Here is a 41,753-nt window from a genome sequence, read left to right as displayed (position 1 = left end):
ATCTCGGTTTTTGATTAAGTTCTCCTTTCTTGGCTAACCTTTCTAAGGCTCGGAAAGAGCTAAAGGATTCAGCAACACATTTGAGGGATTGTTGAGCCACTTGCGAGTATAGTAAACCGTAATTCTCGTTGGGTTTGGCAATTTTGTACAGGTCTGGGTATTTAATTGCGCCTTGGTCTTTGAAGTACCGTTGCCGACTTTCGTAAGTGCCGACATTAAACAGATTGTTTGACCATCTTAAGATTTGCTCGACAATGGTTTTGTCAAGTCCCTTTAAATGCCAAACATCTTTTTGCACTGCATACATTAATTTCAACCTCCTTTGATTAATTGTACTATATTTAGAAATATCTAACTGGGAGACTAAAGTCTCCCTCGCCCTTTCATCCCTGGACTAAAGTCGCAGGGTTTTCAGGGTATTTCTTATAAAACTGTGTCCAAAAATCAGGTGCTTTTTTGCCTTTCCAGCGTTTGTACCATCTGCCAAAGTCTTGAAGTTTCGGTAATTCTACTTCTAAAATTGGCGGAAAATCTGCATAACTGACAAACCGACTGATGCTTTTAGCGTGGACGTAGACCATGTGGCGACAGCATTCGATCCGGTAAATCTGGTCTGTTGAGATATTGAACAGCAGTGCGACTGTTTCTTCTGTGACAAATCTTGCCAGCGGATGAAGGACTGGGGACTTGTGGATTATTTTGGAGCAGGCGAAGGTGCTTGATTTTAGCCCAAATGCTGCTATCATGGTTATTCAGACAGCTAGTAACTGTCTATTTAAGTTTTAAAGACGATCGCCCTTTAGTTGTCCAGACCGGGGGGCGATCGGCTTTTTAGATGAATTTATTGTAAGGTGTTATAGCACCCATTGTGAAGCATGGGTTTAGTAAGAATTAAAGTCAGAGAACTAGCCGCAGAGAAAGGTTGGACATTCAAGGAAGTTTCAGAACGTTCTGGAGTGGTATACAACACGGTCAAGCATTATGCTCGCTGTCCAGGGCTGACAACGGTTGACTTTACTTTGCTGCTGAAATTAGCTCGGACTTTTGATGTGATGATTGAGGATTTGGTTGAGGTTTTGGAGGAATAGGTCGATCGCCCTTAAGTTGTCTAGACCGGGGGCGATCGCTTTTTTGTATTTTTTACACTATAGCATGATTAACTGTACTTAGTCAAACATTATTGTACTTAATCGGACTGAGGATGGTAACATCAAGGAAAGTTGTTATTAATAGTTGATTATTCTTCGTGGCTAAAACTAATACTGCGATCGCGGTCAGTTCCGCGATCAAGGAAGTCATTCAAAAACAAGCGCTAGCGACCAGACTAACTCAGAAAGAAGTAGTGTATTTGGGAATGCTGGCAATTGATGCACTCGATAAGGAAAGCCGCCAAGAGTTGGCGGACAAGGTGCATCAAATGCAGATGAATGGGGAGATTTGAAGCTGAGGGAAACCAGGTCAACAGTGTAATCTTTACGGCAAAAATGGACTCAACTTTATCCAAGGTCGATCAGCTTTCGATGTAATATCAACAATCGGGGCTTGAGAATATTGGCTGCGTATCACGTCAATTTTCTTTCTTTTGCTTTCGACGTAGAGTTGCATCGTTAATTGGGGGCTCAAGTAAATCCACCATAGCAAAAACGGCGATATCAACTTCTTGCTTCTTCCTTGAGCAATTCGTTGCGGTGCAGCGCGGTTGTTGGGATGCTGGGGCTACCTCGGTGCTTTACGCCAACCATTGGCTTTAGCCTCTGACTCTGTGCAAAACCATCTCTCACCGCTAGCTGGATCGATAACTGTTGATTCGTAATCTTCCATGCCTGGAAGGTGATAAACCTTATTGCCTCTATCGATCGAGATGTTGCCTTTGATAGTACATCCTGGTTTTGCGATCGATGTAATTGGAGAAGGTGAACGACTAGGACTAAACTCCATTGTAAGAACCACAATGACAGCCAGAATCCCAATACCAAAAACTGTTTTGAGTACACCGCGTTTCTGTGGTTTCTGCTTTGTTGGTTCATTTCGAGGTGCAACACCTTGAATTGATGCTCTAGTTGCACGTACTTTCCCGTCTGTTTCAGCAACTTGCTCGTACAAAATCGTATCTCCGACTTTTGGGCGACGACTTGCTTCCTTCAGCGCACTGATATGCAAGAAAACTTCTTTACTGCCATCATCCGGTTTAATGAAGCCAAACCCCCGATCGTTTTTCCATGTTGTCAGTTGCCCTTTATTCAGAACAGGTTTCATAAAATTGAACTTTTATTCGTGCTTAACAGACTCAGCCAACCGCTTCACATTCTCTCGCCAATGAACATTAATCGGACTGTTACGAATATCAACTTCTAGGGTTACTTATTGTAACTAAGAATCTGTAGTATGTTCCAATCCGTTTTAAGTTTTGACTCGATCGCCCTTTAACTGAGGCTGGGTATCAAGCATTAAATCCCTTTGAATCCCACTTCCAGATCCATCTCTTTTGCCGGACTTACAGGAGGTTGAGGCGCGGATTGGGTTTGGTTGCGAAAAACACCAATTTGATTGAGAACGATCCCGATTAAAATGATGCTGCCGCCGATGTATTGAGCTGTTGTGGGCGTTTCCGATAAAATCAAATAGGCGGTTAAAATCCCCGCGATCGGACTAAACGAACTGGCGAGGGATACATCTGCAGCGCCCGTCGTTTTTAGTCCGGTAAACCAGCACAGTTGTCCGCCAACAACAATAATCGCACCATAGACGAGCATCCACTGCCAGAGGAAGGGCGCAAAAACATCGATAAAGTGGGTGGGAGTATATAAGATTAAAACGACAATAAAGAAAACAACTGTTCCCAGTGTTGTTCGGATAATAGAGAACAATCCTAACGGAATTTGTTTGAGCGTGACTTTACTAATAATCGTCGAAATGGCTAACGCGATCGCCCCGGATGCTGCCATCAATTCGCCTCTGCCGATCGTCAATCCGCCCATGCCCATCATATCGGTAGTCGGTGCTTGCAATACAATAGTCAGTGCAACACCGACAAACGAAACCATCGCCCCGGCAATCACCCAAAGATTGACGCGATCGCCCAAAATTAGAATGGACAGCGCTAAAATCAGAGGCGGCTCGATGCGTCCAATCAGTACCACATTATTGACAGCGGTTAAATCCAACGCCATAAAAGTTAAGGCTGGAGCCAATGCCCCAGATAGCAAAGAAATTGCGATCAACCCCCACCATGTTTTACTGGGAATCGAGCGGAAATTTTGCACCGTACATTGCTGGCGATAAACCAGGAATAAAACTGCTAACGCGCAGAGATTCCCTACAAATAAAACATTACAAAGTGAAATCAAATTTCTGCCGTCGATCAGGTTCTGCGCTCCTAAATCGGTCAGTTTGCGAATGACAGAGTTAGAGGCAGCAAAAATGAGGATTGCTAGTAATAAATAGGTTCGTCCAGGGATGCGGTTGAATAATTGAGACACGATAATAGGAACATGAATATATGATGCGTTCTCTTCTTTATACCACTGTTTCCTATGCGGTAATTCCTTACAGAAATATACAAAAAAATCCCCCGCCAGAAGGCAGGGGATTTGATTTAATTACCTACAAAACCAGAGTTCAGAGTTACCCGAATTTCCCGGCTGTCGAGGCAATTACAAAGGCCGCGTAAGTGAGGACGTTGCCCACAGTAAAGTGAACTAAGCCAACCAAACGACCTTGGACGATCGACAAAGCAACAGGCTTGTCTTTCCAGCGAACCAAGTTAGCCAAAGGAGTGCGCTCGTGAGCCCAAACCAAAGTCTCGATCAACTCTTGCCAGTAACCTCTCCAAGAGATCAGGAACATGAAACCAGTTGCCCAAACAAGGTGTCCGAATAAGAACATCCAAGCCCAGACTGACAAGTTGTTAGTACCATACGGGTTGTAACCGTTGATCAACTGAGAAGAATACAGCCAGAGGTAATCGCGGAACCAGCCCATCAGGTAGGTAGAAGACTCATTGAACTGAGCCACATTACCTTGCCAGATGCCCAGGTGCTTCCAGTGCCAGTAGAACGTTACCCAAGCTAGGGTATTCAACATCCAGAATACAGACAGGTACATGGCGTCCCAAGCAGAGATGTCGCAAGTACCGCCACGGCCGGGGCCGTCGCAAGGGAAAGCATAACCGAAGTCTTTTTTGTCCGGCATCAGCTTAGAACCGCGTGCATCCAGAGCGCCCTTGACCAAGATCAAGGTGGTGGTGTGCAAGCCTAGTGCGATCGCGTGGTGAACCAAGAAATCGCCAGGTCCGATCGCCAAGAACAGAGAATTAGTACCGCTGTTAATCCCGTCCAACCAGCCTGGGAGCCATACGTTGCCGTAGTTGGGCCAAGCGGTAGAAGCAATGCTGTCAGGGTTAGACAACAGCACGTCCATGCCGTAGAGAGCTTTTCCGTGAGCAGCTTGGATGAACTGTGCGAACACTGGTTCAATCAAGATTTGCTTTTCAGGAGTTCCGAAAGCGACTACAACGTCATTGTGAACGTACAAGCCGAGAGTGTGGAAGCCCAAGAACAGCGACACCCAGCTCAAGTGAGAGATAATCGCTTCTTTGTGCTGCAACACGCGATCGAGCACGTTGCCTTTGTTTGCTTCAGGATCGTAGTCCCGCACCAAGAAGATAGCTCCGTGGGCGAAAGCGCCGACCATGATGAATCCAGCAATGTACTGGTGGTGGGTGTAAAGCGCAGCCTGAGTCGTGAAGTCCTTACCTATGAAAGCGTAGGGAGGCATCGCGTACATATGCTGTGCTACCAGGGAGGTAATTACGCCCAAAGCAGCGAGGTGAAATGCCAGTTGGAAGTGCAGGGAGTTGTTGTAGGTTTCATACAAGCCTTGGTGAGGCAAGTTGAACTGTCCTTCACTCTTGCCGCCGACCAAACCAGCCTTAGAATCCAACATCTCTTTGATGCTGTGACCGATACCGAAGTTAGTCCGGTACATATGACCGGCAACGATAAACAGAACTGCGATCGCCAAGTGGTGGTGAGCGATGTCTGTCAGCCACAGGGATTCTGTTTGAGGGTGGAAGCCACCCAAGAAAGTCAGAATTGCGGTTCCCGCGCCTTCGGAAGTACCGAAGACATGGTTCGCTGCATCTGGATTCTCGGCGTATACGCCCCAGTTACCACTGAAGAACGGAGCCAAACCGGCCGGGTGAGGCGGGGTAGACAGGAAGTTGTCCCAACCTACGTGCTGTCCGCGAGATTCGGGGATAGCAACGTGAACCATGTGACCAGTCCAAGCCAAAGAGCTGACACCGAACAAACCAGCCAAGTGGTGGTTGAGGCGAGATTCAGCATTTTTGAACCAAGACAAGCTGGGGCGGTACTTGGGCTGGAGGTGCAACCAACCTGCGAACAGGAATACAGCCGCCAGTAGTAGCAAGAAGATAGCTCCTTGATACAGGTCGGCGTTTGTCCGAATCCCTTGGGTGAACCACCAATGGTAGACACCGGAGTAAGAGATATCCACCGGGTTAGAAGCGCCCCCTTGAGTGAAAGCTTCTACTGCAGGAGCGCCGAATTGCGGGTCCCAAATCGCGTGAGCGATCGGGCGGACGTTTAGAGGGTCTTTAATCCACTGTTCAAAGTTACCTTGCCATGCTACGTGGAACAGGCTGCCCGATGTCCACAAGAAAATGATTGCTACGTGGCCGAAGTGAGAAGCAAAAATCTTTTGGTAAAGATTTTCTTCGGTCATGCCATCGTGGCTTTCAAAGTCGTGTGCTGTGGCAATCCCGTACCAGATCCGCCGTGTGGTCGGGTCTTGGGCAAGGTCTTGGCTAAATTTTGGAAATTTCGTTGCCATAAGCCTTGATTAATCCTGAATCCTGAACAAAATTGAAGGGATTCGGTTCGGAGTTTGGATTCTCGATTTGAGATTCCTCCCAAATCGAGAATCCAAAACCTAGGGGTAGTTTACCCTACCGAAATGATTCGCGCTAGGAAAAATGCCCACGTAGTGACAATTCCTCCTAGGAGGTAGTGAGCTACACCCACAGCCCGACCCTGAATAATGCTCAGAGCGCGAGGCTGAATCGACGGAGCTACCTTGAGCTTGTTGTGAGCCCAAACAATCGACTCAATCAGTTCTTGCCAGTAGCCGCGGCCGCTGAACAGGAACATCAAGCTGAAGGCGAAGACGAAGTGTCCAGCTAGGAACATCAGACCGTAGGCCGACAGTGCCGAACCGTAGGACTGAATCACCTGAGAAGCTTGCGCCCACAGGAAGTCCCGCAGCCAGCCGTTAATCGTGATCGAACTTTGTGCGAAGTTGCCGCCGGTAATGTGAGAAATTGTGCCGTCTGACGATACTGTTCCCCACACGTCCGACTGCATTTTCCAGCTAAAGTGGAAAATCACGATCGAGATGCAGTTGTACATCCAGAACAAGCCTAGGAACACGTGATCCCAACCAGAAACTTGGCAGGTGCCGCCACGGCCTGGGCCGTCGCAAGGGAACCGGAAGCCCAAGTTGCCTTTGTCAGGAACCAAGCGAGAACTGCGTGCAAACAACACGCCCTTCAAGAGAATCAGGACTGTAACGTGAATGGTGAAAGCGTGGATGTGGTGGATCATGAAATCCGCCGTACCCAACTCGATCGGCATCATCGCTACTTTGCCGGCGACTACTACTGCACCGCCGCCAAAAGCGTGGCTGACGATTTCGGTAGCATTAGGCGCTGTTGTGCCCGGAGCCAAAGCGTGGATGTTTTGCACCCACTGGGCAAATATCGGACGCAACTGAATCCCGGTATCCGAGAACAAATCTTGAGGACGACCGAAAGCGCGCATCGTGTCGTTGTGAACGTACAAACCGAAGCTGTGGAAGCCCAAGAATATACAAACCCAGTTCAGGTGGGAAATGATCGCATCTCTATGACGGATCACGCGATCCAACAAGTTGTTGACATTTCCAGCGGGATCGTAATCCCGAACCATGAAGATTGCTCCGTGAGCGGCTGCTCCAACAATCAGGAATCCGCCAATCCACATGTGGTGGGTGAACAGGGATAGCTGAGTCGGGTAGTCGGTCGCGATGTACGGATACGGAGGCATCGCGTACATGTGGTGGGCGACGATGATGCTCAGAGAGCCCATCAGTGCCAAGTTAATCGCCAGTTGCGCGTGCCAAGAAGTAGTCAGGATTTCGTAGAGACCTTTGTGACCTTCACCAGTGAAGGGGCCTTTGTGGTTCTCTAGGATTTCTTTCATGCTGTGGCCGATGCCCCAGTTCGTGCGGTACATATGACCAGCCACGATGAACAGCACTGCCAAAGCCAAGTGGTGGTGTGCTGTATCAGTCAGCCACAAACCGCCTGTGGTGGGGTTCAGACCGCCTTTGAAGGTCAGGAAGTCTGTGTATGCGCCCCAGTTGAGGGTGAAGAAGGGGGTTAAACCTTTAGCGAAACTCGGGTAGATGTCAGCCATCAAGCCCGGTGTCAAAATCCACTCGTGCGGCAGGGGGATGTCGGCAACTGTTTTGATCAGCTTACCGCCGACTGTCAGCGGTGCACCTGCATCGATCGCGTCCATGCAAGCATTGATCGGCAGAGCCACGTGAATTTGTTGTCCTGCGAAGCCCAAGCACCCGCAGCCTAACAAAACTGCCAAGTGGTGGTTCATCATCGATTCCACGTTCTGGAACCATTCCAGTTTCGGAGCGCGGACGTGATAGTGGAACCAACCGGCAAACAGCATCAAAGCTGCCATTACCAGGGCGCCGATCGCAGTGCAATATAGCTGGTATGAGTTAGTGATGCCGTTGGCGCGCCACAGTTGGAATAGACCAGAGGTGATCTGAATCCCGTGAAAGCCGCCGCCTACATCTGCATTTAAAATTTCTTGACCAAAAATCGGCCAGACCACTTGAGCGCTGGGCTTGATGGCTGTAGGATTTGTCAGCCAAGCTTCGTAATTGGAAAATTTAGCGCCGTGGAAATATGCGCCACTCAACCATACGAAGATTACTGCCAAGTGGCCGAAGTGAGCGCTAAAGATTTTGCGCGAAACGTCTTCTAAGTCACTTGTATGACTGTCAAAGTCGTGAGCGTTAGCGTGGAGGTTCCAAATCCAAGTGGTGGTTTTTGGCCCCTTAGCTAGAGTGCGATCAAAATGACCGGGTTTTGACCACTTCTCGAAAGAAGTTGGAACCGGATTCTTATCGACTACTACCCTAGCTTTTACCTCTCGCTCTGGAGGACTAATGGTCATGAAGACTCTCCTCTCGGTAAGACAAGGAACGAGAACTGAACACTGTACCGGACACTCCCCACGCTTGATTAGGCGGGGGATTCTCGAAAAAGCCGACACTACACGGCACTTTACTCTTTGCAGAGCTAGACGCAGGTGCATCGTCTCCCCAAGCATTTTGCTTCTGTGAAGAAGCCAGTTTCCCAGTGTCGCTAACAATGTGCCTGGGTACTGCCAACTCTTCTCGCTATCTGGAGCCGCCGATCGCGTCCTTGATTCAGACTTGATACGCCTGCTCCTTTTGAGGGAGTTTTATGAATTATAAGCTTGCTAGAGAAGTATTAATCGCTTGTTAACAATACTTAAAAAAGGCTCAATTCTTGATGTAATAACGCCTTTAAATCCCACAGTCCCTCAAAAAAGTCAAGGGGTACTGCCATTAACTTTACAAAACTCAAAGATAAGGTAATTTAGGAATACTCATTTGTAGATATATGTTTGGCAAAAAGGCTGCGGCAATTAAGAGTGGGAGAGGATGGGTTGCCCGCTGCTGCCTCAATCCGGGCTCCTACGCGGCTTTGGAATTCCAAAGCCGGCAATTCCCCAATACTAAATTCATTTTTGGGCTATAGTTCCCTATGAGAAGGCTTCTAGGAGTATGGTTGCGTGATTGGGATCAATTGGCACAGAACGGTTGCGGGCAGGCTGCTGGCATTGTTGGCAGTAGCAGTATTAATGTTGGGTTTAGCAAGTTGTGGCGCGGGCAATCCCGAATTGCCCAAACCAGGGAACAAGAGCGGCTCAGCTACAGCCCCAGTAAACAGAATCTCAGAGGTTTCTCCCCCAGAAGCCATTCAACAACTGCGTCAGGCTCTAGAAATCTACCAGCCTCAAATTAGTATTTTGAATCCAAAACCTGACGAAGTGCTTCAGGATATAAATGTGTCTGTTGAGTTCCAAGTAAAGGACTTGCCCATTTTCAAAGATGCAAACTTGGGTTTGGGCCCCCATCTGCAAGTTTTATTAGACAACCAACCTTATGCAGCAGTTTACGACATCAACCAACCTTTAACGCTCTCCGACTTAGAGCCCGGAACCCATACCCTGCAGGTGTTCGCCGCCCGCCCTTGGGAAGAAAGCTTTAAAAACGAAGGTGCCGTGGCTCAAACCACCTTTCACATTTTTACCAAAACAGACGACAACAATCCCGATCGAACATTGCCCCTATTAACGTACAACAGCCCCCAAGGCAGCTACGGGGCAGAGCCCATCCTGCTCGACTTTTACTTGACAAATGCCCCCCCGCACGAAGTGGCGCAAGAAAATTCCCAAGATGAAATACTCGATTGGAAAATTCGAGGCACAGTCAACGGCGAAAGCTTTGCGATCGACCAGTGGCAACCTATATATCTTAAAGGATTCAAACCAGGCAAAAACTGGGTACAGCTAGAATTAATTGACGAGCGGGGAAATATCGTCAAAAACGCCTTTAATAATACAGTCAGACTGATAAATTTCCAGCCGCTTGGCCAAGATCCTGTTTCAAAATTAGTACGGGGCGAACTAACAGCAGCAGAAAGTCGCAGTATAGTCGATCGCACCTACCAAGCCCCCGCACCCACACCAACCCCAACCCCCGAACCGACACCGACACCTGCATTAGAAAAAACACCAGTTGTCCAACCCTCACCAGCGGTTCCAGAAACCCCTGTTACCCAACCAAGCTTACAGCCAACAGTCGCTCCCGAAATTGCTCCCATTCAAGTAATAGAACCGACACCGACAGCAACCCCCCAACTCGAAGCGCCGAAAATTGTAGAACCAATTCAAGTAATACAACCGACGCCGACAGCAACCCCCCAACTCGAAGCGCCGAAAGTTGTTGCACCAGTTCAAGTAATAGAACCGACACCGACAGCAACTCCACAGTTAGAAACCCCGAAAGTTGTTGCACCAGTTAAAATAATAGAACCGACCCCAACAGCATCTCCCCAAACAAAAAAACAGGAATATAAAGGATACTACAATCGGTTCCGCAACTTCTTGCATCAAGAACCCCAACCTGCTAATCCTTCACAGCCACCAACCCTGCCAGAAATAACAGGAAAAGCTCCAGTACCACAAGTAGTCGCTCCCGCGATACCAGAACAATCTCCCAATCTTGTACCGCCAACGCCACCAGTTGCCGCTGAAACTCCTAGCCAGCCAACCACCGAATTAGCCCCTCCCAAAACAACTGTTTCCGAACCAGAAAATCAGCCAAAATCCGAACAAAAAGTCGAATTTGCCACGTAACAAAATCTTCCTGGGCTTCGTGGCATGGGCGTCTCGCCCGTGTTCCAGTCGAATTTGCCACCTAACAAAATCTTCCTGGGATTCGTGGCATGGGCGTCCCGCCCGTGCTCCAGTAGAATTTGCCACCTAACAAAATCTTTCTGGGCTTCGTGGCATGGGCGTCCCGCCCGTGATCCAGTCGAATTTGCCACCTAACAAAATCTTTCTGGGCTTCGTGGCATGGGCGTCCCGCCCGCGCTCCATCTGCGGTCAAAAATCAAAAATTAGGACACTAAAAAATGACCTACCTCGAAACAGCCGCCAAATTCTACAGCGATGTTGCCGAAACACCCCAAATCGGACTTTGCTGCGTCCAAAGCAGTCCCTTGCAATTGCCAGGATTAAAAATTCCCCAACAAATGCAAGAAATGAATTACGGCTGCGGCACAACCGTTCACGCCGCCGAACTCGTCGGCAATCCCTTCGTGCTTTATGTAGGTGTAGGCGGCGGCTTGGAAGCACTACAATTTGCCTATTTTTCTAGACACAAAGGAGCGGTTATTGCCGTCGATCCGGTTCCAGCCATGCGAGATGCGGCTGCACGAAACTTGCAACTAGCCGCCCACGAAAATGATTGGTTTGATCCGAGTTTTGTAGAAATTTGTGAAGGCGATGCTTTTGCCTTGCCAGTGCCGGATGCTTCTGTAGATGTTGTCGCCCAAAACTGCTTGTTTAATATCTTTGAACCAGCGGATTTAGCTAAAGCATTAAAAGAGACTTATCGGGTGTTAAAACCGGGTGGCAGATTGTTGATGAGCGATCCGATCGCAACTCGCCCCATTCCCCAGCATTTGAAGGAAGACCAGCGCTTGCGGGCCTTGTGTTTGTCCGGTGCTTTGACATACGAAGAATACGTTCAACACCTTGTAGACGTTGGTTTTGGGCAAGTCGAAGTGCGGGCGCGCCGTCCTTACCGATTGCTGGACAAACACAATTATCAATTGGATGCGGATTTGCTGTTAGAAAGCCTGGATTCGGTGTCTTTCAAAGTGGATGTACCGGATGACGGAGCTTGCATTTTCACTGGCAAGACGGCGATTTATACGGGGTCTGAAGATCTGTTTGATGACGGGGCGGGTCACGTTTTGCAGCGGGGAGTTCCGGCGGCTGTCTGCGATAAAACTGCTGGGAAGTTGGGGGGATTAATGCCCGATAAGGTGTTAATTACTGATTCGACGTGGCATTATAACGGCGGCGGTTGTTGTTGAATTTTGTTCAAATGGGAGAGGTAGCTTTCACCGCAGATATACCTCTTTCAACTCTTTCTGCTGATAGTTATCTCTAGACAGTGCCTGATGAAAATTATCATAGGAGTTATTGTATGAGTTTGAGCGATATTTTAAAACCTCTGAACCCTGATGATTTTGGAGATATGATTCGAGATGTTTGTTGCAAGGGACATCGAGAGCGTCAAACTCTCAATCGAATTATATCATTGATAGATTGTATAATTGACGGTGTAGGCCTTGAGCTAGTCTTGCATGAAATGATCCAAGACATTACTCTAAAAACCGGGGAATTGTTAAATGCAGATAGAACGACCATTTTTATATTCGATAAAGACCCGAATGAACTCTGGGCAATTGTAGCCAAAGATGAAAATGGTCAAAATTTAGAAGTCAGATTTCCCGCTAATCTGGGCATTGCGGGAGAAGTAGCCACGGAGAAAAAAGTTGTAAATATTCCCTATGATTTCTATGATGACCCACGTTCTGTAAACGCCAAAAAAGTTGACGAAAGAACAGGATATCGTACTTATACAATGCTGGCGATGCCCCTGCTCGACGAAGAAACAGGCGAGTTAATGGCAGTAGTGCAACTGATTAATAAACTCAAGCCCAACCACAAAGATTATGTTACTTTAGGCGAACAGATTGACAATGTAGGGTTTACTCAAGCAGACGAACAAGTTTTTAGAGAATTTGCCTCGTCCATTCGCTTAGTTGTAGAGTCGTCCAAATCTTTCTACGCCGCCAGTCAAAGACAACGGGCCGCGACAGCGCTGATGAACGCTGTCAACGCTCTTTCTCAGAGCAGTCTAGACTTAGATGATACCTTGAAGCGGGTGATGGATCGGGCCCAAGAACTGATGCAAGCCGATCGCAGTATCTTGTGGCTGATCGACGAAGATAAAGACGAACTGTGGACGAAAATCCCGATCGGCGGCAAACTTCAAGAAATTCGCATACCCAGAACCGTCGGTTTCGCAGGTATGGTGGCTCAATCGGGGGAGCCCCTGCTGATCCCCTTTGATGTGTACGACGACCCCCGCGCCGCCATATGTAAAGAAATCGACAAAAAAACTGGCTACCGTACTTGCAGTATGCTGTGTATGCCAGTATTTAACTCAGACCACAAATTGATTGGCGTCACCCTATTAGTTAATAAAAAACGAAAAGGAGAATACCCCCCCTACACCCCGGAAGATTGGCCGCAGGTCCCCGAACGGTGGAAAGCGAGTTTCAATCGCAACGACCTGGAATTTATGAAAGCGTTTAACATCCAAGCAGGAGTCGCCCTGCAAAACGCTATCCTGTTTTCCAAGGTCAAACAAGAAGAAAACAGACATAAAGATATAGTGCGATCGCTCCCTAATGGCGTCATCTCCACAGATAAAAAAGGTAAGGTTATTACCGCTAACGATCGAGCGAAACAATTGCTAGGTGCTAGCGAGGGAGAAGTCTTAGAGGGTGTATTTTTGGGTGATTTAATTCAAATCGAGAATGAGAATTTTAGTCAATGGTTAAATGGTGCTTTGTCACCGGAAGGCGATCGAGATAGAGAGCAATATTACCCCGATCGCATCCTATTGCCTTTGCAAGGAGAACCGCAGAATATCAATCTCTGGGTTAACTCGATCGCAAGTGCGATCGAGCAGAATAAAATTAACGGTGTATTGGTTATTTTGGAAAATAACAGCCGGGAAAACCAAGGAGAAAATTGGGGTTCAGCCAGAGGGGAGAATTTCTGAAGCGGTTAATTCTTTGGTTCGTCAGAGAGAATTTACAGGGTAGCGACATCTGCCCGTTTTTTGATTGGAGATACTGGTATACTACGAGCGACAGTTAGTTATTTAATAATTTGTAGTCATGGTAAATATATCAAGCATCTCCAACATAGCCCCTGAAGTGGAAAATGACTTTCTGGAAGAGATTGATAACCTTGACAGGCAATTACACGATCGCTTTCAAGACAAGTTTGTAGTCCAGCCCTCGCTTACCCGACTTTTGGTTAGTTTTCAGGCTAACAAAACTAGACCCATTTATAGGTGGTACAAGTATAAGGAAGCTTTCTCCGCTTCTCTGGTAGAGTTCTTATTCCAAAAATATCAAGTCATTCAAGGCAAGATTTTAGATCCTTTTACAGGTAGTGGAACTGCTTTATTTGCTGCTAGCGACTTGGGAATAGATGGTGAGGGGATTGAATTATTACCTATTGGTCAACATATAATTAATACCAAAATTATTTTAGACACGGCCTTCACTATTGATGATTTTCAGCGGCTAAAGACATGGTTTAATTTGCAAATATGGAAACAATTTCAAAACCCAGTCACTCTGCCAGAATTGAGAATCACTAAAGGGGCTTACTCCGAAGAAACTAAAATAGAAATTGAGCAATATCTTGGAGCTTGTTATCAAGAAAATACCAAGGTTCAATCAGTTTTAGTCTTGACTTTACTGTGTGTTTTAGAATCCGTAAGCTATACACGCAAAGATGGACAGTATCTTCGTTGGGATTACCGTTCGGGTCATGGCACGTCAAAGAAGTCCTTCAATAAAGGTGAGGTTCTGGAGTTCAGTCAAGCTATTACCAAAAAATTTAATGAACTTGTTAACGATTTAGAACCTCCTACACAACAACTTGAGCTTTTTCAAACTCAGAATAATCAACAAGGCAAAATTAATTTGCATCAAGGTTCTTGTCTGAAGATAATGCCCGATTTGCCGGACTCTACCTACGATGCAATCATCACATCTCCACCCTACTGCAATCGATATGACTATACTCGCACCTATGCACTAGAGCTAGCTTTACTAGGAATTTGTGAAAAGGAATTAATTAATCTGCGTCAGGAAATGCTAAGTTGTACGGTTGAGAATCACCCCAAAGATTTATTGGCTATTAATCAGGATTGGGAAGTAGCTTTAAGTATTGCTAATTCGCAAACTCTCTTGCAGGCTATCTTAAGATATTTGGACACCCAAAAGTCACAGGGTATATTGAACAACAATGGTATACCAAGAATGGTAAGAGGATATTTCTATGAAATGGCTTGCGTAATACAAGAAAGCTTTCGTATCCTTAAACCCGGGGCATTTTTGTTTATGGTTAATGACAATGTGCGCTACGCAGGTATAAGTATTTCAGTGGACATGATTCTTTCTGATTTCGCTGAAAAAGTCGGCTTTATTACGGAAAATATTCTCGTTTTACCAGGTGATAAGGGGAATAGTAGTCAACAGATGGGAAACTATGGACGCGCTCCTTTGAGGAAGTGCGTTTATGTATGGAAAAAACAATAACTGGATACCTATGTGTGCTTATCGCAACCACCTTCAATCCAGTGACGATCTTGTCACAACCTATGAAGACACTCGTGCGGGTTTTGTGGCACTTGCCCTTGAAAAAAATCGACGCGCTACCCCTTACCTCGCCCAAGCAAGAGCACTTCAAGAAGCGGCGGGTCAAGCTGCGAGTCCTGCTGATTTGTTAAATGTTAAGGGCATTGAAATGGGATTGTTGACGGCAGCAGGATTATCTGACAAGTCTCTTGCTCATTTGATGCCAAAGGATAAGAGTGAAGCTATCAATGGTCTAATCAGGAATTTTCTTGAGCCAGCAGGCACAAATTTTGTGGAGGAATTAGTGTTTAGATTTCTACTGACTCGTGGTGACACGCTTGGTGGCTCAATGCGTAATGTTGGCGGAGTATTGGCACAAAGAAAACTAACTCGTGCTATCCTCTCGACTCTCACAATTGCTAGTAAGAGATATTATTGGCAAGACTCAAAGACAAAAAAGTGGATAGCCATGACAAATGATGACACAGAAATTGAGTTGTCTTTACGTGGGATAAGTTGGGAGAGCGAGCTAGGTAATCGCACATTGATTTATAACCTAACTGTTCCACTCGTCAGGAGCAATGTGGATTTGTGTTTATTTAATCTTGCCCCGACGGAGTTGGTAGCTAATAAATCCAGCGCAATTGAGCCATCTATCGTGGCACCCTATGTTATTGCATTAGGCGAACTTAAAGGTGGAATCGATCCTGCGGGTGCAGATGAGCATTGGAAAACGGCACAAGCGGCCCTAAATCGCATACGTGAAGCATTTTTCACAGTTGGACACTCACCTCTGACTTTCTTTGTGGGTTCGGCAGTTGCAAGAAGGATGGCGGGTGAAATCTGGCATCAACTGGAAAACGGGACTCTCAGTAATGCTGCAAATCTGAATCAGGAGAATCAAGTTGCATCTATTTCTCGTTGGTTATGTAATTTATAAAAGCAACAACGGTTTTGACTCCGCGCCTACACAAACAAAGTCCGCCTGCGCGGACTGAATCGTGCCAATTTAAAAAAGTCTTGCTACAAACAAGAAACTTGGGCGGAGTGAAACAGAGGGTTGGTTCCTCAACCTAATCTACGATTGCTCTTCTTCTCAACCCGCGCAGGCGGGTTTTGTCTGTGTAGCCACGATTTCTAATCGCCCGGTAGATTTGGGAAGAATCAAGAGTCGAATAAGCTCTGTTACCAAGCTATAAGCTGAAGTTGAGGCGCGACTGATTCCTGGCAATATTGCCTGATTAGCGCTTGGGCATTTTCCCTGCTTTGTCCTGTGTATAAATTGTAAACTACTTCTTCATCTTGAGAGGAGAGATATAACAAACCACAGTCTTTTACCCGCGAGTAAATTAAGGGAACTTTGGCAAACTCAAGTAAAGTGGCTTTTTTGCGATCGCGCTCTCTCGCTTCTGGGCTATCGTGGTATTGAGACTGAAACTCTACTACTAGGCAAGGATTGTAGTTCAAGTCTGTGATTAGAGCATCCACAGCACTGGGGCTAAATAAAAACTTTTTGAGTTCCCAGTCAAGGTTGCTGACTTGTTCGCAAATTTGGGACAAGCTAACCTGTGTATGGATTTTATAGTTGTTGTCTACACAGGTATGAAGAAACTCAAGCATTCTTTCTTCGTAAGAGTTGACAAGTCTTTTGGCTTTTACAGACATTAGTTTTGCTCCAGTATCAAGTTAATGATTTGTAGTTCTATGAGAAACCCCAGGTTCCTCATCTGCTTCATCAAAATCCTAAAAGTTAGTTTCCAAAGTCCGACTAATTTCGCTGTGTTTTGCTGCTAACTACAGCCGCTTCATAATCTAATATAATTTTTACAAAATAACCCAAAAACTCTTCTAAAATAGAACTATAACTAATACATACTTGGAATGTGTAAGGAAAAAGTTTATCTTGACTGAGAACCAGATAGCTCTCGGGGTCGCTCAAAGTATTGGGGTTAAATTCATCTAAAATTCTGCTGGGTAACACAGTTCCATATCCATATCCATCTTCATCTATTAACTTATTCAAATAAAAATCGCCTACTATTTCACCTTCCTCGAAAAGAGACCAATAGTTAGGGTGAAGTGACTCTAAAAATAAACTTTTCTTGCTTGGTAATACCCAAAAAATTCCTTTTAGAATGTAACCTACGGTTAGTTCCTCTTCGATATATGTGTGAGACTTCAGTTGCAAAAGATATGGTTCTAAAACTTCTTCAGGAATAGAAATACATAAACCCTCTTTCCGCTGACCTAAAATAAGTTGATAACGTTTATCTCCTTTTCCAGGATTCTTAAGTCTGTATCCTACATATTGAGATGTTCGTTTCTCCTCAAACTTTTCGTAGAAACCAAGTTGCTTCAGCAAACGGGTAGCTAGCGATATCAAATCCTCTCCGCCTTCAATGACCTCAATTTTGGTTGAAATCAGGCGAGGGACTCCATTTTCTACCTCAAAGCGCTGGATGAGATCGTAGATGATCTTTGACATTGACCACTTCCTAAAAATCTTGGCTAAGGTTCCTAGAAATAGATTAAACCTGCCAGCCCAAGATGTCAAGTATCTTGGCTAAGATTCCTGGATTTGTCTAAACGATGGATTCCTTAAGTATTTATACGCAATAACGACGGTTGGGCATCTTCCCTCCCTTCTCCTTCTCAGCGCCTTCTGCACCCTCGGCGGTTTCCTTAACCTCCCTTTTTCCCCATGCCGCGAAACTTCCCGCTAAATTAAAGAAGTAAAAAAATTATTCACATCCTACCCAGGAGATGCCATGCCTCGCGTCAGAGCACCAGAATTCCCCGGAAACTACCCCTGGTTAAACACCGAAAAACCTTTATCCATTGAATCCTTAAAAGGGCGCGTCGTCCTTCTCGACTTCTGGACGTACTGCTGCATCAACTGCTTGCACGTCCTGCCCGACTTAAAATACCTCGAACAAAAATATAAAGATTCCCTCACGGTTATCGGCGTTCACTCGGCTAAATTTGAAAACGAAAAAGAAGTAGAAAACATCCGCCAAGCTATCCTCCGCTACGATATCGAACATCCTGTAATCGTTGACAGCGGCATGAAAGTTTGGCAAAGCTACGCGGTTCGCGCTTGGCCGACTTTAATGGTGATCGATCCTGAAAGTTATGTCGTTGGCTTTGTTTCGGGCGAAGGCAATAGAGAAGCACTTGACGAGTTAGTTGGCAAGTTAATTGCTGAATACAAAGATAAAAATGCACTCAACTTTAAACAACTGCGTTTTACCTTAGAAAAACAGCGCAAACCTGTATCAACACCGCTGGCTTTTCCCGGTAAAGTGCTGGCATTTGCGATCGCTGCAACGGAGGCAAAACAGCTTCACCAACAGGGCGCGCTTTTGGGCGAAATGAGTCAGGAAAATGAATCTGTAGATGAAACTGTATTGCCGGGGCCTGCTAATTCAGTCATCCAAAACTTAGTGGGTTCTTGCTTATTTATTGCCGATTCCGGCCACAATAGGATTGTTGTCAGCACCCTCGAAGGTGAGGTGCTGCACGTTATCGGTAGCGGTAAACCGGGTTTAACTGATGGGAACTTTGAAGAGGCTGAGTTTTATGCACCTCAAGGTATGGCTTTTGATGCAGAAAGTCAAATTCTATATGTTGCTGATACGGAAAATCATGCTCTCAGAAAGATTGATTTTACGACTCAACGGGTAGAAACTGTTGCTGGTACCGGCGAACAAAGTCACGAAATTTCCCCCCGCAGCGGCAAGGGTTTAGAAACGCAATTGAATTCGCCTTGGGATTTAGAAAGAGTTGGAAATAGACTTTTTATTGCAATGGCGGGTTCCCATCAAATTTGGGAAATGCAGTTAGACACTGGCACGATCGGCACTTATGCAGGTATTGGCCGAGAATCCTGTGTTGACGGAAGTCTTGCAGAATCTGCTTTTTCTCAGCCCAGCGGGTTGTCTACCGATCGATCGGAGTTGTTTGTTGCTGACAGCGAAATTAGTTCGATTCGCGCTGTGGGTATTGATGAAGACCCGAAGGTGCGTACAGTCTGCGGTAGCGGTGAATTGTTTGGTTTTGGGGATAAAGATGGTCGCGCTGAGGAGGTAAGGTTACAGCACTGTTTAGGTGTTGAATACGCTCAAAATTACCTCTGGGTTGCTGATACTTACAATCACAAAATTAAGCGGATCGACCACCGGGGCGGTACGTGCAGAACAATGATTGGAGATGGTACAGCAGGTTTGGTTGATGCTAAAGGTCTCAAGGCTCGATTTTTTGAACCTTCAGGGTTGAGTGCGATCGGGCCTCATTTGTTTGTTGCTGATACGAACAATCATGTAATCCGAAGAGTTGAGTTGGATACGCTGGAAGTCACAACTTTGGATTTCCCCAGTTTGTGCGCCCCGGATGTTTGTCTTCCTGATTAAGTCGATCGACCTTTTTTACTTCAGGCACGGTTCTCAATTCTCGTGATTGCCAGAAATATTGTGGTAAAGTAGGGTGCTCTTCGGCGCACCTTACCACAATTTTCAAGCCAAGTAAGTTAACCTAACAGTCATGGACGCAAAAACCAGGTTTCTTCAGGTAATTTGGTCATATACGCTCGATCGCCACAAAGAGAAACCGGGTTTTTTTGGTCTCGTGCGTCCAGGACTGCCCCAGTCGCATGGCGACGGAGAAACCGGGTTTTTCACCGAATCTGCGGCCTACAACAGGTCTTTTCGTAAAAAAACCCGGTTTCTAAACAATCGTGCATAAGTCTTATGCTGTTAATTCAATGGTGAGTTAACCCGCGATCGCCCAATACGGTTCAGATAAGACTGATCCCCCCTAGCCAAGCCAAGAGGGCGGGCACTCTTGGCACCGCCCCTACGAAGGGGGGGACAAGAAGTTGCTCTTGCGTCCCCCAACAATCAGGGGGATGCGAGGGGGATCTCCGGGGAATTAACAGTGTTAACTGAACTGTATTGCGCGATCGCCCGTATTAAATAATCGCAAAAATCCTCGCCCAAATCTAAAATTCCGCATAGCTCAGCAGCCGCACTATTTTTTCATTATCGTTCAATTCGCCGACAATTCGTCGCACGGGTTTCGGCCAGATTTTAATCAAAGTAGGAGTTGCTGAAATCTGATCTGCCTCAGCTTGGTCTGGATGTTTCAAAACATCAATTACTTTTAAAGTGTAGGGACGATCGAGGCATTTCTCTAAGAACTGATGTAAAGTTTCGAGGGTGCGTTCGGTGCTGGGGTTGCTGCCGGAAACAAACAGACGCAAAACGTACCCTTGAGTTTGTGGCGGTGGGGTGAGTGCTGTTGGTTTGGGAAGCCGAGTCTGCTGCGATTGCGGAAAGCCCAAGGGAGTTACTATCGAACTGCTCCAGTCCGATCGAGCTTCGGGGCTGGCATACTGTACAACTAAGTCGTGATTTTCCCAAAGTTCGGGGAATTGTTCGTGATAAGTAGCGATTGCCATCGGTTCGCACATTTCTTCGCTGCGGGGATGCCACACTAAGTCGCCAGTCCCAAAAATGGCGTTCAGCAGTGTTTGATGTCGGAGCACGGGGGGGTAAGCCTCGGCAGCAAGCCGCACCTGCCTATCGCCTGGATCGAGCCAAGAGTCAACGGTTGCTGTGTAGCAAGGTATCAGAAAATGCGGCGGTTCCGACAAACCGAGAATCTCCTGTAGAGCTACGCACAACTGCAAATGCCACCGAGTTTGCTTGCGGGGGTCTATGCAATAGATTAAGTCTCCCCCTGGTGTAAACAGCGCAATGCCTTTGAAAATTTCTGGCAAAATAGGGCGATCGACTTTCAATTCAGTACACCAATAAAAGTTAACAGTTAACAGTTAACTTTTAACTGCTAACTGTTAACACTCGACCTTTAGACTCGACCTCGGAGCATCTGAGCCATTTCGTTCGGGAACGGCGAGTTCTCTACACAAAGTTCTTCAGTAATCCGACCTTCTTGATAAAGGCCGTAGAGCGACTTATTCATCGTCGTCATGCCTTCATAAGTATCTTTGATCATGATTTGATTGATTTCCTCATTCTGGCCCTTCAGAATGTATTCCTTAACCACGTCGGTATTGATCATAACGTCGTGGAAAGCAGCCCGCTTTCCGTCTGTGGTTTTGCACAGCAGTTGAGCAATAATCGCCACTAGGGATTCGGAAATTGAAACCCGTATGGCATCCTGTTCTTCCGCCCCGAACATATCAAGAATCCGGTTCAGGGTCTTAACCGCACTGTTCGTGTGCAGGGTTCCTGCAACTAAGTGACCGGTTTGAGAGGCTTTGAGGGCGATTTCCACCGTCTCTCTGTCCCGAATTTCTCCTACTAGCAGCATATCCGGGTCTTGTCGCAGAGCGCCTTTGAGAGCGCTCATAAACTTGAGGGTGTGCCTGCCGACTTCCCGGTGCTTAATCAAGGATTTTTTGCTTTCGTGTACGAATTCTACCGGGTCTTCGATCGTGATGATATTGTAGGCTTTATTCTTATTGATGTAGTCGATCATCGCGGCCAACGTGGTAGACTTACCCGAACCTGTCGGGCCTGTCACCAAAATCAGCCCTTTGTGGTAGCCACATATTTTCCTAAATACCTCCGGCAGTTTCAATTCCTCCATTGTCAAGATTTTGGCAGGAATTAGTCGCAGTACCATCGCCGGGCCGGCCAAGGAGTCCATGCAACTGATCCGAATGCGGACGAACCCGAAGTCGAAAGCGCCGTCAAAGTCTAGGGTTTTTTGGAAAATTTCAATTTCTTCATCGCTCATGCACTCGCGCAACCAGCCAAAAAACGTATCTAAATCCGTCGGTGGATAGCCGATGTCGGCAATCTCGCCCCGCGTGCGGAAGCGGGGAACTTCGTTTACTCCGAGGTGAAGGTCGGATACTCCTTCTTCTTTGGCTCGCATGACTAGCTCTTTCAAAGTCGGAGATCCGCCGCTGCTAGAACTCTGGCCTTTAGGTGTGGCGAAGGATTGCGGCGCTGGTGCGGGTGGCGCTGCTGGTGCTGGTGCGGGAGGCGGTGCTGGTGGCATTCCTGCTGCTCTGGGGGGCATCCCAGGAGCAGGAGGGCGGGGCATTCCTGGGGGTGGGGGAGCTCCGGGTACGGGCGGGCGAGGAGCTGGCGGATGCTGTTGTGTCATATGCGCTACCTTAAGTTGGTGAGAAGGCTGACTCGAACAGATGATTTGTGGAAGTTGGACAATGCCGATCGCCATTGTGCGCGTCTTGCACAAAAGCTTAACTGTTGTACTAAGTCTATCCTAAGAGGGGGTCATAATGCTGCACTACTAAGGAAATATTCTGCCAATTGGAGGATGCGATCGCTCTGGCCCTAGGAGCAAATATGGATTTTCTACTTTTTGGGAGAATTTTTGTTAAGGAAAAGAGTTTTCCGCAGCCACGCAGTATAAATTGATACTTTATCCAAATATTAAGGACTTAAACGGATGAATTCTGTCGATCGGGCTTTTACTCCAGCTCTCTCGTTGGCGGAGTCGATCCGCACCCTGGAAGTGTCGCCTTTAGAAATTGTCAATCTCTACTTGGAACGCATTGAGCGATTAAACCCTGAGCTGGGCAGTTATTTTACTGTAACGGCCGAGCGGGCGATCGCCCTAGCTAAATCTCAAACCGAAAAACTAGCTGGGTTAAACAAGCCACAGGAATTGCCACCTTTTTTCGGAGTGCCGATCGCCATTAAAGACTTGACACCAGTTACCGGCGTTCCGTGTACATACGGCACTCAGGCTTTGCTGGGTAACATCTCTGCCTACGATGAGTCAGTAGTATGGCGGATCAAAGCAGCAGGATTTAACATTCTGGGGAAAACAGCAACCTCTCAAATTGGCTCATTGCCTTACACCGAACCCGAAGGTTTCCCACCCGCCCGCAATCCCTGGAATTTAGACTATACACCCGGAGGTTCCAGCGGTGGCTCAGCGGCGGCTGTAGCAGCGGGTTTGTGTGCGATCGCCCAAGGTTCAGACGGTGGCGGTTCGATTCGAGGCCCAGCTTCCTGCTGCGGTTTAGTGGGCATTAAACCGTCGCGGGGGCGAGTTTCCTGGGCACCTGTCGGAGATTACCTCAGCGGCATTTCGGCCAACGGCCCACTGGCGCGCACTGTAGCTGACGCCGCCGCACTTTTGGATGTGATGTCAGGCTACACCACAGGCGATCCGTACTGGCTACCAGATTCAAATCCGACTTTTCTAGAGGCTTCCCGTCAACAGCAGGGCAAATTGCGAATTGCGTTTTCTACGACTATTTCCCCTGTGGGCGAGGCTGCGCCTATCTGTCAGCAAGCGGTACTCGAAACAGTAAAATTATTGACAGATTTGGGTCATGATGTCGAACCTGGATGCCCGGATTTTACGGGTTTAATCGAACCGTTTATCGCAATTTGGCAGTCGGGGGCGGCTGCAAGTGGCATTCCAGGCCCTGCTTTGGAACCGATGAATCGCTGGCTGTTAGAAAGAACTATTTCGGCTGGGGAATATTTGCGGGCGGTGAATCAAATGCAGGTGATTTCACGGCGGATTGTGGGATTCTTTGAAAAATTTGATGTGTTAGTTTTGCCAACTTATATGCACTCGCCAATCCGGGTTGGGGAGTGGGCGGATTTGAGTTTTGAAGAAACTTTGCAGCGCATTATTAATTGGGTAGCTCCTTGTCCGCCGTTTAATGCTAGCGGTTTGCCTGCGATCGCACTTCCTGCCATCTTAGATAACAACGGTTTGCCCGTGGGAATTCAAATTATCGGGCGGCCTGCGGCGGAAGCAACTTTAATTGCTTTAGCGGCGCAGATGGAAGCGGCGAAACCTTTCCCGGTTTTAGATTTTAAATAGACAAGAGCCAGGGATAAAAGCACGTTTCCCTTTTTTAGGAGTATGCCACATCAGGATCTGTGTGCGGGGAACTAGAAATCCGGTTTTTCGCATAAATTTCTATTGACTGTTTGACATTTGAACAATCTGTTTGACATTTGAACAATATTGATGCAACGGCCAACGATAGGATTGAGAAAGGGGACAAATTTCAGGTTTAATTTGGGTAAAAAAATATAAAAAACTTCTTAAGGTACTTGACGTGTTTGGAAAAGAGGGTATAATTTTTTCAAATTAATTCCCGATGGCGGGTGTATCTAAAAAAATAGGTTATGTTTAACACAGCAGGACGGTTTCCAGAAAATCCGATTCCGGGAAATGTTGCGGGTGTTTCAGCGGAAATACTAGACTTATTTGACAGTAAGTTCGATCGCTTAAATCGGGTCAGCCAAAGTGCCGTCGGCGATACCAATGGTTTATTTAATACCCGCTACGATTTGACTGAAAAACTAGATTGGGTGGCTGCTGCGGCTGGTAGTGCGATCGACCTTTTTGGTGCATTCACCGACGGTCTCCAATCGTCAGGAGGCGAAAATATTAAAGTTGATAGTAGTCTCAAATCCCCGACCGCTACCTCCACTCAAGGTGAGATAGACGAACTGACAGGGATGGCTTTACCTGTTGGTGAACTCTCCCTATCCCAAACTTCTTCCCTATTTCCTGATGAAAACTGGGCTTTCAATTTTAAAGATTACACCATCGAACACCAAGGTTTAAACACCCTCAACCTCAAAGTTGGTTACGGGTTAAAACCGGGAATTACCCCGAACGAATATCCAGATTTTGTTCCCATTTACCAAAGTATTGATAATTTCCTAGTTAACTACCCGAACGAAACAGATTTTTGGGAAATTGTTAACAAAAATTTGACGGAAAAGGTGCTTAATGAAAATCCGGTACTGACAGATGTTACGATTCAACTGGAAGTTTTGCCAACAGAGAGATTGCCCTACGATCGCGCCAGTACAGTTTTCCGCAGTCAATCGGGCAAAATCACAGAAGATTGGAATTTTTCCGTCAAAGACTACGCAATCAATCACCAAGGATTGAACAAGCTGAATCTCGATATAGATTACCAGTACAAGCCGGAAATCGCTCCCAATGAATATCCCGATTTTGTGCCAATATACAAGAGCATTGATAACTTTTTCACCACATATCCGAACGAAACTGATTTTTGGGAAGTTGTCAATAAAAACTTGACTCAAAATATCCTCAACGAAAATCCTGAATTGGCGGCAATTAAGATAGATTTCAACGTTCTGCCAAGCCAAACCTTGCCCTACAACCGCACCAGCAAAGTTACTCGCACTCAACCCAGCAATCCTCAAGGAACTTTCCTAGTGGGCAATAGCCGGGGAAATAATGTACTTCGGTTTGACGGCAATACCGGCAATTTTCTAGGCGAATTTATTTCACCGGGAAGCGGCGGTTTGTCCAATCCAGATACGATCGTTTTTGGGCCCGATGGCAATGGCGATGATCAGTCGGACATTTACGTTACTAGCGGCGACAAGCCCGGAAATTCGGGAGAACCGACAGCATCTGCGGTATTGCGGTATGACGGAATTACTGGCGCATTTATTGACAAGTTTGTCGGCGATAATCCGAACACGGCGGTCGATGAAACTGGCGGATTGTTTCGCCCTTACGGTTTAGCTTTTGGCCCTGACGGTAATTTTTATGTCAGCAGTTTTTTGAGTGACCAAATTCTCCGATATAACGGCAAAACAGGACAGTTTATTGATGTATTTGCTTCGGGAAATCAGCAAGCGGGAGGATTGAATGGCCCGAACGGTTTACTGTTTGCTCCTGACGGCAATTTGTACGTGACAACGCAGGGGAGTGTTGCTCGCAATGGTCAACCAGATTTTAGCGCAGGTTTCCCCAGTCAGGTGCTGCGTTACAACCCGCAAACCCGGCAGTCAAGTATCTTTGCTTCGCCCGATCCTTCGCCTCGGAGTCAGGGATTTGCAAGTCTTTTGGGAATGGCAATCGGGCCCGCTGACGGCGACCTTTATGTCAGCGATTTTGCTAACGATATCAGGCGCTACAATTTAAAAAGTGGGGAATTGGTCAAGGTTTTATCTACCAATTATACTGATACTTCCCCCAGTAGCAATTATGTAGGTAGTTTGGCCTTTTCGCCGATCGGCAATTTGTTTGTAGTGGGCTTTGACAACCGCGCTAATGCTAACGGTGCCGGCGCTGTTTTGCGGTATAATGGCAAGACTGACGAACCGCTGCCAATATCGGGAAATCCTGGATCGAGTAACAGTTCTATTTTTGTCCCTCCCGACAGCAAGCTACAGCGTCCAATAGGAATTGCTTTCTTTCCGTCCGATGCTCAACTGACGCAGAAATGGAATTTTACATTGGCAAATTACCCAATTAATCATCAAGGGTTAAACAACCTTAATATTGATGTAAATTATCAGTACAAAGACGGGATTCAAAATTATCAGTATCCTGATTTTGTGCCGATTTACAAGAGCATTGACAATCTTTTAGTTAACTACCCGAACGAAACAGATTTTTGGGAAATTGTCAACAAAAATCTGACCCAAAAAGTGCTTGCTGACAATCCGGCAATTTCGTCGGTGACGCTTAATTTGGATGTTTTACCGACGAACCGATTGCCTTACGATCGCAGCAGTACCGTTACTCGCACTCAAGATGGTAAATTAGGCGAAGCATGGGATTTCAAGATTCCTAATTACTCGATCGATCACCAGGGTTTGAATAACCTCAATATGGATGTCAAATATCAGTACAAACCAGGAATTACGCAGGATGAGTATCCAGACTTTGTGCCGATTTACAAAAGCATCGACAGTTTCTTGACTAATTATCCCAATGAAACGGATTTCTGGGAAATTCTTAATAAGAGTTTGACGCAAAAGCTGCTAGCCGAAAATCCGGCTTTGGATTCGTTGCAAATTAATCTGGAGGTTTTGCCTACAAACAGATTGCCTTACGAGCGAGCTAGCATTGTGTCGCTCGCTTAGCCTATCATTGAAAATTAGATGGAAAAATCTTGACAAGAAATACATACTTAGCTACCGTAAGGGTACGGTTAAGTAAGTTGCGTAGAAACCCGGTTTTTTCGCGTCCAAGACTAACCCATTTAAATTGTCTGTTGTGGTGAAAAACCCGGTTTTTTTAAGAAACCGGGTTTCTGAATTAGACCGAGTATGCCAAAGTCCATCTTGGGATATATATCTGTGTCCCCCTGCATTTGATACCTAAATAGTTGTGGACGCAAATAGGATAAAAAACCCGGTTTCGGCGTTAAAGTCGCTCACAACCTGTTATTTTGATTCTTAATACCAATTTTTTATGAGGTTGCATAGAATCCGATCCCCCCTAGCCAAGAGGGCGGGCACGGGGAGTAGGGGTCGCACCGCCCCTACTAAGGGGGGGACAAGATTCTTCTCTAAGTCAACCCCTACTCCCCAACAATCAGGCGGATTTAGGGGGATCGAGATATGTGCAACTTCACATTAAATTGGTATAACCGGGTTTTTGTGCCTCCCCGACTGAAAAAGATAGTTTTTTTATCGGAGTTCGTGAAGCACTCAATTTCTAGTCATCAAACCCATATTTTACCAAGAAACCGGGTTTCTCCCGCCCAGTCCTACTTATTAAGAATTACGCTGTAAAATATTGATAATACCTCTTTAGATTGATAGATATTTTGATTATTTCCTTTTAAATATGGTAGCAGTTCGCTGCCAATATTTAGGGTGAAATTCATGTTAACTTCCGGCCCGATTACCGCTCCCGTTCCCGTTTTTCTAGTTCTTTTAGCAATCATGCTACTCGCGCCGCTGGTATTTGAGCGCTTGCGACTACCGGGAATAGTCGGTTTAATTATTGCTGGCGTAATTGTCGGGCCCAACGGTCTCAATTTGCTGCAACGAGACGCTACTATTGTTTTGTTAGGTACTGTAGGATTGCTGTTTTTGATGTTCCTAGCGGGACTGGAAACTAGCCTCGACGACCTCAAACTCAATGCGGACAAAGCTGTCATATTTGGGCTGGCTACTTTTTCGCTACCGATGATATTGGGGACAGCAGCGATGTTGCTGTTGGGATATAGCTGGCTGGCTGCAATTTTAGTCGCTTCTTGTTTTGCTACGCACACCCTTTTAGCACTGCCAATTCTCACAAAATTGGGATTGATGCGAACTCAGACTATTACTACGACTTTGGGCGGGACTTTAATTACGAATGTGTTGGGGCTGTTGGTGCTGGCAATTGTTGTTAAAGCTTTCAAAGGAAATCTCACGATCGAATTTTGGCTGTTTCTAATTCCCTCTCTTGCTATCTACACTTTTGCTACTTTGTGGGGCGTTCCCAAAATCGGTCGCTGGTTCTTTAAGAAATTTGGACACGACGAAAATGCAGAATTTATATTTGTATTGGCAACCCTATTTCTAGTTTCTTACGCAGCAGAACTAATTGAAATTGAGGCAATTATTGGTGCATTTTTATCGGGGATTGCCATTACTCAAATTATTCCCAAAATGAGTCCCCTGATGAATCGGATTGAGTTTATTGGCAATACGCTGTTTGTGCCGTTTTTTCTGATTTCTGTGGGGATGTTAATTGACCCGCTAATTTTGGTAAAGCAGCCGCAGTCTTTGTTGGTGGCTGCGGTGATGATTTTAGCTGAAGTGGTGAGCAAGTTTTTGGCAGCTTGGCTACCGGGGAAATTATTTCGTTTTGAGTTTCCCAGCATTATGGTAATGTTCGGTCTTTCTGTTGCTCAAGCTGCTTCTACTTTGGCGGCGATTACGGTTGCTTTTGACATTAAATTGGTCGATCGCGTAACGGTGAACGGCATCATTGCCATGATTTTAGTAACTTGTGTGGCTTCTCCTTGGATTGTAGCTCGGTGGGGTCAACAAATGCAGCAGCCGGGGTCGAGTTTGCCGGCTGCTACTTCGGGAAAGCATTCCTGGGGAGACCGAGTTTTAGTACCTGTTGCTAATCCGAATACGGAAGATAATTTGCTGCGTTTGGCTTTGATTTTAGCAAAAACATCTCACGGAACTTTACTGCCGCTGCATATTTTGTCCGATCGCGGGGAAGCAATTTCACCGGCAGATAAAATGCAGCAAACTCAACTTTTGACGGCTGCGGAAACTGTGGCCCATGCGGCTGCTTGTGCGGTTGAACCGATCGCGAGGATAGATGATGCGATCGATCGCGGAATTCTGCGGAGTGCAACCGAACGCGAGGCTAGTTTAATAGTTTGTGGTTGGAAGGGATTTTCCACGACTCGCGACAATTTTTTTGGCAGCATCATTGACAATGTGGTAAGGCGATCGCCCGTACCCGTACTGATTGCTCGATTTCCCGATCCTCTCCAGAATACAGCCAGAGTTATTTTGGCGGTAACTGACAGCGAGTTGACTCGGTTTGGATTTCAGGAAACCGTGGGTATTGCTAAGAGTTTGGCCGAGGAACTTAAGGCGAGTTTGCAAGTGTTGTTGGTGGCGACAAAACGGGAACAAAGCAACCAAAGTGCGGCGGAGGTGGAAATTCTCTCTGAGATACCAGTAAATCGGGTGCGGGGAAATTTTATCAAGCTAGTTTCGCAGAATTTGTTAGAACACGATTTGCTGATTTTAACAACCATTTCTCAACAACAGAATTTGTGGGAAAAACCAGGAACTCTCAAAGAACCGGAAGCGATCGCCCGGACTCACCAAAATATTTCGATGCTTGTTGTTTATTTTCCTGTATCTTGAGGAATATTTGAACCGCAGATTACGTTATGAATCTGCATTGATCTGCTGTTAAGATTTAATCCTAATCCAACGGAATTGCGATCGCAAATTGGGTACCTTTTCCCGGTTCCGAAATACACTCGATCGCCCCGCCGTGTTTTTCGACAACAATTTGATAGCTAATCGATAATCCCAATCCAGTACCTTTACCCTCTGGTTTAGTTGTAAAAAACGGATCGAACAGTTTACACCGCGTTGATTCAGGCATCCCAGGCCCATTATCCTTAATCCGAATCACCGCAAAACTCTCGATTTTTCTTCCTCTTCCTACTTCTTCCTTCCTAACATCCGTTACATCCGTTACATAATCCGTTGCCGAACCTTCCTTGACTTCGGTGCAAATTGTGATAGTATTGGGAGCGCGTTCAATCTCAGCGTAAGTGCGCTCGCCGTTGGATTCATCCAAAGCATCGATCGCATTTCCGAGCAAGTTCATAAACACCTGATTGAGTTGTCCGCTGTAACACTCAACCTCCGGCAAAGATCCGTATTCTTTAATCACTTGAATTGCTGGACGTTCGGGTTTAGCTTTCAAGCGGTGCTGCAAAATCATCAACGTGCTGTCGATACCTGCGTGAATGTCGGCGGGTTTTTTCTCGGTGCCGTCAATGCGCGAGAAGTTCCGCAATGATTGCATGATATCGCGGATGCGATCGGTTCCTAGCTGCATGGAACCCAGCATTTTAGGCAAATCTTCCATGAGATAATCGAGTTCAACTTCTTCTGCGGCTTCTGCAATTGCCGGCACCGGCTGCGGATAGTGCTGCTGGTAAAGATTGACAATGGAAATCAAGTCTTGTACGTAATCGTTAGCGTGGTGGAGATTGCCGGAAATAAAGCCAACGGGGTTATTGACTTCGTGAGCAACTCCTGCTACCAACTGCCCCAAACTTGAGATTTTTTCCGTGTGCACGAGTTGAGCTTGGGTTTGCTGCAATTTGTGCAAATATTGTTCTAGCTGCTGGGATTTTTCTTGTTCTTTCCCGTAGAGTCGGGCATTTTCGAGGGCGATCGCAACTTGAGAAGTGAGCAACTTTAAAACTTCCAATCTTTCGGGAGAAAATGCACCCGCTGCTAAGTTGTTTTCCAGGTAAAGAATGCCTGTGAGTTGGCCCTGATAAATGACTGGATTGCAAATAATTGACTTGGGCTGACGGCTGACAACATACGGATCGGCGGTAAACAAGCCGTCTGAGGCTGCATTGTTTAAAACCAAGTCTTTTTGAGTTCTCGCAACATAGTTTACAATCGAGACGGGCAAATCTTGACTAATTTCAACTAAAAGGGATTGCAAGACGGCGGCTTGATTTTGCTCTGCCGTACAAGCTGCTTGTATCAAAAGATTGTCATCTTTGTAGAGCATCAGCACTGCTTTTTGAGCGGCGGCATTTTCTAAAAAAATTTTGATTAAACGGGCGAGCAATTTATCCAGGAAAATTTCGCTGGTAATAGCTTGAGATGCTTTGATGAATGTGCCGATATCTAAGGCATTGCTAAAATTGCTGTTGGTGGTTGTGGTGGTGGCGGTGACGGTTAAATCGCGGGTTTTGGTTTCTCGGTTGAGGGTTTGGGCGACTAATTGGGGATATCTGGCTTCTAAATCTTTGACTTTCGCGATCGCTCCCCAGCGGATGTAACCGTAGTAAGATTCTGTGAGATAGACTTGAGCGATTTTGTCTTTGTTGCAAGACAAATAAAACTCGGCTGCAAGTTCGTTGGCGAGTGCTTGTTCTTGGATGTATCCCTGCTCTTTGGCTCCTTGAATGGCTTTGTCATAATAATCTGCTGCTTCCCAATTTTTACCGAAAACACGCGCTTTTTCTGCCTCTACCAAATCGTATTTGTGCTGGTAATTCATGGGGGCGTGGTGCGCCCATTTCTGCATTTCTTCCTGATTTGCTGCTACTTGCATCAAGTGTTTTTCTTGTGCTGCACTGCCAGCAGTTGGATACACAGCGAGGAGGGCCAGGGAATAGTAAAAATTGTGCGTGACGACGATCGCAAAGCCAATTACTACTTGTGCATATCCGGCAGCTAAAGATGCGTTGGCAACTGCTTTTTCGGATTGTTTAAATAAGTAATAACTCAGCATTTTACCAAGATAAAAATTAAAAATTCCCAGGTTGTTATGGGTTTTTTTAAGTCGCGGCAACATTTCTTGTTCATTAAATTTTTCATCGACCACATGAAATTGATTGGCGGAGTTTTGTTGTAAGTTCAAAAGAAGCTGTCCCCATGTTTCAACTAAGTCTATCGAATGTTCTTGTTTTAGTTGCCGTGCTAAAATCAAGCATTGCAATTGTTTTTGTTCGACAGTGTTTAGCGGTTCTCCCATCAAAAAGGCACCTGTAAAAATGTTGTAACCAGCATAAATGCTATAAGTTAAATCTCCTGTTTCTAAGCCGCTTTGCATCGCCTCTTTTAAAGGTAAAATCGTCTCTCTGGTATGTTCTTTCCAGTGCCGGATAAAAGCGTTAAATGTGGTATAAACCTGGCATTTAAGTTGTTTAGAATTGAATTGGTCTAATAGCTTCAAAGCTAGCTTTCCCGAATGATATCCAGCCTCTATCTCTCCGAATACCCCAGCCAGCAGCAAGCCGTACCAACTATAGGCGATCGCCCCAAGTGCTGAATTACCCCGTTCCATAGAAAAATTGACCATGGTGAAGATAATTTGTGGCAATAGTTCTAATTTTGCAATAAAAATAGGAGAAAGAACAGCCGAGATTATCCGCATTGTGGCTAACTCATAGTCATCAGTCATTACCGGAAATTTTTCGATTTCATCAAGCTGAGGTAACTTAATTCCACCCAAACCCTCTCGGGGGATTTCAGATAGGGAATTTCCCAACATTCCCAAAGCTCTTAAACCAGTATCGATGGCTTCTATCATCTGGTTTTGAGACAAATAAGACTGGATTTGCAGTTCGTAGACTTTAACTCGATCGAGCAGGTTTGTAGCTTGTTGCAAAACGGCATCAGCTAATTCTTGCGATCGCCCAAAGTTAGTATTGAGATATTCCGCTTCCGCTGCTTCTACGTGCAGGTTCAGCGTCAAGTCATAATCAGTCTCCCAACTTGACCCCCCTACACTTCCCACGCCAAGGGGGTTGATGAGTCCCAAACCGACATTCAAATATCTGACAGCAGCTTCGTAAGCATTAGATGCTTTAGCTTTTTTCCCAGCGATCAGATTCAGTTTGGCCAGTTGATGTTTTTCTGTTTTTTCTGCGAGGAATTCAACGCCGACATTCAGTTGGTTGACAATATCAAAAACATTTTCTTCAATCTCGGAGGCGGGAGTATTGTCTAGCAGCAGTTGACCGATTTTTAAGTGCGTTGCTTGCTTTTCGCCGTCGGGAATCAGAGAATAAGCTGCTTGCTGCACTCTGTCGTGCAGGAATTTGTAGGAAATCTTCGATTGCTCGTAGGGGCTGTGCCCCCCGGCCCGCCCCGATCGCAAATTCTCCGATCCCCAGCCTCCAACCAGCGGAATCTTGTAAGCATTGCTCAACGGGAGAACCAATCCAGTTTGCAGTGCCGCCCAGAGTTCGCTAGCTGCTCGCGCCGGGGATTGTTCGCTGACAATTGACAAGACATCGAGGCTGAATGTATCGCCAATACAAGCCGCCAATTTTAACATTTGCTGCGTTGTTTCTGGCAGTTTTTCGATGCGGCTGGCTACCAGTTCCACGACACTTTTATCAGTAATGCCGATCGCCTGAATTTCCGCTAAACTCCACTGCCAATGGCCGCTGCTAAATTCAAATTTTAACAGATTTTCTTGATAAAGTGCTTGCAAAAGCTGCGTGATAAAAAAAGGATTGCCGCCCGTTTTGTGAAAGATTAACTCAGCCAGCAATTGCACCTTGTCGTTAACGGTGAGGGTATCGGCGATTAATTCGCAGACATTCGCAAAATCCAGCGGTTGCAAGACGATATGATGAACGGGAGTGCCCGTTTTTTCAATTTGCTCGATCGCCTGCATTAGCGGATGAGTCGGACTAACTTCATTATCCCGATAAGCACCGATCAAAAGCAAGTATTGACTTTCCGAATCGCCAACCAACAATTGCATTAAATTCAGCGATGCCGAATCCGCCCACTGCAGATCGTCTAAAAAGAGTACCAGCGGATGTTCTGCACGAGTAAAGACGCCGATAAACTCTCGGAAAACTCGATTAAAGCGATTTTGAGATTCGGCAGGCCCCAGTTGCGGCACTTCCGGCTGTTTGCCAATAATTAGCTCAATGTCAGGAATCACGTCAGCAATTACTGCACCGTTTGCACCCAAAGCAGCCGACAATTTTTCGCGCCAAGCTTGCAATTTTTCGCTACTTTCAGTCAGCAACTGCCCGATTAATGACTGGAAAGCTTGAATCAAAGCTGCATAAGGAATGTTGCGCTTAAATTGGTCAAATTTGCCATTGATAAAATAGCCGCGCTGCCGGACAATTGGCTTGTGAACTTCATTAACAATAGCGGTTTTGCCAATTCCCGAATAACCGGAAACTAGGACTATTTCGCTTCGCCCGTCATCCGTAGGGAGACGGCAGTGCCGTATCCCTACATTTTCACCGTCACCCGTAAGGAGACGGCAATGCGGTGTCCCTACTCTTTCAAAAGCAGCAAGCAGGTGATCGACTTGGGCTTCTCGCCCGTAGAGTTTTTGAGGTATTGACAGTTGTCCCGATCGATCCAACTGTCCCGGTACAAAATAAACAATTTCTCCAGTTGTCTGCCAACTATTCAAACACTTTTCTAAATCTGCCTTTATCCCCTCGGCAGTCTGATACCTATCTTCGGCATTTTTCGCCAAAAGCTTCATCACAATATCAGAAACAACTTGCGGAATTTCATCACCATTTTCTTGATTTGTTCTGCATTCACAAGGCGGCGCGGGATGTTTAGCAATGTGACAGTGCACGAGTTCTAAAATATCGCTGCTGTTAAACGGCAATTTGCCTGTCAGCATTTCGTAAAATGTGACGCCGAGGGAATAGAAATCGCTGCGATAATCTAAGGTGCGGTTCATTCTCCCGGTTTGTTCGGGAGACATATAGGCGATCGTACCCTCAACTAAGTTGGTACTGTTAATTTGGGGGTTTTCTTTGCTCAGCCGGGAAGCGACGCTGAAGTCGGTAAGTTTGACAGTTCCTGTTTCCTGGTTGATGATAATGTTGGATGGTTTTATGTCTTTGTGGATGATACTGTTTTGATGCAGCGAGTTTAGTGCTGATGCTAGTTGAATGCCAATGTTTAAAAATGCTGTTAAGTTGAGTTTTGTTGAGATTATTTTGCTGAGTGAGTTGCCGCCAAAGTCTTCTAAAATCAGGGCGAGACGGTTTTGATATGTTTCGAGACTGTAGGATTTGACGATGCTTTCTACCTGTAAATGCTGAGTAATTTTATATTCGTTTTTTAAGCGGGTAATTTGTTCGAGGGTGGGAAATTCTGCCTTGAGGATTTTGATGATGACTGGTTGTTCGTCTAATTCTCTAATGCCTCGGTAAATGCAGGTATTCAAGCCGTCGGAGATAGGGGCGCTGATTTGGTAGTCGGGAAGTGTCAAGGTATTCATTGAAATCATGTTGATAGCTGAGGTAAGTATATTTTTTCTCATGCCTGCGGCAACGATATGATGCGAGCGGGACGCTGGCACTGCACTCGAAAAATTATGATTCCGATTTCGGCGGAAACGATAGGATAGGGTTTAGTTGCTTATTATAGTTAACACAAAATATTATGTCAACCGCAGTTCCCCTTAGTACCTTAAGCGAAATGACCATCTTTGCTTGACAATTATGGCTAATAAGTTCTCGAAGTCTAGATTTAACTGTAAGTAGGCAATAGAAGCATTATCGATATGCAATTAAATATACCAAAGGCAAAGCCTTTGGCACCCCGATCGAGATAATTTCTCAGTATCTGGGAGAATTTTGAGAATATGGTGATATACCCCCTCTAGTTCAATAACGTAAAAATGAGCATCAGACCAAATTTCAGATGGTTTTCTTCGGTGGCGAGTATTTTGGGTTCGATTTCGATCGGCACTTTCAGCGACGCGACATCCTCTGTAAAAGCGGCAGAAACGGTTGTTATCCGCAAAGGTATTTTAGAATCGTCAATATCGGTTGCGGATTTGCGCGAACTCGCAGAAACAGGAAAAGTCCCCGCCAAACTGCAAGCATACGCCAATCTCCTGTCTGAGGAACAGCGGAGTAAAATTTTTCGGGCGCTGCAAGCGAAAATTCCCCTAAATGTAGTCGGCCTGAGCAACTTGCTAAATACGGGCATCGGCACTGGCATCCTGACGGATTTGACTACTGTCATACCCAGGCGCGACGGTGGGGGTGTGGAAGCGCTGCGATCCGCTCTGGTGCAGGGAGCAAAAGCACCGGAAGGCTTATCTATATTGAGTTTCATTGAATCTTATCCGAGCTCGCGGGTGGTGGTGGATCTCGATCGAGCTTTCGCTGTTTTGGGAAATATGAACGTAAGTTTTTGGCAAACTCAGCGCTTTATGGCGGCGATCGCACCTCAGTTAGCAGCGGTTAAACCCGCGTTTAAGCTGCCTTTCGATCCAACCCAGCCAGGCCCTAATGTCGTGCAGGTACGGGCGCTAGATTTGAACGATAGCGCCCGCAATCGACCTATTCCGGTTGATGTGTATTGGTCGAGAGCTGCGACAGCCGACAAACCGACGATCGTCTTTTCTCACGGCTTGGGTTCCGTCCGCACGGATTTGCGCTATTTAGCCGAGCATTTGGCGTCTCACGGCTATGTGGTAGCAGCTTTAGAACATCCGGGCAGCAACGAGACGAACACCAATGCTGCGATGGCGGGGAAGTGTCCGTTGCTAGCTCCTCAAGAGTTTTTAGACCGTCCCAAAGACATCAGTTTTGTACTCGACGAACTGACAAAATTGAACCAAACTGATGATAACTTGCAGGGGAAAATTGCGATCGACCGATCGATAATAATTGGCTATTCCTTCGGCGGCGCTACAGCCTTGTCCGTGGCCGGCGCCGAACTGCAATTGAGCGGACTCAAACAAAGGTGTCAAGGGGACTTGATTGGGTTCAGCTTAGGCGAAGGCATTCAGTGCGCCGCGGCCGGATTGCCCGAAGAACGGTATCAATTGCGGGATGGGAGGATTAAAAGGGCGATCGCCATGAATCCGATCGCATCATTATTATTTGGAGAAACGGGCTTAAGTAAAATTAAGATTCCCACATTAATAGTAGCATCTTCTGCCGACAAAACCACTCCCGCCTTAGCCGAACAAATTGCCGGCTTTCCGAAAATTCCATCTCCTAAATGGCTAGTCGGTTTTGTAGGAGCAACCCACTTAAGCGTCAAAGATCCGAGTACAACTTTAAACCAAGTTCGCCGACCCAGCACAGAAATTACCGGCGATGAACTTGTCGGCGACCAAGCTGTTAGCATACGCAATTATATTAAAGCTGTAAGTTTGGCTACCGCCGCTCAACTAACTGCCGAAGCTGACAAATATGCCGTCTTTCTAACACCAGAATACGCGCAATTTGCTTCTACATCGGCAATCCCGGTGCGGCTAGTAACAGAAATTTCCCCGGAAATTAATACAGTCGTGCAAACTTTTATTCAAAGGAATAAGTAGTGATTAGTGATTAGTGATTAGTGATTAGTGATTAGTCATTAACTAATATGATCTCTGGTCAATTACCCGAAATTAGGTAGGGGCGGGTTCACCAACAATATCTGCCAATAATTGACAATCTCAAAAACCCGCCCCGGCCGGGATATTATGGTCAATCGATCGGACATGATATAATATCAAATCCGGTGACATCGGAATTGATATTACCCACAGTCAGGACACCGCGCCGTGCCGTTTTCCTACAATTAATCGGGCGATGGTTACATCTTTCATCGAAGAAGATTGATGATTTTGGGGTAGGGAAACGGCACGGCCGCGTCCGAGATTGCTGAGGTCTATTTTTCTTCTTAAGCTGTTTCTGATATTTTTTGTCCGTGCAGGGGCAAAATATAACCAAGCGCTTTCACAAACTCTACTCCCCAACTGCGATGCCTAAAAAAAATCTTATCCCGCTATTGCTTCTGTTGGCAGCCCTGTTTACCCTTTACGGTGACACTTTAACTTTTCTCCCCAAACCTGTAAGAGATACTAGCGTGGCCAGTCGAAAGTTCTTCGTCGGGTTGTGGCCAGATTGGTTGAGGCCGAGAGATTTCAACGAGAAAAGGCAACAGGATATTGAGAAATTGCAAAAAAGTCCTAGCCCGAGTCGATAGTTTTGATCTACCAGCGAGAAACCCGGTTTCTCTAACAATACTTAGCCATTTTCTTGTAGGTTGGGTTAAGCGAAGCACAACCAAACATGACGATTTTAGATTTTGGATTTTAGATTTTAGATTTTTTATCCCATCTCTAATCTGTAATCGATTAAACTTGAGATTTGAGATTTTCCCATCGGTAAGGTGTGCATTGCACACCCTACAGATAGAGGTTAGGCGTCCAGGACTGTTTTAGATTTGTCCTCCCATCTAAAATCTAAAATCTAAAATCTAAAATTGATTAAGCCTGCTTTTTCAACCAGCTAAACATAGCTCGCAAATCTTTACCAACTTCTTCAATAGGATGTTCTGCTTCCTGACGGCGCATGGAGGTAAAGCCCGGTTTGCCGGCTTGGTTTTCGAGAACGAATTCGCGGGCAAATTGACCGGATTGAATTTCGCTGAGAATTTTACGCATTTCGGCGCGGGTTTGATCCGTGACGATGCGGGGGCCGCGAGTTAAATCGCCGTATTCTGCGGTATTGGAGATGCTGTCGCGCATTTTGGCGAGGCCTCCTTCTACTACTAAGTCAACGATAAGTTTAACTTCGTGCAAACATTCAAAATAAGCTAATTCCGGTTGGTATCCGGCGTTAACTAAAGTTTCAAATCCAGCTTTAATTAAGGCGCTCAAACCGCCGCACAAAACTACTTGTTCGCCAAAAAGATCGGTTTCTGTTTCTTCGCGGAAAGTGGTTTCAAGGATGCCGGCTCTGGTGCCGCCGATACCTTTAGCATAGGCCATTGCCCGATCGCGCGCTTGACCGGAAGCATCTTGATATACTGCAAACAAACTCGGAACACCTTCCCCTTGTTCGTAAGTCCGTCGCACCAAGTGTCCGGGGCCTTTGGGGGCAACCATTACTACGTCTACATTGGCAGGGGGAACAACTTGGCCGAAGTGAATGTTAAAACCGTGAGCAAATGCTAAAACATTTCCTTCAGAAAGGTTCGGTTCGATTTGTTCTTTGTAAATAGTTTTTTGAACTTCATCGGGCAATAAAATCATGATGAAGTCAGCAGCGGCGGCTGCTTTGTCTACCGGGTGAACTGTTAAACCCGCGTCGGTTGCTTTGGCTGCAGATTTGCTACCGGGATACAAACCGACAACGACATTCATGCCACTGTCTTTGAGGTTAAGGGCGTGGGCGTGTCCTTGGGAACCGTAGCCGATGATAGCCACAGTTTTGTTGGCTAAGAGGTCTAGGTTCGCGTCGGTGTCGTAATACATACGGGCCATAGTGCTTGTCTCCTGAGATGCAAATTGGGTGATTGACTGCAAAACTCTCATTTTATCAAAGTAGGGTACTTTTTTTGCAGAAATTTTTCAGATTAAGATTTGGGCGGGGGAAAATAAAAGGATCTCGCCCTGAATTTAGCAGGGTTTCTCGCAGAGTCTGCGATCGTCAAATATAATTGTCAATAGCGTGCTGTGCTTTTGGAAAAACCTCACATCTTGCACCATTCTCGCTTAACAGGCTTTTCGGCCTGTTCCACAAAGAGTGAATTTTGTTGTGGAACAGGCCGAAAAGCCTGTTCATAAAAAGCTTATTGAGAATGGTGTAACATCTCAGAAAAACGCAACTAACTAACTTTTTTAAAATGAAAATAAAAGCAATACATCATGTGGCGATTATTTGTTCGGATTACGAAGTATCGAAGAAATTTTATGTAGAAGTATTGGGATGCTCCATTATCAAAGAAACTTTCCGAACCGAGAGGAATTCTTACAAACTAGATTTGCGAGTCGGAAATGGCGACACCATCGAGCTTTTCTCATTTACCCATCCTCCTGAAAGAGTTAACAATCCTGAAGCTTGCGGTTTGCGGCATTTAGCTTTTGCAGTTGAGGACATAGAAGCATCAGTTGCTTACTTAAAATCCCAACAAGTAGAAGTAGAAAACATTCGCCTTGACGAGATTACAGAAAAACGGTTTACATTTTTCAGAGATCCCGACAACTTACCCTTAGAAATCTATGAAATTTAAGGATTATCCCGATTTTGTAAAGTCGCTCTTAAGTCAATATGTGGGGTGTGCATTGCCCTAAAAACTGCATGATTCATTCCCAATCTAAAATCTAAAATCTAAAACCTAACATTGTATAATGGACTATATCATCAGAAACACAATCACGATCGGATTGCCTGCTTTAATGCTATTTATAGCCATAGCAGCTACAGGGAAAACAGGTGACGCAGCCGTTTGGTCGGGTTTGGTTAAAGTCGGCGGTTCCTTTGGTATGCTGATCGGTTTAGGTGTGTTGGTATTTGTAGGATTTGTTGCAAATTATTTTAGTTATTTTGTGGTAGATAGCTTGCTGGTGAGATTTTATCAAAAGCGGCGAGTGTTGGGACAGGAAGAACAACTGGTAACAGAAATTGATAAATTGCTGATTACCAACGACCTCAAAATCAAGCTCAAATGGGCGGTGATGCACAGCATACCCAACAAAAACCTTAGTTTGAAGTACGTAATTTTAAAATGGTTTATTATCGCAGCAACTGTAAATACCGTATTGTCAATAGTCGGTTATCTGGGAGAATTCAACATTTTTTTTGAATTGAGTTCTCATTTTAAACTACAATATCTGCTGGTTGGTTTCTCTACTTTTATATTCTTCGCTCTCGTGCGCTCAAAAAAAATATGGTGGCTGGTGAGCGCATTTTGCATTATCATTAATTTGGCGGAAATTGTTCCTTGGTATTTTCCAGCGCCAGCATTTGCAGGAGCAACGCCCGGACACAACTTGCGGATTTTGCATTCAAATGTTTTAAGGAGTAATCGGCGATATTCTGAGGTGATCTCGCTGGTTCAAGCAGAACAACCTGATATCGCGGTTTTTGTAGAAGTCAACTCAACTTGGGCAAAAGAATTATCGGTTTTAAGCGAGATTTTTCCTTACTCTTCTACCCAGCAAGAATCTGAGAGATTTGGCAGTGCAATATACAGCAAGCTGCCTTTAGAAAATTCCTCTGTTAAAGCTTTTTCAAATCGAAGAAAGAGCTTGTTTGCGGATGTTAAATTTCAAGGTCAAATGATTTCTCTGATTCTTGCTCATCCGACAGTGCCAGTCAAACAGGAGAGTTTTATCGATCGCAATAAACAGCTAGCAGGCATCGGCGAGTATGCAGCCCAAGTAAAAAATCCGCTGATTGTGGTTGGGGATTTAAATACCACAATGTGGTCGCCATTCTACAAAAATATGGTAAAAACTGGAAATTTGCGAAATGCGCGATCGGGCTTTGGCATTTTACCAACTTGGCCGACTTTTATGCCGCTGGCTTATATTCCGATCGATCACTTTCTAGTCAGCAAAGAAATCGGTGTTTTGAAGATTCGTACTGGCCGCAATGTCGGTTCGGATCATTTGCCGTTAATTACAGATTTGGTCATTTGAAGGAAGTTAAAGCAGTGACTGATTAGAAATTGGATCTTTCATTATTTTTAGGAACGGGCAAGATGCCCGTTCCACAATCAAACTGAATTTTTGTGGCACAGGCCGGAAAGCCTGTTCTTCCCACAATAAAACTGAATTTTTGTGGCACAGGCCGGAAAGCCTGTTCTTCCCACAATAAAACTGAATTTTTGTGGCACAGGCCGGA

The 41,753-nt window shown here is 45.8% G+C and carries 26 protein-coding genes and 2 pseudogenes; 14 read left to right on the top strand and 14 right to left on the bottom strand.

Features of this window, described 5'->3' with window-relative positions; genetic code table 11:
• Positions 1–307: pseudogene (locus QUA00_RS16155) on the bottom strand (RNA-guided endonuclease InsQ/TnpB family protein); the annotation flags it as partial.
• 118 nt (positions 308–425) lie between these two features.
• Positions 426–746: pseudogene (locus QUA00_RS16150) on the bottom strand (hypothetical protein); the annotation flags it as partial.
• 129 nt (positions 747–875) lie between these two features.
• On the opposite strand from QUA00_RS16150, the gene QUA00_RS16145 reads away from it, so the two are divergent.
• On the top strand, positions 876–1,088 hold the full coding sequence (locus QUA00_RS16145) for a helix-turn-helix domain-containing protein (protein WP_006631306.1): 213 nt from the start codon (positions 876–878) through the stop codon (positions 1,086–1,088).
• 158 nt (positions 1,089–1,246) lie between these two features.
• Positions 1,247–1,441 (top strand): hypothetical protein, encoded by a 195-nt coding sequence (locus tag QUA00_RS16140; RefSeq protein ID WP_333140510.1) that lies wholly within the window; start codon positions 1,247–1,249, stop codon positions 1,439–1,441.
• Between the two features lie 32 nt (positions 1,442–1,473).
• On the opposite strand, the gene QUA00_RS36845 is transcribed toward QUA00_RS16140, so the two are convergent.
• The 5 genes from QUA00_RS36845 to psaA all read right to left on the bottom strand — a co-directional run bounded on the left by QUA00_RS36845 (position 1,474) and on the right by psaA (position 8,258).
• Positions 1,474–1,605 carry a DUF6939 family protein gene (locus tag QUA00_RS36845; protein WP_445252016.1) on the bottom strand — a complete coding sequence of 44 codons (132 nt, stop codon included), beginning with the start codon at positions 1,603–1,605 and terminating at the stop codon, positions 1,474–1,476.
• A gap of 111 nt (positions 1,606–1,716) precedes the next feature.
• On the bottom strand, positions 1,717–2,256 hold the full coding sequence (locus QUA00_RS16135; RefSeq protein WP_333140508.1) for a cold shock domain-containing protein: 540 nt from the start codon (positions 2,254–2,256) through the stop codon (positions 1,717–1,719).
• A gap of 191 nt (positions 2,257–2,447) precedes the next feature.
• Positions 2,448–3,479, bottom strand: coding sequence for a DMT family transporter (locus QUA00_RS16130; protein ID WP_333140506.1), 1,032 nt, complete (start codon positions 3,477–3,479; stop codon positions 2,448–2,450).
• A 145-nt stretch (positions 3,480–3,624) separates the two neighbouring features.
• Positions 3,625–5,853: a photosystem I core protein PsaB gene (gene psaB, locus QUA00_RS16125; RefSeq protein ID WP_333140504.1), complete on the bottom strand. Its 2,229-nt coding sequence runs from the start codon at positions 5,851–5,853 to the stop codon at positions 3,625–3,627.
• Positions 5,854–5,963: 110 nt separating this feature from the next.
• Positions 5,964–8,258 carry a photosystem I core protein PsaA gene (gene psaA, locus QUA00_RS16120; protein WP_333140502.1) on the bottom strand — a complete coding sequence of 765 codons (2,295 nt, stop codon included), beginning with the start codon at positions 8,256–8,258 and terminating at the stop codon, positions 5,964–5,966.
• 645 nt (positions 8,259–8,903) lie between these two features.
• Here psaA and QUA00_RS16115 point away from each other — a divergent pair.
• The 5 genes from QUA00_RS16115 to QUA00_RS16095 all read left to right on the top strand — a co-directional run bounded on the left by QUA00_RS16115 (position 8,904) and on the right by QUA00_RS16095 (position 16,076).
• Complete coding sequence (locus QUA00_RS16115; RefSeq protein WP_333410214.1) at positions 8,904–10,532, top strand: hypothetical protein; 1,629 nt, start codon at positions 8,904–8,906, stop codon at positions 10,530–10,532.
• 278 nt (positions 10,533–10,810) lie between these two features.
• Positions 10,811–11,779 carry an arsenosugar biosynthesis arsenite methyltransferase ArsM gene (arsM, locus tag QUA00_RS16110; RefSeq protein ID WP_333410213.1) on the top strand — a complete coding sequence of 323 codons (969 nt, stop codon included), beginning with the start codon at positions 10,811–10,813 and terminating at the stop codon, positions 11,777–11,779.
• A 113-nt stretch (positions 11,780–11,892) separates the two neighbouring features.
• Positions 11,893–13,542, top strand: coding sequence for a GAF domain-containing protein (locus QUA00_RS16105; protein ID WP_333410212.1), 1,650 nt, complete (start codon positions 11,893–11,895; stop codon positions 13,540–13,542).
• Between the two features lie 118 nt (positions 13,543–13,660).
• Positions 13,661–15,097: a site-specific DNA-methyltransferase gene (locus QUA00_RS16100; RefSeq protein WP_333410211.1), complete on the top strand. Its 1,437-nt coding sequence runs from the start codon at positions 13,661–13,663 to the stop codon at positions 15,095–15,097.
• A complete protein-coding gene (locus QUA00_RS16095) occupies positions 15,078–16,076 on the top strand; it encodes a type II restriction endonuclease (protein ID WP_333410210.1) in 999 nt (332 codons plus the stop codon). Before QUA00_RS16100 ends, QUA00_RS16095 begins: the two co-directional genes overlap by 20 nt.
• Positions 16,077–16,321: 245 nt before the next feature.
• Here the strand turns inward: QUA00_RS16095 and QUA00_RS16090 are convergent, their stop codons facing one another.
• Both QUA00_RS16090 and QUA00_RS16085 read right to left on the bottom strand, forming a co-directional pair.
• Positions 16,322–16,801, bottom strand: coding sequence for a DUF2726 domain-containing protein (locus QUA00_RS16090; RefSeq protein ID WP_333410209.1), 480 nt, complete (start codon positions 16,799–16,801; stop codon positions 16,322–16,324).
• 103 nt (positions 16,802–16,904) lie between these two features.
• Positions 16,905–17,621: a hypothetical protein gene (locus QUA00_RS16085; RefSeq protein WP_333410208.1), complete on the bottom strand. Its 717-nt coding sequence runs from the start codon at positions 17,619–17,621 to the stop codon at positions 16,905–16,907.
• 283 nt (positions 17,622–17,904) lie between these two features.
• On the opposite strand from QUA00_RS16085, the gene QUA00_RS16080 reads away from it, so the two are divergent.
• On the top strand, positions 17,905–19,545 hold the full coding sequence (locus tag QUA00_RS16080) for a thioredoxin-like domain-containing protein (protein WP_333140480.1): 1,641 nt from the start codon (positions 17,905–17,907) through the stop codon (positions 19,543–19,545).
• A gap of 587 nt (positions 19,546–20,132) precedes the next feature.
• Here QUA00_RS16080 and QUA00_RS16075 read toward each other — a convergent pair.
• Positions 20,133–20,933, bottom strand: a complete 801-nt coding sequence (locus QUA00_RS16075; RefSeq protein WP_333410207.1) for a circadian clock KaiB family protein — start codon at positions 20,931–20,933, stop codon at positions 20,133–20,135.
• A 68-nt stretch (positions 20,934–21,001) separates the two neighbouring features.
• Positions 21,002–22,270, bottom strand: a complete 1,269-nt coding sequence (locus tag QUA00_RS16070; RefSeq protein ID WP_333410215.1) for a type IV pilus twitching motility protein PilT — start codon at positions 22,268–22,270, stop codon at positions 21,002–21,004.
• Positions 22,271–22,576: 306 nt separating this feature from the next.
• Between QUA00_RS16070 and QUA00_RS16065 the strand changes: the two genes are divergently transcribed.
• The 3 genes from QUA00_RS16065 to QUA00_RS16055 all read left to right on the top strand — a co-directional run bounded on the left by QUA00_RS16065 (position 22,577) and on the right by QUA00_RS16055 (position 29,772).
• Positions 22,577–23,974, top strand: a complete 1,398-nt coding sequence (locus QUA00_RS16065) for an amidase (RefSeq protein ID WP_333306677.1) — start codon at positions 22,577–22,579, stop codon at positions 23,972–23,974.
• A 311-nt stretch (positions 23,975–24,285) separates the two neighbouring features.
• Entirely contained in the window at positions 24,286–27,021 is a 2,736-nt protein-coding gene (locus QUA00_RS16060) for an NHL repeat-containing protein (RefSeq protein WP_333410206.1), read from the top strand.
• Between the two features lie 747 nt (positions 27,022–27,768).
• Positions 27,769–29,772 carry a cation:proton antiporter domain-containing protein gene (locus QUA00_RS16055; protein ID WP_333410205.1) on the top strand — a complete coding sequence of 668 codons (2,004 nt, stop codon included), beginning with the start codon at positions 27,769–27,771 and terminating at the stop codon, positions 29,770–29,772.
• Positions 29,773–29,833: 61 nt separating this feature from the next.
• On the opposite strand, the gene QUA00_RS16050 is transcribed toward QUA00_RS16055, so the two are convergent.
• Positions 29,834–35,392 carry an AAA family ATPase gene (locus QUA00_RS16050; protein ID WP_333140469.1) on the bottom strand — a complete coding sequence of 1,853 codons (5,559 nt, stop codon included), beginning with the start codon at positions 35,390–35,392 and terminating at the stop codon, positions 29,834–29,836.
• Between the two features lie 402 nt (positions 35,393–35,794).
• Here QUA00_RS16050 and QUA00_RS16045 point away from each other — a divergent pair, with 402 nt between their 5' ends.
• A complete protein-coding gene (locus tag QUA00_RS16045) occupies positions 35,795–37,453 on the top strand; it encodes an alpha/beta hydrolase (RefSeq protein WP_333140467.1) in 1,659 nt (552 codons plus the stop codon).
• Positions 37,454–38,389: 936 nt separating this feature from the next.
• On the opposite strand, the gene ilvC is transcribed toward QUA00_RS16045, so the two are convergent.
• Positions 38,390–39,439: a ketol-acid reductoisomerase gene (gene ilvC / locus QUA00_RS16040; RefSeq protein ID WP_333103730.1), complete on the bottom strand. Its 1,050-nt coding sequence runs from the start codon at positions 39,437–39,439 to the stop codon at positions 38,390–38,392.
• Positions 39,440–39,750: 311 nt separating this feature from the next.
• On the opposite strand from ilvC, the gene gloA2 reads away from it, so the two are divergent.
• Together gloA2 and QUA00_RS16030 are read left to right on the top strand one after the other, a co-directional pair.
• Complete coding sequence (gene gloA2 / locus QUA00_RS16035; RefSeq protein ID WP_333410204.1) at positions 39,751–40,137, top strand: SMU1112c/YaeR family gloxylase I-like metalloprotein; 387 nt, start codon at positions 39,751–39,753, stop codon at positions 40,135–40,137.
• A 118-nt stretch (positions 40,138–40,255) separates the two neighbouring features.
• The gene (locus QUA00_RS16030; RefSeq protein WP_333306683.1) at positions 40,256–41,548 is read left to right on the top strand and encodes an endonuclease/exonuclease/phosphatase family protein; all 1,293 of its coding nucleotides are present in this window, start codon (positions 40,256–40,258) and stop codon (positions 41,546–41,548) included.
• Positions 41,549–41,570: 22 nt separating this feature from the next.
• On the opposite strand, the gene QUA00_RS16025 is transcribed toward QUA00_RS16030, so the two are convergent.
• On the bottom strand, positions 41,571–41,753 hold a 183-nt coding region (locus QUA00_RS16025; protein WP_333410203.1), incomplete at its 5' end, for a hypothetical protein.

It is taken from the genome of Microcoleus sp. T2B6 (assembly GCF_036700475.1).
Taxonomy (GTDB): Bacteria; Cyanobacteriota; Cyanobacteriia; order Cyanobacteriales; family Microcoleaceae; genus Microcoleus.
This window is presented reverse-complemented; position numbering and strand designations above follow the sequence as displayed.

Coding starts and splice junctions, on each gene's coding strand:
- QUA00_RS16060 (WP_333410206.1), top strand. CDS start 24,286: ATGTTTAACACAGCAGGACGGTTTCCAGAAAATCCGATTCCGGGAAAT.
- QUA00_RS16030 (WP_333306683.1), top strand. CDS start 40,256: ATGGACTATATCATCAGAAACACAATCACGATCGGATTGCCTGCTTTA.
- QUA00_RS36845 (WP_445252016.1), bottom strand. CDS start 1,605: ATGCAACTCTACGTCGAAAGCAAAAGAAAGAAAATTGACGTGATACGC.
- QUA00_RS16105 (WP_333410212.1), top strand. CDS start 11,893: ATGAGTTTGAGCGATATTTTAAAACCTCTGAACCCTGATGATTTTGGA.
- QUA00_RS16055 (WP_333410205.1), top strand. CDS start 27,769: ATGTTAACTTCCGGCCCGATTACCGCTCCCGTTCCCGTTTTTCTAGTT.
- psaB (WP_333140504.1), bottom strand. CDS start 5,853: ATGGCAACGAAATTTCCAAAATTTAGCCAAGACCTTGCCCAAGACCCG.
- QUA00_RS16080 (WP_333140480.1), top strand. CDS start 17,905: ATGCCTCGCGTCAGAGCACCAGAATTCCCCGGAAACTACCCCTGGTTA.
- QUA00_RS16085 (WP_333410208.1), bottom strand. CDS start 17,621: ATGTCAAAGATCATCTACGATCTCATCCAGCGCTTTGAGGTAGAAAAT.
- QUA00_RS16070 (WP_333410215.1), bottom strand. CDS start 22,270: ATGACACAACAGCATCCGCCAGCTCCTCGCCCGCCCGTACCCGGAGCT.
- ilvC (WP_333103730.1), bottom strand. CDS start 39,439: ATGAGAGTTTTGCAGTCAATCACCCAATTTGCATCTCAGGAGACAAGC.
- QUA00_RS16050 (WP_333140469.1), bottom strand. CDS start 35,392: ATGAATACCTTGACACTTCCCGACTACCAAATCAGCGCCCCTATCTCC.
- QUA00_RS16065 (WP_333306677.1), top strand. CDS start 22,577: ATGAATTCTGTCGATCGGGCTTTTACTCCAGCTCTCTCGTTGGCGGAG.
- psaA (WP_333140502.1), bottom strand. CDS start 8,258: ATGACCATTAGTCCTCCAGAGCGAGAGGTAAAAGCTAGGGTAGTAGTC.
- QUA00_RS16090 (WP_333410209.1), bottom strand. CDS start 16,801: ATGTCTGTAAAAGCCAAAAGACTTGTCAACTCTTACGAAGAAAGAATG.
- QUA00_RS16095 (WP_333410210.1), top strand. CDS start 15,078: ATGTATGGAAAAAACAATAACTGGATACCTATGTGTGCTTATCGCAAC.
- QUA00_RS16045 (WP_333140467.1), top strand. CDS start 35,795: ATGAGCATCAGACCAAATTTCAGATGGTTTTCTTCGGTGGCGAGTATT.
- arsM (WP_333410213.1), top strand. CDS start 10,811: ATGACCTACCTCGAAACAGCCGCCAAATTCTACAGCGATGTTGCCGAA.
- QUA00_RS16135 (WP_333140508.1), bottom strand. CDS start 2,256: ATGAAACCTGTTCTGAATAAAGGGCAACTGACAACATGGAAAAACGAT.
- QUA00_RS16145 (WP_006631306.1), top strand. CDS start 876: ATGGGTTTAGTAAGAATTAAAGTCAGAGAACTAGCCGCAGAGAAAGGT.
- gloA2 (WP_333410204.1), top strand. CDS start 39,751: ATGAAAATAAAAGCAATACATCATGTGGCGATTATTTGTTCGGATTAC.
- QUA00_RS16100 (WP_333410211.1), top strand. CDS start 13,661: ATGGTAAATATATCAAGCATCTCCAACATAGCCCCTGAAGTGGAAAAT.